Source organism: Dactylosporangium sp. NPDC005555 (assembly GCF_040605635.1).
In the GTDB taxonomy this organism is placed as follows: Bacteria; Actinomycetota; Actinomycetes; order Mycobacteriales; family Micromonosporaceae; genus Dactylosporangium.
Genome location: NZ_JBEXDG010000064.1, coordinates 1 through 57,338, shown reverse-complemented (window position 1 = coordinate 57,338; position 57,338 = coordinate 1). Strand labels below are relative to the sequence as shown.

General features: G+C 71.5%; 49 protein-coding genes, 1 tRNA gene, 1 rRNA gene and 4 pseudogenes. 18 read left to right on the top strand and 37 right to left on the bottom strand.

Going from position 1 to position 57,338, the window contains the following annotated elements; genetic code table 11:
• Positions 1–580 precede the first annotated feature (580 nt).
• Positions 581–4,852, top strand: coding sequence for an AAA domain-containing protein (locus tag ABZS58_RS42655; RefSeq protein WP_354789686.1), 4,272 nt, complete (start codon positions 581–583; stop codon positions 4,850–4,852).
• Positions 4,845–5,663, top strand: coding sequence for a hypothetical protein (locus tag ABZS58_RS42650; RefSeq protein ID WP_354789684.1), 819 nt, complete (start codon positions 4,845–4,847; stop codon positions 5,661–5,663). The genes ABZS58_RS42655 and ABZS58_RS42650 overlap by 8 nt, the downstream gene beginning before the upstream one ends.
• A gap of 1,453 nt (positions 5,664–7,116) precedes the next feature.
• Here ABZS58_RS42650 and ABZS58_RS42645 read toward each other — a convergent pair.
• Both ABZS58_RS42645 and ABZS58_RS42640 read right to left on the bottom strand, forming a co-directional pair.
• Positions 7,117–7,872, bottom strand: coding sequence for a hypothetical protein (locus tag ABZS58_RS42645; RefSeq protein ID WP_354789683.1), 756 nt, complete (start codon positions 7,870–7,872; stop codon positions 7,117–7,119).
• 540 nt (positions 7,873–8,412) lie between these two features.
• Positions 8,413–8,486 (bottom strand) — tRNA-Pro (locus ABZS58_RS42640).
• 95 nt (positions 8,487–8,581) lie between these two features.
• On the opposite strand from ABZS58_RS42640, the gene ABZS58_RS42635 reads away from it, so the two are divergent.
• Both ABZS58_RS42635 and ABZS58_RS42630 read left to right on the top strand, forming a co-directional pair.
• Complete coding sequence (locus ABZS58_RS42635) at positions 8,582–8,986, top strand: VOC family protein (RefSeq protein ID WP_354789681.1); 405 nt, start codon at positions 8,582–8,584, stop codon at positions 8,984–8,986.
• Positions 8,987–9,083: 97 nt separating this feature from the next.
• A complete protein-coding gene (locus ABZS58_RS42630; protein WP_354789680.1) occupies positions 9,084–9,536 on the top strand; it encodes a response regulator in 453 nt (150 codons plus the stop codon).
• Between the two features lie 165 nt (positions 9,537–9,701).
• Here ABZS58_RS42630 and der read toward each other — a convergent pair whose 3' ends face one another.
• From der to ABZS58_RS42615, 3 genes are all read right to left on the bottom strand, one after another.
• Positions 9,702–11,087, bottom strand: coding sequence for a ribosome biogenesis GTPase Der (der, locus tag ABZS58_RS42625; RefSeq protein ID WP_354789678.1), 1,386 nt, complete (start codon positions 11,085–11,087; stop codon positions 9,702–9,704).
• 38 nt (positions 11,088–11,125) lie between these two features.
• Positions 11,126–11,797: a (d)CMP kinase gene (gene cmk / locus ABZS58_RS42620; RefSeq protein WP_354789677.1), complete on the bottom strand. Its 672-nt coding sequence runs from the start codon at positions 11,795–11,797 to the stop codon at positions 11,126–11,128.
• A 75-nt stretch (positions 11,798–11,872) separates the two neighbouring features.
• Positions 11,873–12,385: a MarR family winged helix-turn-helix transcriptional regulator gene (locus ABZS58_RS42615; RefSeq protein WP_354789675.1), complete on the bottom strand. Its 513-nt coding sequence runs from the start codon at positions 12,383–12,385 to the stop codon at positions 11,873–11,875.
• Between the two features lie 89 nt (positions 12,386–12,474).
• On the opposite strand from ABZS58_RS42615, the gene ABZS58_RS42610 reads away from it, so the two are divergent.
• Complete coding sequence (locus ABZS58_RS42610; protein WP_354789673.1) at positions 12,475–13,035, top strand: NAD(P)H-dependent oxidoreductase; 561 nt, start codon at positions 12,475–12,477, stop codon at positions 13,033–13,035.
• Here the strand turns inward: ABZS58_RS42610 and ABZS58_RS42605 are convergent, their stop codons facing one another.
• Positions 13,036–14,010 carry a WYL domain-containing protein gene (locus tag ABZS58_RS42605; protein WP_354789672.1) on the bottom strand — a complete coding sequence of 325 codons (975 nt, stop codon included), beginning with the start codon at positions 14,008–14,010 and terminating at the stop codon, positions 13,036–13,038.
• A 63-nt stretch (positions 14,011–14,073) separates the two neighbouring features.
• Between ABZS58_RS42605 and ABZS58_RS42600 the strand changes: the two genes are divergently transcribed.
• Both ABZS58_RS42600 and ABZS58_RS42595 read left to right on the top strand, forming a co-directional pair.
• Positions 14,074–15,009: an ATP-binding cassette domain-containing protein gene (locus tag ABZS58_RS42600; RefSeq protein ID WP_354789670.1), complete on the top strand. Its 936-nt coding sequence runs from the start codon at positions 14,074–14,076 to the stop codon at positions 15,007–15,009.
• Positions 15,006–15,785 (top strand): ABC transporter permease, encoded by a 780-nt coding sequence (locus tag ABZS58_RS42595; RefSeq protein WP_354789668.1) that lies wholly within the window; start codon positions 15,006–15,008, stop codon positions 15,783–15,785. The genes ABZS58_RS42600 and ABZS58_RS42595 overlap by 4 nt, the downstream gene beginning before the upstream one ends.
• A gap of 7 nt (positions 15,786–15,792) precedes the next feature.
• Here the strand turns inward: ABZS58_RS42595 and ABZS58_RS42590 are convergent, their stop codons facing one another.
• The 4 genes and pseudogenes from ABZS58_RS42590 to ABZS58_RS42575 all read right to left on the bottom strand — a co-directional run bounded on the left by ABZS58_RS42590 (position 15,793) and on the right by ABZS58_RS42575 (position 20,455).
• A complete protein-coding gene (locus ABZS58_RS42590; protein WP_354789667.1) occupies positions 15,793–16,599 on the bottom strand; it encodes a pseudouridine synthase in 807 nt (268 codons plus the stop codon).
• Positions 16,586–17,374 carry an SMC-Scp complex subunit ScpB gene (gene scpB, locus ABZS58_RS42585; RefSeq protein ID WP_354789689.1) on the bottom strand — a complete coding sequence of 263 codons (789 nt, stop codon included), beginning with the start codon at positions 17,372–17,374 and terminating at the stop codon, positions 16,586–16,588. The genes ABZS58_RS42590 and scpB overlap by 14 nt, the downstream gene beginning before the upstream one ends.
• 1,262 nt (positions 17,375–18,636) lie before the next feature.
• A pseudogene (locus ABZS58_RS42580) lies at positions 18,637–19,557 on the bottom strand (ScpA family protein); the annotation flags it as partial.
• Entirely contained in the window at positions 19,520–20,455 is a 936-nt protein-coding gene (locus tag ABZS58_RS42575) for a ParA family protein (protein ID WP_203853951.1), read from the bottom strand. The pseudogene ABZS58_RS42580 and the gene ABZS58_RS42575, both read right to left, overlap by 38 nt.
• Before the next feature lie 170 nt (positions 20,456–20,625).
• Here ABZS58_RS42575 and ABZS58_RS42570 point away from each other — a divergent pair, with 170 nt between their 5' ends.
• From ABZS58_RS42570 to ABZS58_RS42560, 3 genes are all read left to right on the top strand, one after another.
• Positions 20,626–21,924 carry a serine/threonine-protein kinase gene (locus ABZS58_RS42570; RefSeq protein WP_354789665.1) on the top strand — a complete coding sequence of 433 codons (1,299 nt, stop codon included), beginning with the start codon at positions 20,626–20,628 and terminating at the stop codon, positions 21,922–21,924.
• 102 nt (positions 21,925–22,026) lie between these two features.
• On the top strand, positions 22,027–22,710 hold the full coding sequence (locus tag ABZS58_RS42565; protein ID WP_354789663.1) for a SigE family RNA polymerase sigma factor: 684 nt from the start codon (positions 22,027–22,029) through the stop codon (positions 22,708–22,710).
• Positions 22,640–23,884 carry a hypothetical protein gene (locus tag ABZS58_RS42560; RefSeq protein ID WP_354789661.1) on the top strand — a complete coding sequence of 415 codons (1,245 nt, stop codon included), beginning with the start codon at positions 22,640–22,642 and terminating at the stop codon, positions 23,882–23,884. The genes ABZS58_RS42565 and ABZS58_RS42560 overlap by 71 nt, the downstream gene beginning before the upstream one ends.
• A 104-nt stretch (positions 23,885–23,988) precedes the next feature.
• Here ABZS58_RS42560 and ABZS58_RS42555 read toward each other — a convergent pair whose 3' ends face one another.
• Both ABZS58_RS42555 and ABZS58_RS42550 read right to left on the bottom strand, forming a co-directional pair.
• On the bottom strand, positions 23,989–24,198 hold the full coding sequence (locus ABZS58_RS42555) for a hypothetical protein (protein ID WP_354789659.1): 210 nt from the start codon (positions 24,196–24,198) through the stop codon (positions 23,989–23,991).
• A 184-nt stretch (positions 24,199–24,382) separates the two neighbouring features.
• Positions 24,383–24,958: a TetR family transcriptional regulator gene (locus ABZS58_RS42550; RefSeq protein ID WP_354789657.1), complete on the bottom strand. Its 576-nt coding sequence runs from the start codon at positions 24,956–24,958 to the stop codon at positions 24,383–24,385.
• A gap of 86 nt (positions 24,959–25,044) precedes the next feature.
• Here ABZS58_RS42550 and ABZS58_RS42545 point away from each other — a divergent pair, with 86 nt between their 5' ends.
• Positions 25,045–26,196, top strand: coding sequence for an NAD(P)/FAD-dependent oxidoreductase (locus ABZS58_RS42545; RefSeq protein WP_354789656.1), 1,152 nt, complete (start codon positions 25,045–25,047; stop codon positions 26,194–26,196).
• Here the strand turns inward: ABZS58_RS42545 and ABZS58_RS42540 are convergent.
• Positions 26,178–27,164: a site-specific tyrosine recombinase XerD gene (locus ABZS58_RS42540; protein ID WP_354789655.1), complete on the bottom strand. Its 987-nt coding sequence runs from the start codon at positions 27,162–27,164 to the stop codon at positions 26,178–26,180. The genes ABZS58_RS42545 and ABZS58_RS42540 overlap by 19 nt on opposite strands.
• 2 nt (positions 27,165–27,166) lie before the next feature.
• Positions 27,167–28,282, bottom strand: a complete 1,116-nt coding sequence (ald, locus tag ABZS58_RS42535) for an alanine dehydrogenase (RefSeq protein ID WP_354789654.1) — start codon at positions 28,280–28,282, stop codon at positions 27,167–27,169.
• A 209-nt stretch (positions 28,283–28,491) separates the two neighbouring features.
• On the opposite strand from ald, the gene ABZS58_RS42530 reads away from it, so the two are divergent.
• On the top strand, positions 28,492–29,211 hold the full coding sequence (locus ABZS58_RS42530; protein WP_354789653.1) for an RICIN domain-containing protein: 720 nt from the start codon (positions 28,492–28,494) through the stop codon (positions 29,209–29,211).
• 7 nt (positions 29,212–29,218) lie between these two features.
• Here ABZS58_RS42530 and ABZS58_RS42525 read toward each other — a convergent pair whose 3' ends face one another.
• From ABZS58_RS42525 to arfB, 3 genes are read right to left on the bottom strand one after another with little or no spacing between them, the layout of a single operon-like run.
• A complete protein-coding gene (locus ABZS58_RS42525) occupies positions 29,219–29,854 on the bottom strand; it encodes an epimerase (RefSeq protein ID WP_354789652.1) in 636 nt (211 codons plus the stop codon).
• A gap of 16 nt (positions 29,855–29,870) precedes the next feature.
• The gene (locus ABZS58_RS42520) at positions 29,871–30,572 is read right to left on the bottom strand and encodes a hypothetical protein (protein ID WP_354789651.1); all 702 of its coding nucleotides are present in this window, start codon (positions 30,570–30,572) and stop codon (positions 29,871–29,873) included.
• A gap of 11 nt (positions 30,573–30,583) precedes the next feature.
• Positions 30,584–31,009, bottom strand: coding sequence for an alternative ribosome rescue aminoacyl-tRNA hydrolase ArfB (gene arfB, locus ABZS58_RS42515; protein ID WP_354789650.1), 426 nt, complete (start codon positions 31,007–31,009; stop codon positions 30,584–30,586).
• 123 nt (positions 31,010–31,132) lie between these two features.
• On the opposite strand from arfB, the gene ABZS58_RS42510 reads away from it, so the two are divergent.
• Together ABZS58_RS42510 and ABZS58_RS42505 are read left to right on the top strand one after the other, a co-directional pair.
• Positions 31,133–31,537 (top strand): ATP-binding protein, encoded by a 405-nt coding sequence (locus ABZS58_RS42510; RefSeq protein ID WP_354789649.1) that lies wholly within the window; start codon positions 31,133–31,135, stop codon positions 31,535–31,537.
• A gap of 9 nt (positions 31,538–31,546) precedes the next feature.
• Entirely contained in the window at positions 31,547–32,113 is a 567-nt protein-coding gene (locus ABZS58_RS42505) for a GNAT family N-acetyltransferase (protein WP_354789648.1), read from the top strand.
• Here the strand turns inward: ABZS58_RS42505 and ABZS58_RS42500 are convergent.
• Together ABZS58_RS42500 and ABZS58_RS42495 are read right to left on the bottom strand one after the other, a co-directional pair.
• Positions 32,095–32,466 carry a YchJ family protein gene (locus ABZS58_RS42500; RefSeq protein ID WP_354789646.1) on the bottom strand — a complete coding sequence of 124 codons (372 nt, stop codon included), beginning with the start codon at positions 32,464–32,466 and terminating at the stop codon, positions 32,095–32,097. The two genes, ABZS58_RS42505 and ABZS58_RS42500, sit on opposite strands and share 19 nt — an antisense overlap.
• Position 32,467: 1 nt before the next feature.
• A complete protein-coding gene (locus ABZS58_RS42495) occupies positions 32,468–33,391 on the bottom strand; it encodes an AraC family transcriptional regulator (protein ID WP_354789645.1) in 924 nt (307 codons plus the stop codon).
• A gap of 75 nt (positions 33,392–33,466) precedes the next feature.
• Between ABZS58_RS42495 and ABZS58_RS42490 the strand changes: the two genes are divergently transcribed.
• Entirely contained in the window at positions 33,467–33,952 is a 486-nt protein-coding gene (locus tag ABZS58_RS42490; RefSeq protein ID WP_354789643.1) for an anthrone oxygenase family protein, read from the top strand.
• Between the two features lie 540 nt (positions 33,953–34,492).
• Here ABZS58_RS42490 and ABZS58_RS42485 read toward each other — a convergent pair.
• The 8 genes and pseudogenes from ABZS58_RS42485 to steA form a co-directional block, all read right to left on the bottom strand.
• Positions 34,493–35,077 (bottom strand): NUDIX hydrolase, encoded by a 585-nt coding sequence (locus tag ABZS58_RS42485; RefSeq protein ID WP_354789642.1) that lies wholly within the window; start codon positions 35,075–35,077, stop codon positions 34,493–34,495.
• Complete coding sequence (locus ABZS58_RS42480; RefSeq protein WP_354789640.1) at positions 35,074–36,783, bottom strand: CTP synthase; 1,710 nt, start codon at positions 36,781–36,783, stop codon at positions 35,074–35,076. The genes ABZS58_RS42485 and ABZS58_RS42480 overlap by 4 nt, the downstream gene beginning before the upstream one ends.
• Before the next feature lie 70 nt (positions 36,784–36,853).
• Complete coding sequence (locus tag ABZS58_RS42475; protein ID WP_354789639.1) at positions 36,854–38,950, bottom strand: hypothetical protein; 2,097 nt, start codon at positions 38,948–38,950, stop codon at positions 36,854–36,856.
• A 25-nt stretch (positions 38,951–38,975) separates the two neighbouring features.
• Entirely contained in the window at positions 38,976–40,049 is a 1,074-nt protein-coding gene (locus ABZS58_RS42470) for a glycosyltransferase family 4 protein (RefSeq protein ID WP_354789687.1), read from the bottom strand.
• A gap of 26 nt (positions 40,050–40,075) precedes the next feature.
• Complete coding sequence (locus ABZS58_RS42465) at positions 40,076–41,656, bottom strand: lipid II flippase MurJ (RefSeq protein ID WP_354789638.1); 1,581 nt, start codon at positions 41,654–41,656, stop codon at positions 40,076–40,078.
• 380 nt (positions 41,657–42,036) lie between these two features.
• Positions 42,037–42,633: pseudogene (locus ABZS58_RS42460) on the bottom strand (hypothetical protein); the annotation flags it as partial.
• 733 nt (positions 42,634–43,366) lie between these two features.
• On the bottom strand, positions 43,367–44,320 hold the full coding sequence (locus ABZS58_RS42455) for a copper transporter (protein WP_354789637.1): 954 nt from the start codon (positions 44,318–44,320) through the stop codon (positions 43,367–43,369).
• A 22-nt stretch (positions 44,321–44,342) separates the two neighbouring features.
• Entirely contained in the window at positions 44,343–45,515 is a 1,173-nt protein-coding gene (steA, locus tag ABZS58_RS42450; protein ID WP_354789635.1) for a putative cytokinetic ring protein SteA, read from the bottom strand.
• Between the two features lie 44 nt (positions 45,516–45,559).
• Here steA and ABZS58_RS42445 point away from each other — a divergent pair.
• A pseudogene (locus ABZS58_RS42445) lies at positions 45,560–45,853 on the top strand (PASTA domain-containing protein); the annotation flags it as partial.
• Here the strand turns inward: ABZS58_RS42445 and ABZS58_RS42440 are convergent.
• From ABZS58_RS42440 to ABZS58_RS42410, 7 genes are all read right to left on the bottom strand, one after another.
• Positions 45,758–46,525 carry a VTT domain-containing protein gene (locus ABZS58_RS42440; protein WP_354789633.1) on the bottom strand — a complete coding sequence of 256 codons (768 nt, stop codon included), beginning with the start codon at positions 46,523–46,525 and terminating at the stop codon, positions 45,758–45,760. The pseudogene ABZS58_RS42445 and the gene ABZS58_RS42440 sit on opposite strands and share 96 nt — an antisense overlap.
• A 51-nt stretch (positions 46,526–46,576) precedes the next feature.
• A complete protein-coding gene (locus ABZS58_RS42435; protein ID WP_354789632.1) occupies positions 46,577–47,350 on the bottom strand; it encodes an MOSC N-terminal beta barrel domain-containing protein in 774 nt (257 codons plus the stop codon).
• A gap of 192 nt (positions 47,351–47,542) precedes the next feature.
• Positions 47,543–49,303, bottom strand: a complete 1,761-nt coding sequence (recN, locus tag ABZS58_RS42430) for a DNA repair protein RecN (RefSeq protein WP_354789630.1) — start codon at positions 49,301–49,303, stop codon at positions 47,543–47,545.
• Positions 49,304–49,342: 39 nt separating this feature from the next.
• Positions 49,343–50,230, bottom strand: coding sequence for an NAD kinase (locus ABZS58_RS42425; protein ID WP_354789628.1), 888 nt, complete (start codon positions 50,228–50,230; stop codon positions 49,343–49,345).
• A gap of 263 nt (positions 50,231–50,493) precedes the next feature.
• Positions 50,494–51,303, bottom strand: coding sequence for a TlyA family RNA methyltransferase (locus ABZS58_RS42420; RefSeq protein ID WP_354789626.1), 810 nt, complete (start codon positions 51,301–51,303; stop codon positions 50,494–50,496).
• Entirely contained in the window at positions 51,303–51,518 is a 216-nt protein-coding gene (locus ABZS58_RS42415; protein WP_354789624.1) for a hypothetical protein, read from the bottom strand. Before ABZS58_RS42415 ends, ABZS58_RS42420 begins: the two co-directional genes overlap by 1 nt.
• The gene (locus ABZS58_RS42410; protein WP_354789622.1) at positions 51,515–52,189 is read right to left on the bottom strand and encodes a hypothetical protein; all 675 of its coding nucleotides are present in this window, start codon (positions 52,187–52,189) and stop codon (positions 51,515–51,517) included. Before ABZS58_RS42410 ends, ABZS58_RS42415 begins: the two co-directional genes overlap by 4 nt.
• Positions 52,190–52,314: 125 nt before the next feature.
• Here ABZS58_RS42410 and ABZS58_RS42405 point away from each other — a divergent pair, with 125 nt between their 5' ends.
• Complete coding sequence (locus ABZS58_RS42405; RefSeq protein WP_354789620.1) at positions 52,315–52,653, top strand: SCP2 sterol-binding domain-containing protein; 339 nt, start codon at positions 52,315–52,317, stop codon at positions 52,651–52,653.
• On the opposite strand, the gene ABZS58_RS42400 is transcribed toward ABZS58_RS42405, so the two are convergent.
• Both ABZS58_RS42400 and ABZS58_RS42395 read right to left on the bottom strand, forming a co-directional pair.
• Positions 52,650–53,672, bottom strand: a complete 1,023-nt coding sequence (locus ABZS58_RS42400; protein WP_354789618.1) for an HAD-IIA family hydrolase — start codon at positions 53,670–53,672, stop codon at positions 52,650–52,652. The two genes, ABZS58_RS42405 and ABZS58_RS42400, sit on opposite strands and share 4 nt — an antisense overlap.
• A gap of 535 nt (positions 53,673–54,207) precedes the next feature.
• Positions 54,208–54,804 (bottom strand): annotated as a pseudogene (locus tag ABZS58_RS42395) (Replicase polyprotein 1ab); the annotation flags it as partial.
• Positions 54,805–55,047: 243 nt separating this feature from the next.
• Here ABZS58_RS42395 and ABZS58_RS42390 point away from each other — a divergent pair.
• On the top strand, positions 55,048–57,036 hold the full coding sequence (locus tag ABZS58_RS42390) for a hypothetical protein (RefSeq protein ID WP_354789616.1): 1,989 nt from the start codon (positions 55,048–55,050) through the stop codon (positions 57,034–57,036).
• 214 nt (positions 57,037–57,250) lie between these two features.
• On the opposite strand, the gene rrf is transcribed toward ABZS58_RS42390, so the two are convergent.
• A 5S ribosomal RNA gene (gene rrf / locus ABZS58_RS42385) occupies positions 57,251–57,338 on the bottom strand; the annotation flags it as partial.

The following is a 57,338-nucleotide window of genomic DNA, read 5'->3' as shown; positions in this document are numbered from 1 at the left end:
GACATTGATCATCGCACCGGCAGCACGGTACACAGTGGATGATCCGTCACCGCGAAGGGGACCAACTTCAATCAACCAAAGTGGGCCAGATCCAGATCCAGTTTTCACGCGTCGTCGACACCAGACGGATTCACCCGACCGAGGGCGCGGCGCAGCTCAGCTAGGCACCTCCCCCTCCACTCCCCCGCCGCACGGCCCGATTGCCAATCTCCTTGCCGATACGGTCGCCCCGCGCTCGCCGAGCGGCATCCATCCGAGGCGGGCTACCGTTCGTAGGGGCGAGGGTCGATGTGCGACAACGGCGCACCGCAGACCAACATTCATTCACGTTCGTCGCTATTGCTCTCCACGTCGAACCACGTGCATTCTGTGGTGTTGGGCGATGTGAGGGGGACCATTGTCGGAGTCAGTCTCACCGAGGGATCCGCGGGCCGTTCGACTGACGCGCGCCCTAGTCTCATATCTACAGTCGCTGATCCGTGATGGGCGACCGGTTCGGGATTCGATCCGGAAGAGCCATACTGCGTGCTGGCTCGAGGAGTTCAGCGAACACGTCACAAAGTCGGAGAATCCGGTCCTGGTGCGTGTTGGAGATCCAGGGCCACCAGCCCTTCAGCCGACTCCGTCAGCCGCGCTGCGTCCGTGGTTAGACCCAGACGCCGGGTCAAATACGGACACGCCGCCGCGGCTGATCGGCGTCATACCTGGCGGCGACACCGACGTTTCCCGAAGCCTGTCGACGACATCGATCACCGCGCTGTTCGAGGAGTATCTCGGACGATGGCAGGACTGGGCCGAGCAGGAGCGCTTCCGAGCGAAAGTCGCCGAGCAGCACAGCTTCCTGGAGGACCTACGTCGTGCGGCGGCGCAGCGGGCGGACACGCACGAATTGATTGTCGGCGTCGGCCTCATCGCAGCCGAGGACGCGGGCAGGTCACCGATCTACCGGCACCTGCTGACCGTTGACGTCGGCATTGAGCACGATCCGGACGCCGACGCGCTGCAGGTTGTGATGACCGACGAGGTGCAGCTGCGGTTGGAGGACCGCAAATTCCTAGAGGCCTCGGACGGCTTCTCGTTCAACCGCAGCGCACCGGCCCTTGCGGAACCCCACCGGCTTCGCTTCCACCCGTTCTCGCCAGCAGCCGCAGCTTGGTTGGAGGAGTGGAAGCGCCACAGCTGGACCGGACCTTTGGACATCACCGCCGCGGAATGGGCAGCTCCGGATGATACCGGCGCGTCGCGCCTGACGCTGTCGCCGGCCTTGCTCCTACGCGAACGCGACCGCAGCAGTGTTGCGGAGTTCTACCAGCACATCGCCGATCAGCTCGACCGGCCGGACGCGGCGGCTCCGCTGGGCCTGGCGCAGTTGGTGCTGCCGCTGGAGCCCGCAGACCGGGTGCGTTGGCTGCGTCGCTCCACGAACCCCGCGACGACCGACGGTATCCAGCCACTGTTCCCGCTGGCGGCGAACCGCGAGCAGCAGGAGATTCTCAACCATCTACGAGGCGACAACGGTGTCGTCGTGCAGGGGCCGCCCGGCACGGGCAAAACCCACACCATCGCCAACCTCACCGCCGCGCTCCTCGCCGACGGGCAGCGAGTGCTGATCACCAGCGAGAAGGAACGGGCACTGCACGTGCTGCGCGACAAGTTGCCGCCAGGTTTGCGTGAGTTGTGCGTGTTCATGTCCGGCTTGCAGCGGCGTGGCGCGCAGCAGCTTGAGGACAGCATCAACGACCTGTCAGAGCTGGTCGCCACGGTTGACCCGGTCCGATTGGATGAGGAGATCGTGGCCCTGGATCAGCAACGTCAAGCGGTCATCGAGGACCTCGAGGAGGCACGACAGCAGCTACTCTTCTCGCGCTCGCAGGAGCATTTCGTTCATCGCGACGTCGCCGTGGGCTATGAGGGGTCGCTCCGCGACCTTGTCAGAGCCGTTGAAGACGATCGAGCCAGTTTCGCATGGATCACGGCGTCGCAGCAGCCGCTCGCAGCGACGGCCCCGTTGACCGATGACGAGGCTGTCGACTTGGTGTCCCTGCTCCGTACGGCAACGCCGCAGCGCGCAGAGCGCGCAATCCAGGAACTTCCCGATCTGCGCAGTGTGCCGAGTCCGATGGCGATCACCGCAGCGATCGGCGAGGTGACCGCTGCTGAACGTCTCTTCGAGCCCGATCATGGCCACCTGCGACCGGCGTTCATGGTCTTGGAGCACCCCGCTCGAGCCGAACTCGAACGGCTGGTGGAGGTGGCGATCACCGCGCTGAACGAATGCGGACTGGGCGAGCGGGCGCGTGATTGGGGTGTCGGGGACTGGCAGAGCGCGGCGGTTGAGGCGCTGCTGGACCGGCGTACCGCGCCCCACTGGGTGCCGCTGTTGGAGGACACCGTCGACCTGTACCGCTTCGAACACCTGACCGTGAATCGGGACGGGTCCACCGTCGACCTGGACACCGCCGCGACGACCAGCCTGCAGCGGCTGCTCGGCCAGGCCCGGCGGTTGCGACGGCATTTCGCGCGTGGCGGCCGCCTCCGACGCTACTGGCCCCCGCAAGCGCAGATCGACGCCATGGACCTGCTCGAGTCGTGCACGGTCGACGGTGCCGCGCCCGCCTCGGTGGCCGAGGTGAACCTCATCATCGGCCTGTTGGAGGCGGAGATCGCCGTTGCGGACGTCGCGAACGGCTGGGCACAGCTCGGACATCCGCTCGTCCGCGGTCCGCTGCGCCACCGCCTGCGCCAGCTGTGCGACCGCATCCCGGCCATCACGGCGATTCGCGCGTTCATCACCACCCGCGACATGTTCGAACAGAAGCTACGCCGCCACGATATCCGCTACCAGATCAGTACGCCCCACGCGTGGGACGACATCGTCATGCTGGTCCGTGCCGGTGCCAGTATCGCCCGGGCCAAGCGCGCCATCATCTACCTCGAGCAGGTCGGCACGACACTGGCCGACTGGGCCGAGGCACCTCGTGCCGCACCGGAAGTGACGCACCTCGCTGCGGCGGTGCGCGACCGCGACGCGGACCGGTTCGGCCGGCTGCGACGGGAGCTGGACCAGGCCAGCGCCGACCAGCGTGCCCAACTCTCCTGCGATGTCCTACTCGACCGGCTACGTTCGGCCCACCCGGAGCTGGCTGAACGCATCACCGCCACCGTCGACGACCCGATCTGGGACACCCGGGTGACACGATTCGGCGCGGCCTGGGCGTGGGCACGAGCAGCGGACTACTGCACCAAGCTGGACGCGACCGACCCCGAGACAACCGACGAGGATCGCGTCGAGGAGCACGAACTGCGACTACGCAACATCACCACAGACTTCGCCGCCAAGGTCGCACTGCGACACTGTGCCACTCGGCTCAGCGCACCCCAACGGCGCGCTCTACAGTCCTACAAGGGCATTATCAACGACCTCGGCCGCGGCGGAGGCAAGCAGCACCAGAACCAACGGCATCTGGCCGACGCCCGTGATGCCATACAGGAAGCCGCTCCCGCGATCCCAGCGTGGATCATGCCGATCGACGCGGTCGCCCGAACGATCCCCGCCATCGCGGACTCGTTCGACGTCGTCATCGTCGACGAAGCCAGCCAAGCCACCATCAAGTCACTGTTCCTCCTGTGGCTGGCACCCCGAGTCATCATCGTCGGCGACGAGAACCAGTGCCAGCCCGGCAACATCGAGGAGCACGACAGCGTTCAGGATCTTGTCGACCACTACCTGGGGGAGCTACCGGCCCACGCGCGAGCCGCGTTCAAACCCACCTCGAACCTGTACCGATTGATGGCCGGCCTCTTCCCGCACGTGGTCAAGCTTTCCCAGCACTTCCGCTGCATGCCCGAGATCATCGGCTGGTCCTCCGGACAGTTCTACAAGGAACGACTCGTACCGCTGCGGCAGTTCGGCGCGGACCGTCTCGAGCCGCTGAAGGTCGTCCGGGTACCTAACGGCAAACAGACCGGTGATGGTCAGTACGCCAAGAACAGAGCCGAAGCCGAGGCCATCTTCGAAACTGTCGAGAAGATGGTCAACGACCCGGACTACGCCGAGCGCAGCATCGGCGTCATCGCCCTGCAAGGCACCGGTCAGATCTCCGTCCTCGAGGCCGAGATGCGCCGGCGGCTCGACGACCGCACCATCAACCGCCACGACATACGCGTCGGGCAACCCCAAGACTTCCAAGGCGACGAGCGGGACGTGATCCTGCTGTCGATGGTGGTCGACCGTGCCCGCAAGGCGATCACCAGCAGACGTGAAGGACACCGCTACAACGTCGCGGCGAGCCGCGCGAAGGACCAGATGTGGCTGTTCCTGTCATTCGATGAACCCTCCACGCATGATGAGGATCTTCGACGCTCGCTGCTCACCTACATGAAGTACCCACCGGCGGCGCTGACGATCGACCCGATCCTGGACCATGTCCCAGCCGACCGGCGTCGACCACCGTTTCGCTCGCTGCTACAGCAACAGGTGTTCCTCGAGCTGCGCGCATGCGGATACGCGGTCATCCCGCAGTACGAGATCAGCAAGGACCAGGTCATCGATCTGCTCGTCGTCGGTGATCAGAGGAAGCTCGCGATCGAATGCGACACCCCCGAATGTCCGATCACCTCCGAGCACCTCGAACAGCGCTTGCGCTGGGAAGGCGAGCTGCGTCGATCCGGCTGGCAGTTCCACCGCATGCGGCACAGTCTGTGGGCCAGCAACCAAGCCGCCGCGCTCGAACCGCTTTGGCAACGCCTGCAACAACTGCGCATCGAACCACGTTCATTGCCCGCCACCGGATCCCAGCAGGTTCGCTGGACCCCCGTACCACTGTCCGACGACGGAGAAGCCGATGCTTGAAAACGCCGACCACAACACACTCGACGAAATCGCTCGGATCGCCTGTGGCGGTGGCGACCTGCCTATCTATCGCAGCGCCCCAGATCTGGAGAAGCTTCTGCAGCAGGCTGGGTGGAGCAACGTACCCCGCTTCCACGGGGAGTCCCGCCGCCGCTGGCTTACCGAACAACTCCGTGCCCGCCGCAACCAACCTGACGCCATCGACAGCATCGTGCGCCGCCTCGCCGACCGGCGTGAATACGTCCACCGCAACGAACCACTCGCCGCCGCCGAAGTCACCGAACTGCTCAACACCGTCCTCGTCGTAGAAGGCTTGGAAGTCACCCACACTCTCGGCAAGCCGACTATCCGCAAGTACGCCGATACGCAGCAGAACCAGGAATCACCGGACGTCATGCTGCACGTCAACATGACCGATCTCATTCGCGACCCGGAACTTGCAGCGGTCCTGGAGCACCGACTCGCCGAGGCCCGCACCTGCGACCGGAACGGGGCTTACACCAGCGCCATCATCATGCTCGGCAGCCTCCTCGAAGGCGTCCTGCTCGACGCGCTCAAGGCGCGAGTCCCCAACCCCACCAAACCACTGGACAAGTGGATGCTCAACGACCTGATTGAACTTGCCCACCGCGAACACTGGATCCAAGCCGACGCCTACCGCTTCGCCGCAACCGTGCGCCACTATCGCAACCTCGTCCACCCCAACGCACAGGTGACACTCGGCGACCTTCCTGACCAGGACACCATTAAGATGTGCTGGCCCGTCATCAACGCCGCGCTCAACGACCTGGCCGTGTCCGCTGTGTCATAGCAGAACATCAACCCTTCCAAAAGCCACCACGCGGTCTCGGCAGACGGGGCCAGTTCGGAACGGTGGCTACACGCGCGTGCCGGTGAAGCGGCGTGTGGCGTCCACTGCGTCACGCAGTTCGGCGGGTCTGAACGGCTTGGGCACCAACTGGTCTCCGTCGCCGAGCACGTCGGCGGCCTCGGCTGGGCTCACAGATCCGGTCGCCAACACCACCGGAATATCGGGTGGTGCGCGAGACCGATTTCATGGCACAAAAATACCTCGTTGACAATAAACAGGTCACAGAAGGCGATGAATTTGTGACTAAAGGTTGAGCCAATATAAACTTTCGTCCTGAATCGGTCCAACCCTCTGCGCAACTAGCGCCCAATCGCATGTACCGATCATGCAGTCCGTGAAGAATCCTTAGGCCGCCAAGAGTAGACCACTTCAGGGAGATGTAGATGAGCAGCGCACCACCGGGTGCTGGACCACCGCCACCGCCGCCACCACCACCAGAGTCGATGCGTAGGATCGCTCAGAGATGGTTTGGGCAATTAGATTCAGCACATCAAGCTGCGCTAGTTGGAACGGTACTGCTCGCGGTCTTCACTTGCGGCGGAACAGTAATTGCTGCAATTGTTACCGGCGGTTTCGGCATGCTCACATCTAGCGGAAGTTCGTCTGCTACTGGCGCAACGCCGACTATTGCGATTAGTTCTACACCAACTCCCGTAGGTGGATCATCGCAGAGCACAACTGCTGGGTCACCTTCGATTTCCGTTTCGGCCAGCAAAAGCGGATCTCCGTCGGCCTCTCCGTTCAGCAATGGAGATTCAACCGGCGGCCAGGGTTCAGTGCTAGGCGTTGGCGTTGTCACGATAGATGAGACCGGCGGACTTGGAGTTCAGGCGATCATAAGTGTGACGGTTGTTCAGGCGCCAACATTCGGCAGAAACGTTCTACTAGTTCAATATCAAACCAGTGGTGCAACCCGTTATAAGCACGCAGGCGACGTCCCAGCTAGGCCAGGAACGTATCCCATTTCGGTCGACATAAGTACGTCGAAAACGTGCAGTGTCCGATTCTTTGCTGTATACAATTTTCCGGCCGAAATCTCGAACCTTCCAAGCGGCTCCGACACCGGTGTATCGTCCATTCCTCCAAGTGCGAAGCGGGTGGCTGAATGGCAGTCCCATACTCGTAGAGATAAGCCGAATCAGACCTGCTGACGAGGCCTTCGGCGACACGGCTCGTCCCAGCTTTGGTCGTCCGCACCTCGCAGATCCTATGCGCTTGCACGTGCGGGCGTGTTTGTATCTCGCTTCTCCGAAGCCGGGACGCGGTAGCTCAGGTAGGACCGAGTTCGGCTTGATCGGCTGCGCGCTCATGGCCGCAATCCGCTCGCTACGTAGCACCTGCCACGTTCGGCGGTCCGGGCGCCGGGCGTTCATGCCCGGAGTGAGGACGCGGTTCAGGTCGATCGATCCACGCGAGGTATGACCGGATCGATGGGCTGTGCTGGGCTGTTCTCGGCCTCGTACCAGTCGGCGACGTTGAAGACGCTGTGGCAGCGACTGCAGGTCGCGTCGCCGAACAGGTACGTCAACCCGCCGGCGAGGATCGGATCGCCACCGGCGGCGGTGTCGTGCATCCATCGACGGAAACCGTGCAGGGCCGCAGGTTCCACCGGACGCAACGGGGTCCGCAGAATGTCGCCCTCGTCGTGATCGCGGATCGCCGCATAGCGGCCGTAGTCACCAATCACGATCATCAGCGGCGTCGCACAGTGCGGGCAGAGAATCCGGTAGTGCTCGTCGGTGAAGTCCAGGCTGATCGTCGCCCAGAACGTGTAGCCGGCGAACGCACACGCCGCCTGGAACGACCGCAACAGCTGACCGCCAGACATGCCCGCCAGCCGGGGCGCGGCCAGCCGGTGCAGGGTGGCGAGGGCGGCCGGGTCCGCCCGTACGAGATCGTCGTCCCTGTGATGCCGATGCAGCGTCATCACGATCGCTGCGGCGAGGTCGATCGCCTGCGCACGGTGTTCCGCGGCACCGGACTGCGCTAAGGAGCTCAACCGCGGCAGTGCGGCGAACCCGGCCGAGAACCAGCACTCCCCCTCAACGATGAGCAGCCTGTCGAGGCGCTCCCACACCTCGGCGCTCGGCTCCCGCTCCGCCCGATCCAGCAGCGCCGCGACCTCGACACCCGGGTCCCGCAGCCGCAACCAATCGATCACGGCTACGAGTAAACACGACCCAAGACGACCGGCGCCGCCACGTACTACCTCGCGGAAGGACAACGCGCACGCGTCCGCACGGCCGATCGTGGCTCAACGCTGACCGACCCTGGAGGCCTCAGCGCGACGAACCCTCCGTTCAGCCGCACTCGTGGCTGCACGCTCGGCCGACTGCAGAGAGATCACCGTACGGACGTTCGTGTCACAGATGTGTCGTGATCATCCACAGTAGACACTCGAGTTGAGCGGGACTCAACCGTCCGGGTCAAGGTGTCGACCGCGTGCCGCCACGACAGCTGGCATTGACGTAATGCCTGCCCAACCGCAGTTCCATGCCGATCGCCGGCAGGCCATCACAGACCCCTTGACTCCGTCCGACGCAACGGAAGGAGGCCATCAAGCACTCTGCGCAGCCGCCTACGACACAAACCGTACGGCCGTACGGGCAAAAACGCGTGTCGGACCCCTTGACTACATATCCGTCAGGTCCAATAGAAAAGGCCAGCCAAGCTGGCCTTTGTCACCCGGTCGGGACGGCGGGATTCGAACCCACGACCCCTTGACCCCCAGTCAAGTGCGCTACCAAGCTGCGCTACGTCCCGTGCAACCGGACGTCGTCCGGAGCAGCCGCTACAGACTAGCGCATCCCCTCACCACGTCGCGCAGGAGTATCCCCTGTCTCAACTAGGGTGTTGGGATGAGGCTTGATCTTGTGACGATCGTGGTGGAGGAGTACGGGCCGGCGATCGGGTTCTTCACCGAGGCGCTGGGGTTCGAGCTGGCCGAGGATGTGCCGGCGACCACGAACGACGGGGCGCCGAAGCGGTGGGTCGTGGTGCGGCCGCCGGGTGGGGGCACCGGCCTGTTGCTCGCGAAGGCCGACGGGGAGCGGCAGCGGGAGGCCGTCGGGGACCAGGTCAAGGGCAGGGTCGGCTTCTTCCTCAAAGTGGATGACTTCGCGGCGGCCGTACGGCGGATGGAAGCCAGCGGTGTCGAGTTCGTCGGGGTGCCGAGGTCCGAGCCGTACGGCCAGGTCGTCGTCTTCGTCGACATCGCCGGCAACAAGTGGGATCTGCTGGGGCCGCCGGTGGAGGATCAGTGATCTACCGCACACAACCGTCCGGCAACGGGTCCGCCGCCGGGGCGCAGCCGGACAGCGTGAACCTGGGGGTCCCAGCAAGGTAGCAGGAGGTACCCCCATGGACACGGCCATCACGTCCGAGCGGCAGACAGCCCGGATTCTCGTCGTCGACGACGACCCTGATCTGCGGGGCATGGTGGCGTACAAACTGGTGAAGGCGGGCTTCGAGGTCATCGAGACGGACAACGGGGTGGCGGCGGTCGACGCGGCGGTCGCCTGCCTGCCCAACCTGGTGATCCTCGACATCATGATGCCGGGGCGGGACGGGCTGAGCGTGTGCGAGCAGCTGCGCGACGACCCGGAGACCGCGGGGATCCCGGTGATGCTGCTGTCCCCGCTGTCACAGCCGGACGTCGTCCGCAGCGGCGTGCTGGCGGGCGCGGTGCACCACATGGTCAAACCGTTCAGCCCGGACGCGCTGTTGCGCGGTGTCCAGTCGCTGCTGCGGGTGCACCCGACGCCGATCGATCCGAACACCGGCTATGACCTGGGCCGCAGCTATCAGTGGTGACCCGGCAGGAGTCGGCAGCAGCACAGGTGCGTGACCGGTGCGCGGCTCACGTGGGCGGCGCACCGGTCGATGTCGCGGGCATGGGACTGACAGTGTTCGCAGTGCTCGTCGTCATCGCGGTCCTGACCGAAGCGCTGCTGCCGCACAGGAAGCGGGACGTGAGCGCTACTTCTTCCCGCGAGGGCTGTTCTTCTTGCGGGGCTTCACGCTGATGTGGATCGGCGTGCCGAGGAAGTCGAACTCCTCGCGGAGCTTGCGCTCGACGAACCGCACGTAGCCCGGGTCGAGCGCGCCCGTCGTGAAGAGCACGAACTTCGGCGGCGACACGCCGGCCTGGGTGGCGAACAGCACGCGCGGGGCGCGCCCGCCGCGGACCGGGTGCGGGGTCTGCTGCACCAGCGCGGTCAGCCACTGGTTGAGCTGGCCCGTCGGCACGCGCCGCTCCCAGTTCTCCAGGGCGGTGTTCAGCGCGGGGGCGAGCTTGTCGACGGCCCGGCCGGTGAGCGCGGACACGTTGACCTTGATCGCCCACGGGATCCGGCGCAGCTCCCGCTCGATCTCCTTGCCGAGCAGGTGGCGGCGGTCCTCGTCGACGAGGTCCCACTTGTTGAAGGCGACGACGAGCGCCCGGCCGGACTCGATCACCATCGTGATGATCCGCTGGTCCTGCTCGGAGATCACCTCGCTGGCGTCGAGCAGCACGATCGCGACCTCTGATGCCTCGATCGCCGCGTTGGTACGCAGTGAGGCGTAATACTCGGTGCCGCTGGCGTGCGAGACGCGCTTGCGCAGGCCCGCGGTGTCCACCAGGTGCCAGGTCTCGCCGCCGAAGACGACGAGGCTGTCGACCGGGTCGACGGTGGTGCCGGCGACGGAGTCGACGACCGCCCGCTCCTCCTTGGCCAGCTTGTTGAGCAGGCTGGATTTGCCGACGTTGGGCCGGCCGACGAGCGCGATGCGGCGCGGCCCGGCCTCGCGCGGGACAGCGGGCTTGGCGAGAGGCAGCGCCTCCAGGATCTTGTCGAGCAGGTCGCCGGCGCCGCGGCCGTGCAGGGCCGAGATGGGGAACGGCTCGCCGAGGCCGAGGCCCCAGAGGCTGGAGATCTCGCCCTCGATGCGGGCGTTGTCGACCTTGTTGGCGACGAGGATCACGGGCCGGCCGCTGCGGCGCAGCATCTTGACCGCGGCCTCGTCGTCGGCGGTCGGCGGGATGGTGGCGTCGACCACGAACAGGACCACATCGGCGGTCTGCGTGGCGATCTCGGCCTGGGTCGCGATGGCCCTGGCCCGCTCCTTGGCGTCGGGCAGCCAGCCGCCGGTGTCCACGACGGTGAAGTGCCGCCCGGTCCACTCGGCGTCATAGGCGACCCGGTCCCGGGTGACGCCGGCGACGTCCTCGACGACCGCCTGCCGGCGGCCCAGAATCCGGTTGACGAGGGTCGACTTGCCGACGTTGGGTCGGCCGACGACAGCGACGATCGGCACACTCAGCTCGACGTCATCGACAACGTCGACGTCGACCTCGGCACCTGTGGATGCCTCAGCGCTCACGGGGGTCCTTTGTTCACGGCCGGGGGGCCGGCGCTCGCCTATGCGGTGACCTTGTCCAGCATGCGCTGGAGGCGCTCGACCACCTCGTCGATCCCGAGCGCGGTGGTGTCGAGCACAACGGCGTCGTCGGCTTGGCGAAGCGGATCGGCGGCGCGCGTCGAGTCAAGTCTGTCACGCCGGGCCAGGTCGGCTGCGGTCGCGGCCTGGTTGGCGGCGTTCTCGGTGCTCCGGCGCCTGGCCCGCTCGTCCGCGGAGGCGGTCAGGTAGACCTTCAGGTCGGCGTCTGGGGCGACGACGGTGCCGATGTCGCGGCCCTCGACCACGATCCGCCCGGCGGCCGCGATGATGTCCCGCTGGAGCGCGACGAGCAGCGCCCGCACGGCGGGGACGGCGGAGACGGCGGAGACGGCCTGGGTGACCTCGGCGCCGCGGATCTCCCGGTCGACGCCGACGCCGTCGACGCTGATGTGCGGCGCGGCCGGGTCGGTGCCGACGGTGAGCTCGGCCGCGACCGCGACGGCGTGGATCTTCTCGGCGTCGGTCAGGTCGACGTTGTCGCGCAGCACGGCCCAGGTCACCGCCCGGTACATGGCGCCGGTGTCGAGGTAGCGGGCGTCGAGGGCATGCGCCACCCGGCGGGAGATCGTGGACTTGCCGGACCCGGAGGGCCCGTCGACGGCAACCACCAACTGGCCGCGCTCTCCTGCCACGCCCGCTCCTTCGCACTGACGAAACCCCGATGACGCCTGCTGTTCGACACTACTTGACCCGCAGGTGGCCCTACCTCACGGGAGGACGTCGTCGCAGGAAGATGGCACGTCGCACGGCGCACAGGGCCCGTCCGTGGAGAGCAGGTGCCGGGTCACCGTGTCGTTGAGCTCGATGAGGGCATCGACGTGCCCGGGTCCGAGGGCATCGAAGAACCAGTGCCGCACGTGCTCGACGTGCCGGGGCGCCGCGCTGGTGATCGCTTCCCAGCCGGCGTCGGTGAGCACGACGAACGCGCCGCGGGGGTCGTCGGCGCAGGGCTCGCGGGCGACGAGGCCGCGGGCGGTCATCCTGGTGATCTGGTGCGTGAGCCGGGTCTTCTCCCAGTCGGCGGCGACGCGGAGCTGGAAGACGCGCAGCCGGCCGCCGGGTGCCTCCGACAGGCTCACGAGCACGGCGTAGTCGGCGCTGGACAGGCCCGTCTCCTGCTGCAGCTGGCGGGCGATGCGACCCCTGACCGCGGCGTTGACGGCGAGGAATCCGCGCCAGGCGCGCTGCTCCCGCTCGTCGAGCCAGTTGGGATCCGTCACACCGGAAGTCTACGCCCGTGGGTGACACATCACCGTTGGTCCGAGCTAGGGTGTCGGTGACACGTCACCCATGACGAAAAGGTTGTGCAATGACCAAGATCGGAATCATCCTCGGCAGCACCCGGCCCGGCCGGAACGGCGAGGCGGTCGCCAAGTGGGTCTACGACATCGCGAGCCGCCGCTCGGACGCCGAGTTCGAGCTGGTGGACCTGCTCGACTACAACCTGCCGCACCTGGATGAGGCCGTCCCGGCGTCCATGGGGCAGTACGCCAACGAGCACACCCAGCAGTGGGCCGCGAAGATCGCCGAGCTGGACGGCTTCGTGTTCGTGACGCCGGAGTACAACCACTCCACCAGCGGCGCGTTGAAGAACGCGATCGACTTCGTCTACGGCGAGTGGAACAACAAGGCCGCGGGCTTCGTCAGCTACGGCTCGGCCGGCGGCACCCGCGCGGTGGAGCACCTGCGGCTGATCATGGGCGAGCTCCAGGTCGCCGACGTGCGGGCGCAGGTGGCGCTGTCGCTGTTCGCCGACTTCGAGAACTTCTCGACGTTCAAGCCGGGCCCGCAGCACGAGGGCACCCTCGGCGTGGTGCTCGACCAGACGGTCAGCTGGACGAAGGCCCTCGAAACGGTCCGCAAGAAGTAACTACGAAACGGCGGCCGCCCGTGCGAAGCGGGCGGCCAGCGCCGCGGTCGCCGAGCGCAGTTCCGGCGGGCCGATCACCTCGACCTCCGCGTCGAACATCCCGAACCACGCCGCGAGCCCGGTCCACGACCAGGATCCGGCGCTGACCCGGCACCGGCCGGGCCCCACCTCCTCCACGATCGCCTGGCCACGGGTCCATTCGGTGATCGCCGCCGCCGGCGCGTGCAGGATCGCCTCGCCGCGGCACGGCAGCGGGTCGTGCCCCTCGAAGCGCTGCGCCACGAACGCCGCGACGTCCGCCGCCGGCAGCGGCCGGGGCGTGAAGCGCGGACCGGTGGGCGTGCGCAGGGTCATGCGGTCCACGCGGTACGTGCGCCAGTCCTCCCGATCGAGGTCGAAGCCGACCAGGTACCACCGGCCGCCCCACGTCACCACGTGGCACGGCTCGACCCGGCGGCGGTCGCCGGTGAGCCCGGCCGCGATCTCCCGGACACCCGCGTAGTCGAAGCGCAGCACCTCCCGCGCCCGCACCGCCTGCCCGATCGCGAGCAGGACCCCGGTGTCGACCCGCGACGGCTGCCAGCCCGCCTTCGCCACCCTCGTCACCTGCAACGCGTCGACCCGCTGGCGGAGCCTGGCCGGCATCACCTGCCGTACCGTCGCCAATGCCCGCAACGCGGCCTCCTCGACGCCTTCGACGGACATCGTCGCCGTCTGCAGCGCGACCGCCACGGCGACCGCCTGGTCGTCGTCGAACAGCAGCGGCGGCAGCTCCGAGCCGGCGTCGAGGCGGTAGCCGCCGTCGGGGCCGCGGGTGGCCTGCACCGGATAGCCGAGGTCGCGCAGCCGGTCGACGTCGCGGCGGACCGTGCGCGGGCTCACCTCGAGCCGGTCGGCGAGGGTCTGGCCCGGCCAGTCGCGGCGGGCCTGCAGCAGCGACAGCAGTGCCAGGAGGCGGGCCGAGGTCTCCAACATCTGTCCAGTATCGCCACCGATTGAGGACAGAGGCTGTCCGGATCTGCTGGCAATGTCCCCGGCATGATTCACACGAGAGCGCTGACGAAGGACTTCGTCGTCAACCGCAAGACCACGGTGCACGCGGTCCGCGGCATCAGCCTGGACATCGGCCCGGGCGAGCTCGTGGCGGTGCTCGGCCCGAACGGCGCCGGCAAGACCACCACCCTGCGGATGCTCACCACCCTGATCCCGCCCACCAGCGGCACCGCCACGGTCGCAGGCCACGACGTGTCCGCTGATGCCGCGTCGGTACGACGCCAGATCGGCTACGTGGGGCAGGGCAACGGTGCCGGCCACATCCACCGGGTCGGCGACGAGCTGCGGACCCAGGGCCGCATCTACGGCCTGGACCGGCGCGCGGCCACCCGGCGCTGCGACGAGCTCCTCGACGCGCTCGACCTCACCGAGCTGCGCGACCGGAAGGTGTCGGACCTGTCCGGCGGGCAGCGGCGGCGCCTCGACGTCGCGATCGGCCTGGTCCACGCGCCGAAGCTGCTCTTCCTCGACGAGCCGTCGACCGGGCTCGACCCGCAGAACCGCGCGAACCTGTGGCAGCACATCCTGCGCATGCGCGAGGAGCACCGGATGACGATCGTGCTCACCACGCACTACCTCGACGAGGCCGACACCATGGCCGAACGGGTCGTCGTCGTCGACCACGGCGAGGTCATCGCCGACGACACGGCATCGGCGCTGAAGGCGGAACTGGCCGGCGACCGGCTGATCCTGACCGGCGATCTGCCGCTGATCACCAAGGCCGCCGGCGCGCTCCCCGGTGCGCGCGACATCTCCGAGATCTCGGACACAGTGCAGCTCCGCGTCAACGACGGGCCGGCCGCGCTGCCCGAGCTCATCGCCGCGGTTCCCGGCGCCGTGCGGACCGCCGAGCTGCGACGACCGACGCTCGACGACGTCTTCCTGTCCCTGACCGGCCGCAACCTCCGGGAGAACGCATGACCACCCTCGCCACCCTCGCCGTCCGCGACGTCGGCATCGTCGCGGGCCGGGAGCTCCGCCCGCTGCTGCGCTCCCCCTTCTCGCTGATCTTCGGCATGATCCAGCCGCTGGTGTTCCTGGCGCTGTTCGGGCCGCTGCTCGCCGGTTCGCTGCAGGGCCAGCAGGGCGGCCTCGGCGGTGACGTGTGGCAGTGGTTCGTGCCGGCGATCCTCGTCATGACGACCCTGTTCGGCACGTCGACCGTCGGGGCGAACCTGCTCAGCGAGTTCGTCACCGGCGCGCACGAGCGGATGCTCGTCACGCCCCTGGCCCGGCACGCGCTGCTCGTCGGCCGGGCACTGAAGGAGATGGTGCCCCTGGCCGGGCAGGCGCTCGTCATCGTCCTGGTCATGCTGCCGTTCGGCTTCGAGCTGCACCCGGCCGGCGCGCTGCTCGGCCTGGTGCTGCTCACCGTCTTCGGGGTCGGGCTCGGCTCGCTCAGCTACGCCCTGGCGGTCGCGGTCCGGCGCAACGACTGGATGTTCTGGGTCGTGCACCAGACGCTGCTGTTCCCCCTGATGATCCTGTCCGGCATGCTGCTGCCCCTGGAGACAGGGCCGGGCTGGATGCGCGCCGTCGCGCACTTCAACCCGCTGGCGCACATGGTCACCGCCGAGCGTCTGCTCTTCGCCGGCACCGTCAGCGACCGCGCCGTCCTGTGGGGCTTCCTCGCCGCGGGCGCGACGGCGATCGTGGGACTCGCCGTCGGCATCCGGGCGATGCGCCGCTCGACCTGACCGGGGTCTACTCCCCTACCGCCTTGAAGAGTGCGCCGATCTCCGCCTGGGACAGGTGCCGGGTCCTGCCCGGGCGGAGGTCGCCGAGCCGGATCGGGCCGATCTGCGTGCGGATCAGCCGCTGCACCGGGAAGCCGACCGCGTCGAACATGCGCCGCACGATGTGGTTGCGCCCCTCGTGCAGCACGACCTCGACGAGCGCGACCTTGCCGTACGCGGTGACGACCTTGAACGAGTCGACCTTCGCCGGCCCGTCGTCGAGCTGGATGCCGGACTTCAGCTCGCGCCCCATCGACCGGGGCACCGGCCCGGAGATCTCGACCTGGTAGGTCTTCGCCACCTCGTACGAGGGATGCATCAGTTTGTGCGCCAGCCCGCCGTCGTTCATGAGCAGCAGCAGGCCCTCGCTCTCCAGGTCGAGGCGCCCCACGTGGAAGACCCGCGTGCTGATGTTGGGCACGTAGTCGGCGAGCGCCTCACGGCCCTTGTCGTCGTCCATCGTGGACACGACGCCGGCGGGCTTGTTCAGCGCGATGTACACCATCCGGGTGTCGGTGACCAGCCGCGACCCGTTGACGTGGATGACGTCCCGGGTCGCGTCGGCCTTGTCGCCGAGGGTGGCCTCCTTGCCGTTGACGGTGACCTTCCCCTCGTCGATCATCCGCTCGCAGTTGCGCCGGGACCCGAGCCCGGCGGCAGCCAGGATCTTCTGCAGCCGCTCCTCGTTCCGCGGCACCTCGGCATCCGGCGGCGCGTCGAACGCGGAGCCTTCGAAGTCGGTTACTGGATTGGTGGACGGGTCAACGCTGGGCATCGGCGATCTCATCAATGTCGTCGGGAAGGAACGGGGCGAGCGGCGGCAACTGGTCGACGCTGTCCAGGCCGAGTTTCTCCAGGAACAGCGACGTCGTCCGGTACAGGAACGCCCCGCTTTCGGGCTCACTGCCGGTCTCTTCGATCAGACCCCGCGTCACCAGCGTACGGACCACGCCGTCACAGTTGACACCGCGGATGGCCGAGATGCGCGATCTGGTGACAGGCTGTTTGTACGCGACCACGGCGAGTGTCTCCAGCGCCGCCTGCGTGAGCCGGATCTGCTGCCCGTCGAGGACGAACTTCTCCACGTACGGCGCGAACTCCGCCCTCGTGTACAGCCGCCACCCCCCGGCCACCCGCCGCAGGTCGAACCCGAGCCCGAGCTGCGTGTACTGCCGGGCGATGTCCTCGAGCACGCCACGGATCCGGTCGACGGGCTGATCGAGGACCTGCGCGAGCGTGATCTCGGTGGCCGGCTCGTCGACGATGAGGAGGATCGCCTCGACCGCCCCCCGCAGCTCCGCCTCGGACATCACCGGGGCGGGCTCGGGCTCCGCGGCGGGCGGGGCGGCCCGGGGCACGTCGAACAGGACGCCGCTGTCGTCGGGGGCGGGCTCGCCGACCGGCACCCGCCCGCCGGCGAGCGCCTCGTCCGCCTCGGGCGCCGGCACGGCCTCGGCTTCGGGGGTCGGCTCAGCCGTGAATTCAGGCTCAGGGGTGACCCCGGCCTCAGCCGCCGCCTCAGGCTCCCCCTCGAGCTCCGGCTCAGCCACGGACTCAGGCGCGGTGCCGGCGTCCGGCGCGGACACGGGCTCGCGCTCAGGCTCGGACTCCCCCACCGGCTGAGCCGTGAACCCGGTCTCGGCCGCAGGCCCGGGCGCGGTCTCCGGCTCAGCCGTGACCTCGGACTCAGGGCCGGGTTCGGTCTCAGCGGGTTCGGCGGCTGGCTCGGGCTCGGCTGGCTCGGCGGGCTCGGGCTCGGCTGGCTCGGCCGGCTCGGCTGGCCCGGTCTCGGCTTCGAGATCAGGTGTGAACCCGGGCTCAGCCACCGCCTCAGGTTCGGGCGCGGACCGGTCCGAGTTGACCTTGGAGACTTTGGCTGGCCCTGGTGCGACAAAGTCTCCAAGGTCAACTTCGGGCGAATCCGCAGCGGCGACGGCCACAGCTTCAACGGCCTCATCGCGCTCATCGCGCTCGTCGGCGTCGTCCAGCGAGCCGGCGGCGACGTCGGGCGCGGCCTCGACGGTGGGCTCAGCAGCTTCGACGGGCTCGGCCTCGACGGGCGCGGCGGACCCGTCGGCTTCGGCAGCGGCGTCGTGCGGATCGGCGGCGGCGGCTTCGTCGGGCTCGGCGGGCGAGGCGGCGGCTTCAATGGAGGGCTCGGCCGGGGGCTGGGGGCGGGCCCAGGGCGGGACCCAGTTCGCGGCCTGGTCGGCGAGCGACCTCGACTGGTCGTCCTGGCTCACTGGTCCACCTCGCTGTCCGCCTCGGCCGGGTCGCCGGTGGGACCGGCGGGCTCCTGACCGACTTCCACACGCACATCCGCGTCCACGTCACCCGCAGGGTCGGCGGCCGGCTCGTCCGAGTCCACGCCGTCCGCGTTCACGCTCTCGACGGACTCCGCGCCCACGCTCTCGATGTCCGACGCCCGCACGTCCATCGCGGTCACGCCTTCGACGGACTGCGCGTCCACGCTCTCGACGTCCGACGCCCCCGCGTCCATCGCGGTCACGGCTTCGACGTCATCCGCATTCAGGTCAGCCGCGTCCGCGTCGTCCTGGTCCATGTCGTCCGGGTCCACGTCGTCCGCAGACATAACGTCCACGACCGCATCCTCGACACCATCCGCGGCCGGGTCCACCTCGTCCACATCCTCGGCGTCCTCCACAGGCTCAGCGGCGTCCGCGAGAGTGGGAGCGGCCCCGGCGTCGTCCACAGGCTCGGCGTCGTGCGCGGGGTCGGCGTCGAGGGCGGCGGTGTCCGGTGGGGCGGGTGAGCCTTCGTACTCCTCGACCTCGATCGCGGCGGCCGTCGCGTCATCAGGGCCGGTCCACCGGACCACCAGCTCGCCCAGCGCCTGGATCTGCTCGAAGGAGACGAGGTCCTCGCGGTACAACTCGAGGAGCGCGAGGAAGCGGGCGACGACTTCCAGCGTCGACTCGCAGTCGATGCACAGGGCGCTGAACGTGGCTTCGCGTTGTTCGATGAGGCGGTCGCGGACGATGTTGGCGTGTTCGCGGACGCTGACGCGGACCATGTGGATGTGGGCGATCGACACCAGGGGCGGGTCGGCCTTGGGGGTGAACGCGCGCAGCGCCAGTTTCAGCAGGCGGGCCGGGCCGACGCCGAGGACGAGGTCGGGCAGGGCCTCCGCGTACTGCGGCTCCAGGGAGACCGACCGCGGGTAGCGCCGGGACCCGACCGCTTCCAGGCCGGCGATGTGGGCCGCCGCCTCCTTGAACGCCTTGTACTGCAGCAGCCGCGCGAACAGCAGGTCGCGGGCTTCGAGCAGGGCCAGGTCCTCTTCGTTCTCGACGGTGGCGGACGGCAGGAGGCGGGCGGCCTTCAGGTCGAGGAGGGTGGCGGCGACGACCAGGAACTCCGACGCCTCGTCGAGGTCCCAGTCGTCGCCCATGGCGCGGATGTACGCGATGAAGTCGTCGGTGACGGTGTGCAGCGCCACCTCGGTCACGTCGAGCTTGTGCTTGCCGATGAGCTGCAGCAGCAGGTCGAACGGGCCGGTGAAGTTGGCCAGCCGCACCTGAAAGCCCGAAGCCGTGACCTCCGGAGCCGTGACGGCCGCAGCTGTGACATCCGGAGCCGTGACGGCCGCGGCCACGACGTCAGCGGCGCCCGCGGAGTCCACGGTGGCGGGGTCGGTCACCGGAAGACCGTAGCGCAAGAGCCCGCGAAAACCGCTACAACCGCCGCTCGGCCTGCTGGGCGATGACCTCACGGGCGAGCTGCCGGTAGTTGCGGGCGCCGGAGGACGACGGGTCGAGCGTGGTGATGGGCGCGCCGGCGACCGTCGACTCGGGGAACTTGACGGTCTTGGTGATGACCGTCTGATACACCTTGTCGCCGAACGCCTCCACGACCCGCTGCAGGACCTGGCGGCAGTGGGTGGTGCGGCTGTCATACATGGTGGCGAGGATGCCTTCGAGCTCCAGGTCGAAGTTGAGCCGCTCGCGGACCTTGTCGATCGTGTCGAGCAGCAGCGCCACACCACGAAGTGAGAAGAATTCACATTCGAGCGGGATCATGACGCCGTGCGCGACGGTCAGCGCGTTGATCGCCAGGAGACCCAGCGACGGCTGGCAGTCGATCAGGATGTAGTCGTACTCCTTCAGGACCGGCCGCAGCACCCGCGCGAGGGCCATCTCCCGGGCGACCTCGGTGACCAGCTGGATCTCGGCCGCCGACAGGTCGATGTTGGCCGGCAGCAGGTGCAGGCCGGCGATGTCCGTCTTGATCCTGATGTCCTCGACGGTCACGTCGGAGTCCATCAGGATGTTGTAGATCGTCAGGTCGAGGTTGTGCGGGTTGACGCCGAGGCCGACCGACAGGGCGCCCTGCGGGTCGAAGTCGACGAGCAGCACCCGTCGCCCGTATTCCGCGAGGGCCGCACCCAGGTTGATGGTCGACGTGGTCTTGCCCACGCCGCCCTTCTGGTTGGCCATCGCGATGATCCGCGCCGGGCCGTGCCGGTCCATCGGCATCGGCTCGGGGATCGGCTTGCGCATCGTGTATGCCGTCGGGTCGGCAGGTCCGAGCTCAGCACCGAGGTCGAGCGATGCCTGCTCGGCGCGCATCTGCGTCGTCCACGACTCCGCCTGGTCACCCATGCCTGTCATCGAACCTCTTCAGCCCCTCCCGGCGGCTCATCTCCACCCGGGTCCGATTCGTCGTCGGCGAGCTGGGGAAGCGGGACGGCCGTTGCCCGACTCTACGTCACTGCAGGGTACATACCCCAGTCCGCGCGCCCGGCGTGTCGCGAACGGCATCGTTGGGTACGGTCATCGTCGTGTTGGGACCAGGAGACGTGCTCGGCGACAGGTACCGCCTCGATGAGTTCGTCGCCAGCGGCGGCATGGGGCAGGTGTTCCGCGCCACCGACAAGACGCTCAACCGGACGGTCGCCGTGAAGGTGCTGCTGCCGGGCCTGACCAGCGACGCCGAGTTCGGCAGCCGGTTCCGAGCCGAGGCGCGGATCATGGCGTCGATCGGGCACAAGGGCGTGGTCGGCGTCTATGACTACGGCGAGACGCCCGAGGGCACCATGTTCCTGGTCATGGCCTTCGTGGAGGGCCGTCCCCTCGGCGAGCGCATCCGTGAGGGTGCGTTGTCGCCCGAGGAGACCATGGCGATCGTGGCGCAGGCGGCCGACGCCCTGCACGCCGCGCACAGCAACGGGATCATCCACCGCGACGTGAAGCCCAACAACCTCCTGGTCGGGGACAACGGGGCGGTGACCCTCGTCGACTTCGGCGTGGCCCGCTCGTCCAACGTGACGTCCGTCACCAAGGTGAACGCGGTGATCGGCACCGCGCTGTACATGTCGCCCGAGCAGGCGTCGGGCAAGCCGATCGCGCCGTCGACCGACATCTACGCGCTCGGCGCGGTCGCCTACCACTGCCTGACGGGCGCGCCGCCGTTCACGGGCAACTCGCCGCTCGAGATCGCGATCAAGCACCTGCAGGACGACCCGCCGCCGCTGCCGCTGGACCTGCCCGGCAACGTCCGCGCCCTGGTCGAGCGCGCGATGGAGAAGGACCCCGAGGACCGGTTCCCGACGGCCGCTGCGCTCGCCGCGGCCGCACGGGCCGCCGAGGACGACACACTCCAGGATCTTCCGGGTGTGGTACCGGTCCCCGCTCGACGTTCTGCGACGGTGACGTCACCACGGGTAGGCGCCACCACGTTGGGCGGGCCCGGATCGTCCGGCGCGAAGCCGGAGCGGCCCGCCTGGATCCCGGTCGCGATCGGCCTGGCGCTGCTCGCCATGGCCGGCGGCGTGATCCTCGCGGTGATCGCGCTCACCCGCGACGGCACCAAGGGCGACATGCCCAGCGGCGTGCCGGGCATGTCGCAGTCCGCGACCGTGGCCACCTCCGGGCCGGCACCCGGTGGCGGGAGCGCCACCCGTACCTCGGCGGCGGCGACAGCGAGCGCGTCGGCCTCGACATCCCCGACGCCGGACACCTCCACCTCCCCGCCGCCGCCCGCGACGAGCGAGCCGCCGCCACCGACGACGGCGGCGCCGCCCACCCCGACCGCGGGCGGCACCACACCCCCTGTCGACGGCTCGGTGCCGCCCGCGTAGCCGGTCGGCCACATCTGCGACGGCGGCGATGTTTCGTCGTACCCACGTGCAACCCTTCGTGCCGGGGCCTCGTCTACCCCGCGACGAAGGGAGCCCGATCGGGTGAACGAAGACGACGAAGCGCAGTTCCGGGAGTTCGTCGCCGCACGGTTCGACGGCCTGCGTTCGCTCGCCTACCTGACGTGCGGGGACTGGCACACGGCGGAGGACGCCGTCGCCTCGTCCCTGGCGAAGCTCTACGCGCACTGGCACCGCGTCGACACACCCCTCGCCTATGTGCGCAGGGCGGTCGTGCACGCCCTCGTGGACGAGAGCCGCCGGCCGTGGCGGCGCAGGGAGCGCTCGGTGGGCCACAGCCTGCCCGAGCTGCCCGGCCCAGACCACGCCGACCAGGTCGACGAGCGGCTCCGGATCCGCGCCGCGCTCGCCCGGATGGCGCCCGGCCAGCGCGCCGTGCTGGTCCTGCGGTACTACGAGGGGCTGAGCGTTGAGGAGACCGCCGAGGTGCTCGGCCGGCAGCCGGGCACCGTCAAGAGCCAGACCGCCCGCGGGCTCACCGCCCTCCGCGCCCTGCTCGGCGCGGAGCCGCGCGACGACGACGACCCCGGCCTCCCAGGCCTCGGAGCCGGCGTCCGCCCCGGCGCCGACGCGCGACCCGGCCGGCACGCACGGCCGCCGACGGGTGCTCACGAGATGGAGAAGGGGAGGGAAGGGCATGGATCACGACCTGCACAGGCTGCTGTCGGCGGCCAGGGACGACGCGCCGCCACCGCGACTCGGCATTGACGACATCACCGCCGCCGGCCGCCGGCTCGCCCGGCGCCGGCGCCGCACCGTCCTGCTCTCCTCCGTCGCCGGCGGCCTCGCCGCCGTGATCGCCGGCGCGACCGCCGCGGTGATGCTGCTCACCCCGCCGGCGATCGCCCCGGCCGCCGACCCCGACGGCAACCTCGCCGTCGCCGAGGCGTCCCCGTCCCCGGCCCGCCGGGCGGAGTTCACGCAGGGCCGCCCCTTCGAGACCACCTACTCGGGATATACCTCCGGGCGGTACATCGTCGGCGACCCCGATCTGGTGACCACCGGCTATCAGCAGTCGACGATCGACCTGAACCCGGCTCCGACGGCCGCCGCTTCCGTGTCCGCTTCCGTGTCCGCTCCCGCGCTCGCCCGCACCGGTCCGTCCGTCTCGCCCCGCGGCGCCGTCAGCGCCACTCCCCCCGGCGACCTCGGCGACCCCGTGCCCCGCGAGGGCCGGCTCGTCGTCTACAACACCGGCGCCTTCGACACCCGTGAGTTCGCCGGCGGCAGCAAGGTCACCGTCGGCGGCCGGACCGCCCTCCTCCGCCACACCGGCAAGCCGTCGACGTCGGCGGCCGCGGACAAGGCCGGCTGCTGCAGGGAGCCGGTCGTCCCGACCCTCGCCTGGCAGTACATGCCCGGTGCCTGGGCCGCGATCTACTGGTCGTCCCTGGAGACCGCCCCGACCCGCGACGAGCTGATCGCCCTCGCCGACGCCCTGCCCGCCACCGACCCCCGCCCGTTCCCGACCGGCATCCGCGCCGACCCCGTCCCGAAGGGCTACCGTCTCCTCGCCGCCGGCACCCGCACCTCGCCGTACGACGAGACCAACCTGTCGGTCGTCCGCCTCGGCCTGAAACCCCTGACCGGCCCGTTCACCGCCCCGGTCGACCTCGGCCAGTACCCGTCGATCATCCTGACCCTCGGCGTCGCCGACCAGCTCACCAGCGACAAGATCGGCAAGAGCGCCTGCTGGCCCGGCGGCAACGTCTGCGCCACGCTCGTCGAGGACCGCCAGTTCTTCCTCCAGGTCGAAAGCGTCGGCGACCGCCCCCTGACCGCGACGGAGCTCTCCGCGATCGTCGGCACCCTGACCGCCGAACAACCCGACGACAGAACCACCTGGCCCGCCGCCACGTCGGTCTTCACGCCCGACCCGTGACCCCGGCCGCATTCCCTTCATGATCCGGAAGACTTTGTGTCGTCATAGCACGTCATAGCAGCACAAAGTCTTCCGGATCATGGGAAATAGGCCGGCGGGGAGGGTTACTTGTGGCGGTTGTACATGCGAGGGGACTTGCCCTTGGCGCCCTTGCCGCCGGCACCCTTGCCGCCGCCGTGCTGCTGGGTGCCCGGGGGCAGGGAGCGGTTGGCCTGGGCGCGGCGGATCGCCTCGAGCGGGTTCAGCGGGGCGGCCTCGGCGTCGGTGGTGGCCTGGGTGTCGTCGGGCTGGTTATCTGCGGTTGCGGCAGGCATGAGCGTCTCCTTCGCGGATGACTTGCGGATGGCCTCAAGGACATGGACAGGCGTCAGCCGCGCAGAGCACGAAGCGGGGATCGGACGAACCCACAACGGGGGCAGCGGCAGACCCGGCGAAGGGTCGCGGCGGCACGCGCGGCGTTGGTGGGCTCAGAAACGCATGCGCCTACGGTAACACGGTTCACAGCCGCCCGGTGAGGTACCGCTGCACCGTCGCCCCCACGTGGACCACCAGCAGGTCGGGGGTGGCGGCGGCGACCGGGGGGAGGCGCAGGATCTGGCGGCAGAAGGCGAGGCCGAGCATCTGCGTGGCGACCAGCCCGGCGCGCAGCGCCGCCTCGGCGGGGTCGGGGCACACGGCGAGCGCGACCGGGGCGACCTGCGCGGCGAAGATCTCGCGCAGCCGGGAAGCGGCGTCGTCGTCGGTGGCGGCGGAGCGCAGCAGGGTCAGCAGGGCGTCGTCGGTCGGGTCGCCCTCCCAGCGTTTGAGGAAGTGGGCGACGAGGGTCTCGCCGAGCTTGTCGCGCGGGATGCCGGCGGCGTCGGGCAGGTGCAGGTGGACGTCGACGGCGGCGGCGAAGAGCTGGGTCTTGTTGCCGTAGTAGCGCATGACCATCGACGGGTCGATGCCGGCGTCGGCGGCGATCGCGCGGATCGTGGCCCGCTGGTAGCCGTCGGCGGCGAACCTGGCGCGGGCGGCGCGCAGGATCTCCGCGCGGGTCGCGTCGGACCGGCGCGGAGGCGGCGTCGAAGTCATGCCGGCGACCGTAGGACGAAACCCATGCCCACAACCGTAGGCCAACAAGCGTTGACACGCTAGTCAACCCGTGTTGGCATAGGTGGGTGTACGACGTCATCGTGGTCGGCGCAAGGCCGGCGGGTGCCGCGACCGGCATGCTCCTGGCCCGGCGCGGCCTCAAGGTCCTGATGGTCGACCGGGCCCGGTTCCCGAGCGACACCCTGTCCACGCACCAGATCCAGCCGGCCGGCGTGCAACGCCTGGACCACTGGGGGCTGCTCGACACGCTGCTCGCCGCCGGTACACCGGCGACCGGAAGCGTCAGGTTCGACATCTCCGGGACCGTCGTGCAGGGCCGCTACCCGGACGGCTTCCTGTGCAGCCCCCGGCGGACCGTCCTCGACAAGATCCTGGTCGACGCCGCCCGCGACGCCGGCGCCGAGGTGCGGGAGGGCTTCCACGTCGCGGGCGTCGTCAACGACGGGAGCCGCGTGACGGGCATCCGCGGGCGCGGCGGCGAAGAGCTCCGCGCGCCGGTCGTCGTCGGCGCCGACGGGAAGCATTCGCTGGTCGCGAAGGAGGTCGCCGCCACGGTACTGCGGGAGACCGCCCCTGGCACCGTCGCCAGCTACTCCTACTGGGAGGGCGTCGACATGCCCGTCGGCGAGCTCTACCACCGCCCCGGCAGGGCCGTCGCCGCGTTCCCCACCAACGACGGCCTCACGATGGTGTACGCCGCCGCCCCCAGAACGCAGTTCGACGCCTGGCGCCGCGACATCGAGGGAAACCTGCTGGCCACCGTCGACGGCTGCGGCGACCTCGGCGAGCGGGTCAGGGCCGGCAAGCGGGTCGAGCGTCTGCGCACCACCGTCGACCTGCCCAACGTCGTGCGCCGGGCGCAGGGTCCGGGCTGGTTCCTGGCCGGCGACGCGGGCCTGGTCATGGACCCGGTGACCGCTCAGGGCATCGGCAACGCCCTGGCCGACGCCGAGCTCCTCGCCGACACGATCGTCCAGGGCAGGGACGACTACCAGCGGCGCCGGGACGAGGCCCGCCGGGGGATCTTCGACCTGACCACGGGACTGGCACGGCTGCGACCGGTGAGGGGGCTCAGCGCGCTGCTGCTCAAGGCCGTCGCCCGCCGGCAGGAGAGCGTCGAGCAGTTCCTCGGCGTGTTCGCCGGCACCGTGCCGGTGGAGACGTTCCGCAGACCCGGCAACGTCCTGCGGATCCTCGCTCAGCGCGCCCGTGGGTGAGCGGTCGCGTAGACCTCGCGGAGCTTGTCGACGGTGACGAGGGTGTACACCTGCGTCGTGGTCACCGACGCGTGCCCGAGCAGCTCCTGCACGACCCTGATGTCGGCGCCGCCGTCGAGCAGGTGCGTGGCGAACGAGTGCCGCAGCGTGTGCGGTGACACGCCGTGCGGGCCGTCGACGGGCAGCCCGGCACGGACGGCGGCCTTGCGCAGGATCGTCCACGCGCTCTGCCGCGACAGCGCGCCGCCGCGGGCGTTGAGGAACACCGTGGGCACGCCGGTGCCCCTCGTCACGAGCGTGGGCCGGGCCCGCACCAGGTACACGTCCATGGCGGTCCGCGCGTAGCTGCCCATCGGGACGAGGCGGGTCCTGCCGCCCTTGCCGCGCAGCAGGACCATGCCGTGCGAGCCGGTGAGGTCGAGGTCGTCCACCGCCATGCCGACGGCCTCGGAGATGCGGGCGCCGGTGCCGTACAGGAATTCCAGCAGCGCCTGGTCGCGCAGCCCGAGGGGGCCGGCGTCGGCGGCGGTGGCGAGCAGCCGCGACACCTGGTCGACGTCGATGGCCTTCGGCAGCCGCTTCGGCAGCGACGGCGGTTTCACGTCCCGTGACGGGTCCGTCGGCGCGAGCCCCTCGAGGAGCTGGAAGCGGTGCAGCCCGCGCACGGCGCTCGCGGCCCGGGCCGCCGACGACGCCGACAGCGGCGGGTGGTCCTCGTCGCCGGTCCGCAGCGCCGCCACGTGACCGGCGATGTCCCGCGCCCGGACGTCGGCGAGGTCGCCGATGCCGCCCGCGGCGAGCCGTTCGACGTAGCGGTCGAGGTCGCGCCGGTACGACGCCAGGGTGTTCTCCGCGAGTGCGCGCTCGACGGTCAGGTGGTCCAGGTACACCTCGACGGACTTGCGCAGCCCGGCGACCGCCGCGGCCGTGAAGTGGGCCGCGGCGGTGTCCGCCGGCTGGGACGTCACCGCTAGGCCAGCACGTCCGCCAGCGCGAGGTGGGCCATCCCGTGCGCTTCGGCGACCGGCCCGTAGGTCACGTGCCCGTCGTGGGTGTTGAGCCCGAGCGCGAGGGCCGGGTCGCGGCGCAGCGCGTCCCGCCAGCCCCGGTTCGCCAGCTCCACCACGTACGGCAGGGTGACGTTCGTCAGCGCGTACGTGCTGGTGTGCGGGACCGCGCCCGGCATGTTCGCGACGCAGTAGAAGATCGAGTCGTGGACCCGGTAGGTCGGGTCGGCGTGCGTGGTGGGGCGGGAGTCCTCGAAGCAGCCACCCTGGTCGATCGAGATGTCGACGAGGACGCTGCCGGGCCTCATCCGCTTCACCAGGTCGTTGGTGATGAGCTTCGGGGCCTTCGCGCCCGGGACCAGCACGGCGCCGATGACGAGGTCGGCGTCGAGGACGGCGCGTTCGATCTCGTAGCTGTTGGACGCGACCGTCTGCAGGTGCCCCTGGTAGATGGCGTCGGCACCGCGCAGCCGGGAGATGTTCTTGTCCAGCAGCAGCACCTCGGCCTGCATGCCGAGCGCGATCGCGGCGGCGTTGAGCCCGGAGACGCCGGCGCCGATGACGACGACCTTCGCCGCGTACACGCCGGAGACGCCGCCGAGCAGGACACCGCGCCCGCCACCGGCGCGCATCAGGTGGTACGCGCCGACCTGCGGGGCGAGCCGCCCGGCGACCTCCGACATGGGGGCGAGCAGCGGCAGCGACCGGTCGGTGAGCTCGACGGTCTCGTACGCGATGCCGGTGACCTTCCGGTCGACGAGCGCGTCGGTGCACGGCTTGGAGGCGGCCAGGTGCAGGTAGGTGAAGAGGACCTGCCCCTCGCGCATGCGGTGGTGCTCCTCGGCGATCGGCTCCTTGACCTTCAGGACCAGGTCGCCGGCGGCCCAGGTGTCGTCCGCGGTCGGCAGGATCCGCGCGCCCGCCTCGCGGAACTCCTGGTCGGTGATCGACGAGCCGTCGCCGGCGCCGGCCTCGATGAAGACCTCATGCCCGTTCGCGGCGAGCTCGTGGACTCCGGCCGGGGTGATCGCCACCCGGTACTCGTGGTTCTTGACCTCGCGTGGGACTGCGACCTTCACGTTGCGTGACCCCTCTCCACCAGCGACGACGGTGACGCTGCGTGTACCAGCGGCAGTCTATGGCGCTCGGAACACCGGCGAAGCCAGCACACTGTGAACTCCTCCGCGGCCGGATTGACACAGTGTTCCTTTCTCCGGCACGTTCGCCGGCGAAACCCGTCCGGAAGCCGAACGGAGCCGGCCGGGTGGTTGATCTATGCTGTGCGGCCATGACCGTCTACGGCGGGCCCCGCCCGACCTCGCCCGGGGCGCCCGGTGGGCCCAGCGGGCCGCCGCGCTTCAAGCCTGACCCGCTGCTCTTCGGCGCGTTCGGGTTCCTCGTCGTGGCGCTCGTCCTCGGGCTGGTCTTCGCGTTCCAGGGCGGCGGTGACGGCGACGGCACGCCGAGCGCCGCCGAGCGGCTGAGCGGGGCACCCGCGGAGCAGCCCTCGTCGCAGGGCGCGTCCAGCGCCGCTCCCCCGCCGGCGCCGACGAGCGCGGCCCCGTCGCCGACCCCGCCGGCGGCGCTGATCCCGGCGAAGCCGACGCTGCTGCGCGCGGCGCACTCCGGCATGTGCATGCAGGCCGCCGAGGGCAACGGCGGCGCCGCCACCCAGATGCCGTGCGACAACAACCCCACGCAGGTGTGGATGCCGCAGTCGGTCGCCGGCACGCCGGACGTGTTCGCGTTCGTCAACACCAAGGACAACCGCTGCCTCGACGTCAACGGCGGCTCCAAGGACAACGGCGCCCAGGTCCTGCAGTGGGACTGCCACGGCGGCCCCAACCAGCAGTGGAAGCTGCAGCGCGACGGCGACGGCTTCCGCTTCGTCAGCGTCAACAGCGGCCGCTGCATCGGCGTCGACTCCGGCAGCCCCGCCCCTGGCGCCGCCGCCCGCCAGTGGGACTGCGACGGCTCCCCCAACCAGCGCTGGCAGCTGCCGACCTGACCCCCCTTTACATGGCGGCGATGTCGCGGGACTCCAGGACGTGCCTGGTGCCGCCCTCGCGGGCCACGCGCAGCATGGCCAGGCCGATCTGCTGGATGGTCGTGGCGATGCCGGGGGCGAAGCGGACCAGGGCCGCGGTCAGCGGGCGCAGGACGGTGTACATCGCGCGGTACAGCCGGACCTTCGACACGGCGCCGTGCATCGGCTGGATGAAGCCGGGACGGAACATGTAGGCGCGCAGGTCCATGGCGAGCAGGGTGTCCTCGACGGCGCCCTTCACCTGGGCCCACTTGGCCTTGCGGCCACTGCCGGTGCCGGCGCCGGAGACGTAGACGAAGACCGAGCCGGGTGACACGGCGCGCGCGGCGGCGAGGGTGTAGTCGACGGTGATCCGCCGGTACACCTCCTCCGACATGCCGACGGAGGAGACGCCGAGGCAGAAGAAGCAGGCGTCGTAGCCGGTGAGGTCGACGCCGGTGAGGTCCGTGAAGTCGCTGTGGGTGACCTCGCGCAGCTTCGGGTGCCGCTGACCGGTGGCGCTGCGGCCCACGACGAGGACCTCGGTGACGTCCTGCGCCAGGAGGCACTCGCGCAGCACACCCTTGCCGACCATGCCGGTGGCGCCGAAGACGATGACCTTCATGCCCGACATCATGCCCTCATGGCTTCAGTACGGACAGGGTCGCGCCTTCGAGGGTGGTGTAGAGGTCGGAGCCGGTGAAGTCGGCGCCGGTCTCCTCGCCGACGTAGACGTCGACGTGTTTCGAGCCGCCCATGCCGGGCGTGAACTCGTCGACGATCGTCCACGTCGGCGCCTTGAGCCGGGCGCAGACGGCGGCGGTGACCTCGGCGGTGCCGCACCGCTGGACGCTGAACCGGGCGCCGGCGCGCAGCACGTCACCGTCGGCGGCGGCGGACACCCACGGGACGAGCGGGCGGCCGGCGGTGTCGCGGGGGGCGGTGTCCATCCAGTACCCGGTGTCGTAGGACCAGTTGAGGTACCGCCCGTCGGTGGTCTTCCCGGTGCCCTCGTCCTTGACGGCCTTGACGAACGACGCCGGGAACGTGCCGAGGTCCCGCTGGTCGCGGTTCTTCTGGCAGTCGATCGTGGGGCAGCCGGTGACCTGCTGCGTCCCGCCGGTGTGCAGGGCCGCGACGGCCGTGTAGTAGACGGTGACCTCCCACCCGGCGGAGGTCACCGGGCCGGCCGTCAGCGCCGGCATGTCCGACATCGCTGAGATGCCGGGCAGCGCGCCGGTCTGCGGCGGATGGCCCGGCGTCTCCGTGACGTCCGCCCTCGGCTCCACCGGGGACGAGCACGCCGCCAGCAGCGTCACGCAGAGGAACAGTGCTCGTACCACACCATGATCTTCTAGTCCTGAGGGCGCCGCCGCTCCTGTTTCCGCAGCGCGGTGCGGCGCTTGTCCGTCAGCCGCCGCTCGATCGCACCCTTCGAGGGCTTTGTCCGTTTACGCGGCCGCGGCGGCGGCGCGATCGCCTGCGCGATCACCGCCACCAGGCGCTCCTCCGCGGCCCGCCGGTTCTGCAGCTGAGAGCGGTGCTCGGACGCGATGATCGACAGGACGCCGTCGACGAGCCGGTTGCCGAGCCGCGCCAGGGCGCGCTCCTTCAGCGGCTCCGGCAGCGCCTGGGTCGCGCCCAGGTCGAACCGCAGCTCGACCCGGGAGTCGGTGGTGTTCACCGACTGCCCGCCGGGCCCGCCTGAGCGGCTGAACTTCCAGCCCAGCTCGGCGCGCGGCAGTGCAATGTCGTCGGTGACCCGCAAGTCGTCGTCCACGCCGTCAAGGATGCGGGTAGCGATCTGCATCTTGCACTCCAGGGTGACTTCCCCGGTTGTTTCGGATCGGCTCGGGGTACTCTCGGCTTGGTCGCAGCGGAGACGCAGCGGAAAGGTGACACCGTGGCTGAGGCCGTCGAGACGGCGCTGCTGGTCGAGGAGTTCAACGCTGATCGGATCACCCCGGTGCGGCACGCCGTGAGCCGGGCGGCCGCCGCCGTCGGCCTGCTCGGACAACGGCTCGAGGACTTCGTCCTGGCGGTCAACGAGATCGTCACCAACGCGGTCCGTCACGCCGGCGGGCGCGGCGCCGTGCGGCTGTGGACCCTCGACGGCATCCTGCTGTGCGAGGTCACCGACAAGGGCTCCGGCATCCCCGCCGAGCGGCTCGACGGCCGGGCGCTCCCGCCGAGCAACGCGGTCAGCGGCCGCGGCCTCTGGCTGGCCCGGCACCTCGTCGATGAGGTCACGGTGCAGTCGACGCCGGCGGGCACAATTGTCACGCTCCGGAGCGCTTTGGCGGGTTAGCATCCTGACGTGCTGCGCCCCTCCTACCCCATCCTGACCGGCCGGCTGACGCTGCGCCCGTTCACCGAGGGCGACTTCGCCGACCTGCACGCCCTCACCGGCGATCCCGACGTCGTGCGGTATCTCTACTGGGACGTCCACGACGAGGAGATGACCCGGGCGTCGCTGAAGAACCGGATCGCCCAGGACGCGCTCACCGAGGAAGGCCAGTGGCTGGTCCTCGCCATGGACCTCGGCGGCCGGGTCATCGGCCAGGTCGTGCTGAAGTGGGAGAACGCCGTGAGCCGCCAGGGCGAGCTCGGGTTCGTCCTGCATCCCGACTTCCAGGGCCGCGGCTACGCCCGCGAGGCGTCGGAGGCGATGCTGCGGCTCGGCTTCGAGGGCCTCGGCCTGCACCGCATCTGCGGCAAGTGCGACACCCGCAACGTGCCCTCGTGGCAGCTGCTGTCCCGGCTCGGGATGCGCCGCGAGGCGCACTTCGTCGAGGACGAGCTGTTCAAGGGCGAGTTCGGCGACCAGTACGTCTACGCGATGCTCGACCGTGAGTGGCGGGCCCGTCAGACCTCGTCCACATAGAGCCAGGTCCCGTTCTCCTTCACGAACCTGCTCGTGTCGTGCATCACCCCGGGCTTGCCGTCCGCCTCGTAGCGCGCCTTGAACTCGACCGTGCCCTCACTGTCGAACAGCCCGCCGCCGGTGCGGTCCAGGATGTACAGGCCCTTCCAGTGCTGCCCGTCCTCGACCGTCAGCATCCGCGGCCGGGTCTTCTCGTGCCAGCTGCGCAGCAGGAAGTCGCGGTCGCCGACCACGTAGGCGCTGTACCGGGCACGCATGAGCAGCTCGGCGCTCGGCGGCGCCTCGGCGCCCCGGTGGAAGCGTCCGCAGCAGTCGTCGTAGGGCTCGCCGAGCCCGCACGGGCAGAGTGACATGTCAGGATTGTCCACGATGCTGCTGCGGGCTCACACCGCGGACACGCTTGAACGCGGCGCTCAACGCGAAAGCACCTCCGTAGCCCACCCGCCTCGCGACCGCGCCGAGGGTCGCGCCGGGTTCGAGGAGCAGGTCGGCGGCGAGCGCCAGGCGCCACCCGGCCAGGTACGCCATCGGCGGCTCCCCCACGACGTCGGTGAACCGCCGGGCCAGCAACGCCCGCGACACGCCCACCTTCTCGGCGAGCACGGCGACCGTCCACGGGTGCGCCGGGTTGTGGTGCAGCAGCTGCAACGCGGGTCCGACGACGGGGTCGGCCTGGGCCCGGTACCAGCCCGGCGCGCCGTCCCCGGCCCGGTCCAGCCAGCCGCGCAGCGCCGAGATGAGCATCAGGTCGAGCAGCCGGTCCAGGACCGCCTCCTGCCCGGGGCGGTCCTTGGCGATCTCGGCGGCGAGGAGCCCGACGAGCGGCCCCTCCTCCCGCACGACCAGCGCGTCGGGCAGGACGGCGAGCAGCCGCCGGCCGACCTCGCCGGTCAGCTCGTACGCCCCGGTGATGACCAGGGTGGGGCCGTCCGCGTCGGTGCCCCAGGTGCGCACTCCGAGGTGCATGACCTCGTGGAGCTCCGTCCCGTCGGGGGTCGTGCACCGCTGCCCGGGGTGGATGATGATCTGCGGCGCCGTGCCGGGTGGGTCGGCGACCGTGTAGTGCCCCGGCCCGCGGATCACCATGACCTCGCCCGGTCCGATCTTCCGGACATCTCCGTCGTCGGGGATGTATGACGCCTCACCCCGGACCATCGCCACGAGGGCGATCGCGGCCTCGTCCCGGATCCGCAGCGACCACGGCGGCGTCAGCACCGACCGCAGCAGAAACGCCCCACGCGCCCGCGGCCCGTCGAGCAACGCCGTCAAAGCATCCACACCGTAGACGATGACACATGGATCGGCGATGCTCGGCCATGGCGCGTCTGCGGTGCACCGGATTGACTGAACCGCATGGAACAGTTGCGCAGCGCCGTCCTGGCCACGGCGACCCTCCTCGTCGGCCTGTCCGCGGGCGTCTTCTTCGCCTACTCCACCTCGGTCATGCTCGCCCTGCGCCGCGTCGACGACCGCACCTTCGTCGACGTCATGCAGAAGATCAACGCCGCCATCCTCAACGGCTGGTTCCTCACCGCCTACGTCGGCGCCCTGCTCGCCGCGATCGCCGCGGTCCTGCTCCACCTCGGCGGCACCCACCGGCCGATGCTGCCCTGGCTCATCGCGGCCACGGTGCTGTACCTCGTGGTCTTCGTCGCGACAGCCGCCGTGAACGTCCCCCTGAACAACCAGCTCGACGCCGCGGGTCCCGTCGCCTCGATCCCCGACCCGGCCACGGTCCGCGCGGCCTTCGAGGACACCTGGAACCGCTGGAACACCGTCCGCACGCTCTCCTCGGCGGGTGCGCTTCTCTGCCTGGCAGTGGCGCTGCTTCGGCACTGATGGCGGGTTTCGTCCCTCGTACGGCATTTCGGTCCGCGAGGCTTGTCGCGGGAGCGCCTTCCGCCGTCCTGTCCGTGTGCGGGCGGCCAATCGCTGGGCCGATGGTCCCGCACAGCCTCCGGCCGCGCGACGGGTAGCGTGGTCGCCCTGAGTGCCGTGCCTGAGGTGACCTCCGCACCGCCGCGCTCACACGATGAACCGCCGCCGAGGTACCTATGTCGTGGCGCACCACCGCCGCTGGTTCCAAAGCAAAGACCAATGCGACACCCACCGCCCAGCCCACTATCGGTTTTGCAGCCAGCGGCGGTGGCGTCACCACCGAATATGTACCTCGACGGCGCGAACCATGTGCGGACGGCGGCGCGGAGGTCACCTCCGGCACGGCAACCACCGCCACCACGCCACCCATTGCGCAGCCGAAGGCCGCGCGCACCATCGGCCCAGCGAATGGCCGCCACCACTTGGGCCGGACGACAGAATGCGCCCCCGCGGCACGGGCCCGGTCGCGGCAGCAGGAAGCGCGACCAGGCCCGAAGCACGTCAGGTGGCGGAGGCCGCCGGACGGAGGGTGGTCCAGTCACGGTCCCGGGCGTGGGCGGCGCCGAGGATGCCAACCATGCAGGCCGCGTTGGTGACCTCGCCGCTCAGGGCCATCCCCACGGCCACGTCGAGATCGATCCAGTGCAGCTCCATCTCCGCCTCCTCGTGGGTGCGGGCGTGCCGCGACCCCTCCGGCACCGGCGAGATGTCACGGGCGAGGAAGAGCCGGATCTTCTCGTTGGAGCAGCCGGGCGACGGATGCACCTCGGCGAGCAGGTCCCAGGTCGCGGCGGCGAGGTCGACCTCCTCCGCGAGCTCGCGAGCGGCCGCGTCGACGAGGGGTTCGCCCTCCACGTCGACGAGGCCGGCGGGAAGCTCCCACAGGACGGTGCGCACCGCGGGCCGGTACTGCCGCACGAGGGCGACCCGGCCGCCGGTGTCGACCGCGACGACCCCGACCGCACCCACATGGACCATGTAGTCCCGCAGGGCGGTGCCGCCGCCGGGCATGACGACGTCATCGGTGAAGATGGCGAAGACCCTGTTGCGCAGCCGTTCGGTGTGCGACAGCACCTCATACGTCATGCGTCGACGGTTTCGAGGTCGACGGGGAGGCGGTCGGCGGCGTTGTAGGCGACCGCCGCGCCCACGAACGCGGCGAACAGCGGGTGCGCGCGCGTCGGGCGGCTCTTGAGCTCGGGGTGGGCCTGGGTGGCGACGAAGAACGGGTGCCGCTCCCGGTCCAGTTCGACGAACTCGACGAGCCGGCCGTCGGGTGACGTGCCGGAGATGAGCAGGCCGGCGGAGGTCATGGCCTCGCGGTAGGCGTTGTTCACCTCGTACCGGTGGCGGTGCCGCTCCGACACCTCCGGCGTGCCGTACGCGTCGGAGGTGAGCGTGCCGGGGGCGAGGACCGCCGGGTAGGCGCCGAGGCGCATCGTGCCGCCGAGGTCGCCCTTGCCGGCGACGATGTCCTCCTGGTCGGCCATGGTGGAGATGACCGGGTCGGTGGCGTCGGCGTCGAACTCCAGGGAGTTGGCGCCCTCGACGCCGGCGACGTTGCGCAGGACCTCGATCGTCATGCACTGCAGGCCGAGGCACAGGCCGAGGGTCGGGATGCCGCGCTCGCGGGTGTACTGCGCGGCGCCGATCTTGCCTTCGATGCCGCGTACGCCGAAGCCGCCGGGGATGACGACGCCGTCGACACCGGCGAGGGCCTGGGCGGCGCTCGCCGGGGTGGTGCAGGCGTCGCTGGGCACCCAGCGGATCTCGACGCGGGCGCGGTGCGCGAAGCCGGCGGCGCGGACGGCCTCGGTGACCGACAGGTATGCGTCGGGCAGGTCGACGTACTTGCCGACGATCGCGACGGTGACCGTCTGCCGGGGGTGGTGGACGCGCTCGAGGAGGTCGTCCCACTTCTTCCACGCCACGTCGCGGAAGGACAGGCCGAGGCGGCGCACGACGTACGCGTCGAGGCCCTCCTCGTGCAGGACCCGCGGGATGTCGTAGATGCTGGGCGCGTCCGGTGCGGACACGACCGCTTCGGCGTCGACGTCGCAGTACAGGGCCAGCTTGTTCTTGGTCTTCTCCGGGATCTGCCGGTCGGAGCGGCAGACGAGCGCGTCGGGCTGGATGCCGATGCTGCGCAGGGCGGCGACGGAGTGCTGGGTCGGTTTGGTCTTCAGCTCGCCGCTGGGCGCGAGGTAGGGCACCAGCGAGACGTGCAGGAAGAAGCAGTTGTCGCGGCCGATGTCGTGCCGGACCTGCCGGATCGCCTCGAGGAACGGCAGCGACTCGATGTCGCCGACGGTGCCGCCGACCTCGGTGATGATCACGTCGGGCGCGACGCCGTCCGCGTCGGGTGCGGACATCGCCCGGATGCGGGCCTTGATCTCGTTGGTGACGTGCGGGATGACCTGGACGGTGTCACCGAGGTACTCGCCGCGCCGCTCCTTGGCGATGACGGCGGAGTAGATCTGGCCGGTGGTGACGTTGGCGTTGCGGGACAGATCCTGGTCGAGGAACCGCTCGTAGTGACCGATGTCGAGGTCGGTCTCGGCGCCGTCCTCGGTGACGAACACCTCGCCGTGCTGGAACGGGTTCATGGTCCCGGGGTCGACGTTGAGATACGGGTCCAGCTTCTGCATGACGACCCGCAGACCGCGGGCGCTGAGAAGACTGCCGAGGCTGGAGCCGGTCAGACCCTTGCCGAGTGAGGAGGCGACGCCCCCGGTGACGAAGATGTGCTTAGCCTGCCGGCTCGCACCGGTCCGTGTCGAAGAGCGATCCACGGGAGTTCAGCCTAACAGCAGGTGAACGGCCCCGCCTCGGACACTCCGGGCGGCTCAGCCGTTGGGACGCTCACCGTGTCCGGTCGTCGGCGTGGTCGAGCACGCGCAGGCAGGCGAGGACCGTCAATGGCGCGGCGGTGGCGAGGGCGGCGCCGAGGACGTTGAGCGACACGCCCTCCACGACCCCGGCGAGCACGCTGGCCAGCACCAACCCGGCGAGAGCGCCGCGGACCGGCGGGAAGACGCCGAGCAGTCGGCGGAAGCCGCCCCAGTCGCGCAGCAGCACGAACGTCACGTAGAGGACCGTGCCGATGACCAGGATCGTGAGGGGGCTGGTGACCGTTGTCACCACGTTCGCCTCGCCGATCCGCCGGGCGATGAACCCGGCGGTGCCGTCCTGGGTCCGCACGAGGAGCCTGCCGACGCTGCTGCGCTGATCCTCGGGGCGGAACAGGTCGAGCACGCCGATCCCGGCGGTGACGGTGAGCGCGGCGACGACCGCCCAGGCGAGCCGGGTGATCGTCAGCCAGCCGCCGACGGCCATCGCGGCGGCGGCGCAGACCCCGGCGGTGAGGGCGACGGCCCCGGAGGCGTCGGCGCCGAGGTACGGGCTGCCGATGACGACGAGCCCGGCGGCGCCGACGACGGCCATGACGAACGGCCGCCACCGCCGCTCGAAGCGTTGCGCGAGGCTGGCGCCGCCGAGGAGGACCCCGGTGACGAGCAGCCCGAGCCCGATGACGCCGACGCCGGCGTACCGCCCACCGGCGGCCGCGGAGTAGCCGGCGACGCCGTTGAGCTGCAGGCGCGCGCCGGTGAGCACGTCCAGGGCGACGGCGAGGGCGCCGACGGCGGCGACCCCGCCGAGCGGCGCGTTGGCGCGGCTCCGCGACGACGTCAGCGCGATGACGGCGGTGGCGACGGCGAGCGCGGCGAGGGTCACCCCGCCGAACCCGAGACCCGGCGACGACCACCGCCACCACGGCAGCAGGTCCGCGACCAGCGCGGCGGGCACCGCGAGGGACGCGGCGATGAGCAGGACCTCGGCGGCGCGCACGACGAGCCGCGGCGCGGGCGGGTGCGCGATCGGGCCGGCCGGTCGGCGGGCCCACCGCAGCAGCGGCACGACCAGCACGAACAGCGCCAGTTCGGCGACGACGAGCAGGGTGAAGAACGTGGACCCGACCCGCTGCTGGACGCTGGTCTCGCGGTCGGCGTCGGCGAGCCGCTCGACGGCCTGGTCGACGGATGCCGGCCTGCCGTTGTCCATGGTGGCGGCGCCGCCGGCGAAGAGCTTGCCGGGGATCGGCCGGTCCAGGGCGGACAGCGCGGTCGGGGCGAGGTCGACGACCTGCACGTAGCCGGGCCGCGACGTCGACGGCGAGGTGAGCCAGCCGCCGGTGTAGCCGGGGCCCTGCGCGATCGCGACGTGCAGGCGGCTGCTGGCGTCCAGGTCGGACAGGCCGGCGAGGACGACGACGGCGCGTTCGGGGCGGGCCTCGATGACCCGTGCCAGGGCGGCGTCGGAGCGGCGGGCGTCCATGGCGCGGGACGCGGCGTCGGCCCCGACGATCTGGCCGGCGTCGACGAGGGTCAGCGCGCACGCGGACAGCAGGCTCTCGTCGACGGTGTCGGCGTACCGGTCGACCCGCCCGTACGGCCTGGCGGCGGCGATCGCGGCGCCCGGCCCGACGGCGGTGGTGCACCGCACGCCCTCGGCGAGCGCGCCCGGCTGGGCACCCCAGTGCAGGGCGCGGTTCTTCGCCACGACGATGCCGTGCTCGGGCAGCGACGCGCCGGTCTTGGTCCCGTCCGGGGAGATCGTGACGGCGAGCGGCGGGCACGTCGAGGTGATCGGACCGGTCGTGAACGTCGCGTAGTTGCCGGCGCCGAGGGTGAGCCAGCCGTCGCCGGCGCAGGTGACCCGCCGCGCGGAGCGCACCGACAGGGCGCCGATCGCGCCGTGCTCCGCCAGCTGCCACATCGTCGGCGTGTCGGTGGGGTTGACGTCGTCCCAGCGCAGCCCGGCGACCCCGACGACGATGACGTAGTCGGCGGACGGCGGGACGGCCTCCGCGGCGGGCCGCGGGATCAGCGCGAGCAGCGCCAGGACCCCGACGAGCAGGGACAGCAGCGCCGGCGTGAAGCGATGCAGCCGCTGCCGCATCAACGCTCCCCGCGGGTGCGGCGGGTCACGCCCTTCCGGCAGCTCCCGGCAGCTGCGCGTACACCGCCTCGACCTGCTTCAGGGTGTCCCGCTCGGTCGGCCAGGTCGCCGCCCTGGCCAGGCCGCGCCTGCCGAGCTCCCGCAGCGCGGCCGGGTCGGCGAGCAGCGCCTCGACGGCGGCGGTGAACGCCTCCACGTCGTGCGGCTCGACCAGCCGGGCGCCGTCGCCCACCACCTCGGGGATGCCGCCGACGGCGGTCGCGACGAGCGGTACACCGGCGGCCAGGGTCTCCTGGACGAACAGCGGCTGCCCCTCCCACACGCTGGTCACCACGACGAGGTCGGCGGCGGCGAGCAGGTCGGGGATGTCGTCGCGGTAGCCGAGCAGGTGCACCGGCGCGTGCTCGGCGGAGATCCGCTGCGCGAGCGTCATGTAGGACGGTCCGCTGCCCGCGATCGCCACGAACGGCTGCGGCCTGTCACCATCCGCTGACCAGCGCGCGGCGACGAGGGACTCGAACCCCTTCTGCGGGTGCAGGCGGCCGACGGCGAGCAGCAGCGGCCGGCCCTCCTCGACGCCGAGCTCCTCGCGGACCTCGTCGCGGGTGCGCGCCGGCGGCGGCAGCACGGGGGCGGGCACGAGCGCGAGCCGCACGTCCCGGCCGCCGAGCTCGCGGACCCGCTCGACGAGGTCGGTGGAGACACCGAGGGTCACGTCGGCGGCGCGGGCGACCCGCCGCTCGAGAGGGTGGTAGAGCCTCGCCCGCAGGCCCTGCGCCAGGACGAGGTTGTGCCAGGTGACGACGAGCGGGGTGCCGGTGGGCCGGGCGAGCGCGGCGACGAACCCGGCGCGCAACCCGTGCGCGTGGATGACGTCGACACCTTTGAGTGAGCGGCGCAACGCCCGGACGGCGAGGACGTCACCCGGTTGAGGACTCGCGGGGATCTCGACGGGGACGAACGTGGCGCCCCTCCGGGCGAACCCGAACTGCTCGCCGGTCGCGGCGGGCCCGTGCACGCTGACGTCGTCGCCGCCCGCGACCAGGCCGTCGACCAGCATGCCGACGTGCCGCCCGACGCCGCCGGTGCTCGACGCCATGACCAACGCGATGCGGGCGCCCACCCTCAGCCCTTCCTGTGTCTGAGCCGCTGCAGGGTCCGCCGGTCCATGACCGCCACCCCGGCGAGGAACACCACCGCCACCGCGACTCCGCACAGCATGCCCTGTGCGATCGCGCCGGGCGCACCTGGGGTGTCGCCGCCCCAGATGACATCCTTGAGCGTCAATGCCACGGCCGCGGCGACGGCTGCCGATGTCACGGCGGCAGCTGCTGTACGACCTGCGCCACCGACGGCCTGCGCTCCGGCCCTGGCCCGGACGGTGAGCGCGAGAGCGGCGGCGAGCACGAGCATGCCTGTCGAGTTGGCAGCGGCCAACGCGGCGACCCGGCGGTCCAGCGGCAGCGCGACGGACAGCGGCACGGCGGTGGCCGCGACGACGGCCCAGCCGAACCCGGTCGCCCAGGCGGCGGCGTAGGCGTTCCCGCCCGCGTACAGGGCCCGGGACAGCAGCGCGAACACCCCGTAGCCGACCAGTCCCGGCGCGAACCAGGTGATGCCGGCGGCGAGCTGCCCGATGTCCGGCGGTTTCGACGACAGCTCGGCGAGGACGACCGCGATCGGCTCGGCGAGCACGACCAGCGCCGCCGCGCCGAGGCACGTCACGACGACCACCGTGCGGAGCGCGGGCGCGAGCACGTCGGCGAACCGCTGCCGGTCCTTCGCCTCGCCCGCCTCCGCCAGGCCCGGGTACGCGGTCGTCGCCACCGGCACCGCGAGGACCGCCCACGGCAGCAGGAAGATCGTCTGGGCGAGGCTGTAGACGACGACGGCGCCCTCGCCGGCGTAGCCGCTCAACGCGATCGCGAGCCCGAGCACCAGCTGCTGGCTGCCGACGGTGACGATCCCGGCGACGACGAGCGGCTTGAGCGTGCTGATCCCGGCGACGTCGAAGCGCAGCGTCGGCCGGATGCTGAGCCGCAGGCGGCGCAGCGGGACGAGCAGGCTCAGCGTCAGCACGGCGACCGCGAGGGTCGTGCCGCCGGACAGCAGCCACAGGTCGGCGGCGCTGACCCGGCCGAGGTCCGTGCCACGTCCGGCGAGCACGCCGAACGTCACGTACACCGTCATCACCGTCACGCTCGACAGCAGCGGGGCGATGACCGGCCAGGCGAACCGCCGGTACGTCTGCAGCGTCCCGGTGAGCACGATGCCGACGCCGTACAGGGGCAGCTGCGGGGCGAACACGCGCAACATGTCGGCACCCGCGTCGACGGCGCTCGCCGGCTGGCCGGGCATCAGCACCGTCACCAGCGGCCGGGCGAGCAGCGCGACGAGGACCGCGGCGGGGACGAGCAGCACGACGACCCAGCCGAGCAGCGCCGACACCGTCCGCGCGACGGCCTGCTTGTCCTGCCGGGCGACCGCCCCGGCGAGCATCGGCACCACGAGACTCGCGAGGGCACCGCCGGCGACGAGCTCGAAGATGATGTTCGGGATGGTGTTGGCCGCGGTGTACGCATTCCCGAGAAACGTCGGCCCGACGGACCAGTTGAACACCAGAATGCGCGCAAATCCGGCAATCCGGCTCAGCATGGTGAGCGCCGCGACCAACGCCGCGGCCCCGATCAGCCGCCTACCGGTCACCCGTCGCGTCGTGGTCTCGGCGACGGCCTCGGCCTCACCCGGCCGCCGCTGTCCGCGTCGGCCCCGGCCCGCACCGCCATCTTGCCCACAGCTTCGCCCGCTTCGCCGCCGGGCGTCGCCGCGCTTCCGGGCGCGTCCCCGGCTCCGGCACCCTCGATCACGCCGGCCCCTTCTGTCGAGCCGGCCCCTTCGATCGCCTTTGCTCCTTCGGACGAGCCCGCGTCGGTCGCGCCTGTCCCTTCGGACGCGTCGGCCCCTTTTGTCGGGCCAGCCTCTTTTGTCGGGCCGGTGTCGGACGCGCCGGCTCCGGAGGCCGCGGCGATGTCGTCGGGGCTGACCGCGGGTGGCGTGGCCATCGCGGCGGGTGAGGTGGGCTTCAGCCGGCCGAAGTGGTCGATCGCCCGCAGCGCCGGCGTCTTCTCGATGACCTGCGTGAAGCTGACCTTCTCGCTCGCCGCCGTCAGCGCGACCAGCCCCGCGAGCGCGGCGAGCCGCCCGAAGGTGCCGGTGCGCGCCACGTACGCCGTGCCGAGCACCGCACCGAGCGCGTTCGCCCCCGCGTCGCCGAGCATGATCTCCTCGCCCAGGTCCTCGGCGAGCAGCGCCCCGGCCGCCCCGAGCGCCCCCGCGGCGACCCCGCCGCCCTTCCCCGCCGCGAGCGGCGTGCCGACCAGGATCCCCGCCTTGATCGCCCGCCCCGGACGCAGGTCGAGGAGGTTGAACAGGTTCGCCGTCCCCGCGATGACCCCGGCCCCGAGCACCACGTCGACAGCCCGCCGCCGCGGCAGCAACGCCGCCGCCACGAGCGCCGCGGCCCCGACCCCGGCGATCTTCACGAGGCCACTGGTCACCCGGCCTTCCTTCAGCGCCCCGAGATGCCCCCGGAACCCTTTCGCCGAGTGCTCAGGCCGCCCACCGACCAGATCGTCGTAGAACCCGACCGCCCCGGCCCCGAGCCCGGCAACCGCCGCGGCGCCCATGACGGCAGGTCCGCGGCCACTCCGATCCCACCCGCTCCTCCGAAGCCCGTCCCGCCGCCGCGCACCCCCGCCGCGCCGGCCCCGACCCGACCCGGTCCCGCCGCGCTCAGACGTGTCCTGCCCGTCCGCATCACGCCCGGCCCGGCCCGACACGGACCCGGCGCGCCCGCCCGCGTCACGCCCAGCCCGGCGCGACCCGATCCCGCCGCGCTCAGACGTGTCCTGCCCCGCCGTGTCTCGTCCTGCCCGGCCCGACACAATCCCGCCGCGCTCAGACGTGTCCTGCATGGCGTCGGCGCGGGCCGCCCCAAGCCGTGCTGGACCGCGGCGCCCGGTCTTGCGCTGCCCGCGGTCCGGGCCGAGCGCGTCCTGCTCGTCTGCGGCGGCAGCGGGCGGCTCGAATCCGTCGGACGACGCTCGGGCCGCCCTCGCGTCGCCGGACGGACGGGCCGCTTCCGCAGCCGAGCGCGAATGCCCCGCCGCGCCGGCGGTGCGCACGGCGTCGGACCGGCGGCGGGCCGCTTTCGCCTCCGAGCGGGATGCGTCACGGTTTCCGGAGCGGCCGGCGGCACCGAGAACCGCGCCGGTTGCGGCGCCGATGGCGAGGGCGGGGCCGCCGGCGAGGGAGACGGTGCGGCCGCGGAAGTTGGTGCGGTCGAGGGCCGGGTGGCCGCGCAGCTCGCGCAGGGCGGCCCGGGCGGCGGCGGCGCCGGCGGCGGCCGCGAGCAGCTTACGAACCACTGGCCGCGCTCGCCGACTTGGGCAGGAGGCTGGTGGCGCCGCTGCCGATGCCGTAGTGGCCGGTCTTGCCGCCGATGCGCTCGACGAGGGCGAGGACGGCGGCGACCTGGCCGTTGGCGGTGACGGCGTTGTCGACGGTCGAGACGCTCTTCGCGATGGAGGCGTCGGCGCGGACCGAGGACACCAGGCCGTTGGCGGACAGGCCGGCGACCACCATGTCGTTGGACAGGGCGAGGGCGAAGCGGGAGACGGTGGTCAGGGCGACCGCGTTGCGCTCCTTCGCGTCCTTGCCGCTGGCGGGCGCGCCGGCGATGACGATGACCGCGTCCGCGGGGGTCTTCAGGTCGCCGGCGAGGTCGATGTAGCCGCCCGACTCGTACGCCGACAGGACGGCCCGTGTGCCGTCGACCTGCGGCGCGCCGGGCTTGTCGGCCACGAGGACCGCGGCGAGCAGCGCCGCCGAGGTCTCCTGGCCCTTGCCGTTGTTGGGCAGGGCGCCGCTGATCCCCGGCGGGGCGGAGGACTCGGCGAGGTCGAGCAGGGTGTCTTCGCTGGCCGCGGCGGTGAACCGCTCCTTGATCGTGACGGTGCCGGTGACCTTGGCGCCGGCGGTCTGCAGCATCGTGGCGATGCCCGTGGCGGCGGTGTCGACGTCCTTGTCGCTGCCCTCGATCTTGACGAGGAGGACGTTGTGGCCGGGGAGCTTGCTGTTGAGCAGCATCGGGGCGACCTCGGTCGCGAAGTCCGAGTTCTTCTTCAGCTCCGACCGCGACTGGTCCAGGTCGTCACGCAACTGTTCCTTCTCGTCGGTGATCTTGTTGACCTGGTCGTTGAGGGTATCGGCGAGCGGCCCGTTCGCCGCTGCGGTCCCGACGACGAGGCCGATGGCGAGCGCCAGGAAGACGGCGGCCAGCGACACCACGTGGTACCGGAAGTTGATCAAGGTCGGTCCCGTCCAGAAGGCGCTAGGAGAACAGCGTGAAGATCAGGTTGTCCCACCACTCGGCGATGACGCTCAGATAGGCCCGGCCGATCGTGGTCACCGCCAGGGCCGCCGCCATCGCGGCGATCGCCGAGGCGAGCAGCAGGACCAGCGACGAGCCCGACAGGCTCTGCCGGTAGAGCCGGCTGACGCCCTTGGCGTCGACCAGCTTGCCACCGAGCTTGAGCCGGGTGAGGAAGGTGGAGGCCATGCCGCCGCGACCCTTGTCGAGGAACTCGATGAGGGTGTTGTGGGTGCCGACCGCCACGAGCAGCGACGCGCCCTTCTCGTCGGCGAGCAGCATCGCGATGTCCTCGCTCGTCGCCGCTGCCGGGAACGTGATCGCCTCGACGCCGAGCCGCTGCACGCGGGCCAGCCCGGGCGCCCGCCCGTCGGGATAGGCGTGCACGACGACCTCGGCGCCGCAGCGCAGCACGTCGTCGGAGACCGAGTCCATGTCACCGATGATCATGTCGGGCGTGTAGCCGGCCTCGACGAGCGCGTCGGCGCCACCGTCGACGCCGATGAGCACCGGCTTGTATTCCCGGATGTACGGCCGCAGGACGTCGATGTCGGCCTTGTAGTCATACCCGCGGACCACGATCAGGCAGTGCCGCCCGGCGATCTCGGTCTGGATCTCGGGCACGCCGACGCCGTCGAGCAGCAGCGCGCGCTCCTGCTTCAGATACTCCATCGTGTTGGCGGCGAACGCCTCCAGCTGCACCGACAGGCCCTCGCGCGCGTCGGCCATCGACAGCGCGACCGTCTCGGCGTCCTGCCGCTGCCCCTTGGCGACCGCGTCGTCGCCGACATAGACGGTGTCGCCGTCGATGCGCACGGCCCCACCCTCGCGGAGCCGCTCGAACAGCTCCTCGCCGAGGTCGTCGACGAGGGGGATCCCGGCCTTGATCAGGCCCTCGGGCCCCAGGTTGGGATAGCGGCCCGACACGGACGGCTTCGCGTTGAGCACCGCGGCGACCCCGGCCGCGACGAGCGAGTCGGCGGCGACGCGGTCGAGGTCGACGTGGTCGATGACCGCGATCTCACCGGGGCGCAGCCGTCCCACCAGACGTTTGGTCCGCCGATCCAGCCGCACGACGCCACCGATGACACCCGGCTCGGCGGGCCGGGTGCGGCGCAAGGTTGGAAGTCGCATCTCAACCATCCTGGCATGGACCTCTGACAAAAGCCGCGCGCGACATGTCCACTACCAGGTGGAAGGGGGCTTTTCGTGCATCGGGTGACGCCCGTCACCCTTCCCGACTGTCAGCCAGGCGACACATTTTCAGCGTATTCACGACGGCACCGCGCTTCTCTAGTCCCTGGAAGCATCGGAAAGGAGCCGCCGTGACCCTCTCGTCGATCAGCCTGACCCTGGTGCCGAATCTCACCGGGAAGTCACCCACCGAGGCCGCCACCGAGCTGCGGGCCGCCGGGCTCGAGCTCGGGGTGATCCGCGAGGTCGGCCCCGGCGGCACCATGATCGTGCTGGAGCAGTCGACCCTCCCCCTCACCGTCGCCCCGCGCGGCACCAGGGTCAACCTGCTGGTCGGCGTCCCGTGACGAGACCGGCCCGCCGGCCTCCGGCGAGGTGATCCGCCGCAGGACCTCGGCGACCACGAGGAGGACGGCCGCACCCGCGTAGGCGAGCAGCAGCGCATGCCAGGGCCGCCCGTCCAGGAACCGCCCGCACGCGTAGCCGATGCCACCGGCCATGGCCGCCCAGACGCTCACGCCGAGCGCGGTCCACGCCTGGAAGCGCGCCGCCGGGTAGCCGACCACCCCGGCGGCCAGCGCCGACGCCGACCGGCCGCCCGGGAGGTACCGGGCGAACACGAGCACCTGACCGCCGCGGCCGTTCAGGGTGCGGTGCGCCCAGCCGTACACCTGCAGCCCACGCCGCCGCGTCCGCAGCCGCCGCAGCACGCCCGCCCCGGCCCTGACCCCGATCCGGAACGACACCACGTCACCCGCGAACGCCCCAGCCGCCGCGGCGACGACGACCAGCCAGATCGCGGGCCGTCCCGTCTGCGCCGACACCACCGAGACCGCGATCAGCGTCGATTCGCTCGGCGACAACGGCACCACCGCGTCCAGGGCCGCCACGACGAACACGACCAGCACCACCCACGGCGTCGCCGCGAACGACGCAACGAGATCCCGCATCGACCGACTGTCCCGCGACGCGCCGAACTCCGACCGTCGCGGGAACGACCATCACCCGTCGGTTTCGATACGTCCCGTCTGCGTCACCGTGGCGTACCAGCCGAAGCACGCCGCCGTCCCGAACTGCCCCACCGGCATCCGGTAGTGCCCGGCGAGGGTCCGCAGCAGCCCGCCGTCCATCACCTCGCCGTTGCCGGTCTCCAGCGACGGCACCACACATCGCGGCGTCGGCACCTGTACCCGCAGCCGCACACCCCCGGCCGCGACCTCCTCCCCGGGTGCGGGGTCCTCCGGCAGGTCGAGCAGGAGGTTCGGCCGGAACCGCCGGTGGTCGACCGCGGTCCCGTGCACCGCGGCGAGCCGCCGCAGCGCGCCGGTGGTGACGACGTGCACCGCCCCGAAGTCGTGGAACCTGCCGCTGCCGATCACGCTGAGCACGTCACTGCCGGCCTCGGCGCCCGCCCACGAGGGGATCATGCCGGCCTCCCGGGGCCAGAACCGGTGCAGCACCGCCCCTTCCGGCACCACGTCGGTCACGGTCACCGCCCGCCCCAGCCACGACGACAGCACCTCGGCGGCCTCCCCGTCGCCGTCGAGGGCCGCGGTTCTCCCGTCCGGCAGGTGTACGTGGTCGCCGCTCGCGCGGACCCGCAGAAGCCGGCCCCAGAGCCTGGGCTGCTTCGCGCTGACCACGACCCCGTCACCGTCGACGCACGCCCACCGCCGATCACCCGCCAGGCCGTCGGCGGTGACCTCGGCCGCGCCGAGCCGCTCCCCACCGGCGGACTTCATCGGATACCGCCACACCTCCACCACCACAGCCACGCGTCCGACAGTAGGGACCGCGCCCCGCCCGCGCATGCCCGGATGCCCGCGCGTGGACCGGGAACGGCTCGACCTCGGAGACTTCGCCACATGGGGTCGTGCGCGAAGTCGCCGAGATCGAGCCGGAGCGTCAGGACACCGCCGAGCAGCCCCCGCCATCACCGGACCCGGCGAGCGGGCGGGCCGGCAGCGTCAGTGGTGGGACTTCTCGCGGTCGGCGACCGACAGCAGCTCCTCCGCGTGCGCGATGCCGAGGTCCGAGTCGGGCAGGCCGGCCAGCATCCGGGCCAGCTCACGCGCCCTGTCGGTGTGCTCGACGACCCGGACGCCGCTGGTGGTGACGGCGCCGCCGGTGTCCTTGGCGACGACCAGGTGACGGTCCGCGAACGCGGCCACCTGCGGCAGGTGCGTCACGACGAGGACCTGGTGGTCGCGGGCGAGGCGGGCCAGGCGCTTGCCGATCTCGACCGCCGCGGTGCCGCCGACGCCCGCGTCGACCTCGTCGAAGACCAGGGTGGGCGGGCCGCCGACGCCCGCGAAGACGACCTCGATGGCCAGCATGACGCGGGACAGCTCGCCGCCGGAGGCGCCCTTCTGCAGGGGCTGGGCGGGGGCGCCGGGGTGCGGCAGGAGGCGCAGCTCGATGTCGTCGGCGCCGTCGGGGCCCACGCCGGCGTCGGTGCCGCCGGCGGTGGGGACGGTGGGGCCGGCGCCGGCGGGCTTGGAGGCGACGACGACATGGATGCGGGCGTGCGGCATGGCGAGGCCGGCCAGCTCGACGGTCACGTCGGCGGCGAACCTGCCGGCCGCCTCCTGACGGGCCGCGGAGAGGGTCGCGGCGACCTCGGCGACCTCGCCGTGCAGGCGGCGACGCTCCTTGTCGAGCTCCTCGAGCAGCTCGTCGGACGTGTCGAGCTCGCCGAGCTTCGTGCGGGCGCGGTCGGCCCAGGCGACGACGCCGTCGACGTCCTCGGCGTATTTGCGGGTGAGGGCGCGCAGCGCGGCGCGGCGCTCATAGACCTCCTGGAGGCGGCCGGGGTCGGCGTCCAGGGACGCGAGATAGCTGCCGAGCTCGGTGGAGACGTCACCGGCGAGGGTGGCGACCTCGTCGAGGCGGGCGGCGAGCTCGCCGAGGACCCGGTCGACGCTCGTCTGCGCCTCGAGGGTGCGCCGGGCCGTGGACAGCAGGCTCAGCACGTCGGCGACGTCGTCGCCGCCGTCGCCGTTGGCGGTGAGGGCCACGTGGGCGAGCTGGGCGGCGCTGCGCAGGCCCTCGACGTGCTCGAGCCGCTGGGCCTCCTCGCGCAGCAGCTCGTCCTCGCCGGGCTGCGGGTCGACGCGGCTGATCTCGTCGAGGCCGAGCCGGAGCAGGTCGGCCTCCTGGCTGCGCTGCCTGGCGTTGGCCCGGCGGTCGGCGAGGTCGTCCTCGACCGCGCGCCAGCGCGTGTACAGCTCGGCGAAGCGCCCCAGCAGCTTCTCGTGCTCGGGTCCCGCATAACGGTCCAGGGCGGCGCGCTGCTCCGACGGGCGCAGCAGCCGCAGCTGGTCGGACTGGCCGTGCAGGGCGAACACCCGCTCACCGACCTCGCCGAGGACCGCGACGGGCACGGTGCGGCCGCCGACGTGCGCACGGGATCGGCCCTCGGCCGTCAGGGTGCGGCTCATCAGCAGGGTGCCGTCGTCGTCGACCTCGGCGCCGGCGTCGACGATGCGGCTCTCGACCGCCGCGCGCAGATGCGCGGGCAGCTTGACGCGGCCGTCGACGGTGGCGCGACCAGGGTCGGCACGGACCCGGCCCGCGTCGGCGCGACCGCCGAACAGCAGACCCAGGCTCGTCACGACCATGGTCTTCCCCGCGCCTGTCTCGCCGGTGATGACGGTCAGGCCCGGGCCAAGGGGCAGTGTGGCGTCTTCGATCACGCCGAGTCCGGTAATGCGGAGTTCCTCCAGCACAGTGACAGACACTAGCTGCGGAGTACGACACTTCTCCACTCAGCCGTGCCGTTTGTTGTGTCTCCAACCGTCGACCGGCAGGCCGAACTTCGCGACGAGGCGGTCCGTGAACGGTCGCTCACGCAGCCGGACCACCCGGACGGGGAGGGCGCCGCGCCGGACGGTGACCGTCGATCCGGGGGCCAGGTCCATGACCCGCCGGCCGTCGCAGGACAGCAGCGCGAAGCTGGTGAACGGCTCGACGTTGACGGTGATCGTCGACGTCGGCGCGATGACGAGGGGCCTGCTGAAGAGGGCGTGCGCGCTGATCGGCACCAGCAGCAGCGCCTCCAGCTCCGGCCACACGACCGGACCGCCGGCGGAGAACGCGTACGCCGTGGAACCCGTCGGCGTGGCGCACACGACACCGTCGCAGCCGTAGCGGGACAGGGGGCGGCCGTCGACCTCGACGAGCAGCTCCAGCATCTTCTCCCGGGCGCCCTTCTCGACCGTCACCTCGTTGAGCGCCCACGAGGACCCGACCGGGTGACCGTCGTGCTCGGCGAAGACGTCGATCGTGAGGCGTTCATCCACGGTGTACGTGCGCTCGACGACCTCACGGACGGCCTTGTCGACGTCGCCGATCTCGGCCTCGGCGAGGAACCCGACCTTGCCGAGGTTGATGCCGAGCAGCGGCGCCTTCGCGGGCCGGGCGAGCTCCGCCGCCCGCAGCAGGGTGCCGTCGCCGCCGAGCGCGAACACGATCTCCACGCCCAGCGCGGCGGTCTCCCCGCTGACGGGGACGGCGCGGGGGATGTCGAGCTCGCCGGCCTCCTCGGCCAGGACACGGACCGTGAACCCGTTGTCGAGCAGGTCCGCGGCCACGGTTCGGGCGTGCTCGTTGTTGCTCCGCTTCCCCGTATGGGTGACGAGCAGGGCCTCTCTCACGCCGCCACCTCCGCTGCGCTCCGGCGCCGCCGCGAGCCCACACTGCGCCCATGGTGAGCGGTCACTCCGCTACGCTCCGGACCACTCACGCCGTCACCTCCGCTGCGCTCCGGCGCCGCCGCGAGCCCACACTGCGCCCATGGTGAGCGGTCACTCCGCTGCGCTCCGGACCACTCACGCCGTCACCTCCGCTGCGCTCCAGCGCCGCCGCGAGCAAACACTGCGCCCATGGTGAGCGGTCACTCCGCTACGCTCCGGACCACTCACGAAAGCCGCCCTTCTGGCACGGAAGCCGCGGCGTACACCGCGTCGGGTGACACGGGCGGCGCGTCGCGGCGCAGCCAGAGGAAGAACTCGACGTTGCCGGACGGTCCCGGCAGCGGGCTGACCGTCACCCCCGCGACGCCGAGGCCGAGCCCCGCGGCGGCGGCGGCCACGTCCAGCACCGCCTCCGCCCGCAGCGCCGGGTCCCGCACGACGCCGCCCTCGCCGACGCGCTCCCGGCCGACCTCGAACTGCGGTTTCACCATCGGTACCAGATCACCGTCGGCTGACGTGCAGGCCGCCAGGGCCTCCAGAACGAGCCGCAGGGAGATGAACGACAGGTCGGCGACGGTCAGGTCGGCCGGACCGCCGATCATGTCCGGGGTGAGGGTGCGCACATTCGTGCGTTCGATCACAGTGACCCGCTCGTCGGTGCGCAGCGACCACGCGATCTGGCCGTAGCCGACGTCGACGGCCGCGACGGAGGCCGCCCCGCGGCGCAGCAGCACGTCGGTGAACCCGCCGGTGGAAGCTCCGGCGTCAAGGCATCGCCGCCCGAGCACCGGCAGCGCCTCGAACGCCGTGAGCGCCCCGACGAGCTTGTGACCGCCGCGGGAGACGTAGTCGTCGCCCGTGGCCGCGGGCAGGACGTTGACCGGATCGGCCGGGTCGACCTGGGCGGCGGCCTTCCCGGCCAGGACGCCCCGCACCTCGACGCGTCCCTCGGCGATCAACGCGGCCGCCTGCTCCCGTGAGCGGGCCAGGCCGCGGCGCACCAGCTCGGCATCGAGTCGTGTCCGCCGCGCCATCACCGTTCCTCGATCGTGCCCAATGTCTCCTGCAGCGCGCGGTGGGCTTCGGCGTACACCGAAACCTGCCGCTGCAACGGCAGCGACGCTACCCCGTTGAGGGCCTCGACCGCTGCCTCGACCCGCCCGAGCGTCGTGGCACCCGGCGGACCGGGCGTCGGCCCGCCGGAAAAGCCAGGGCCCGGTCGCGGAACGGACTGGGGGGCGATGCTCACGAGGACGACGCCCGCTTGCGCGGCGCGGCCTTCTTCACCGGCGGCACGTCGGACGCCGCGGCGATCTGCTCGACCGCGGCCTTCGCCGCCGCCTTCTTCGCCGGAGCGCTCCGCTTGACCGGCGGCGCCTTGACCGGAGCGGCCTTGGAAGCGGCCGGCGCGGCCTTGGAAGCGGCCTTGGAAGCGGCCGGCGCGGCCTTCTTCGCGGGCAGCACGTCGGACGCCGGGCCGGCCTTCTTGGCGACCGTCCGCTTCGCCACCGTCTTCTTCGCGGCCGTCACCGCCGGCGCCGCGACCGGCTCCGGCTCGACGACCTCGGCACCGACCGGCAGCGCCGGCTCCGGCTCCACCGCCGGCGTCGCGGACTTCGCCGCCGCCTTCAGCTGCGCCTCGAGCTCGTGCACGCGGCTGGTCAGCGCCGCGACCTCCTCGGCGGTGGCGAGGCCGACGGCGCCGAGGGCGCGGTCCAGCTCGTACCGGACGAGCTTGGTCATCGCCTCACGGTTGGCCGTGCCGGCCTTCACGAGGTCCTCGGCCATCACCTGCAGCTGCTCCGCCGTCGCGCCGCTCCTGCCGACGAGCCGGCGGACCGTCTTGGTCGCCTTCTTCGTTGTCGACTCGGTCATGCCGTAGGCCAGTTCCAGGTATGCCCGCCAGGCTTCCTGAGCCATGCTTGCGCCTCTCCTCCAAGTGGTGTACCCCTGCTCACGCTACCGGGCGGTCCGTGACGCCGTACGGTACGGTCACAATCCAAGTGTCCGCATTGGACATTTGAATGCACGGAAACGGGGAAAACATGGCCACGGTCGAGGAATGCCGCGCCGCGCTGCAGAAACTCGCGGCGAAGCTCGCCGCGAACGCGGCCGCGGCCAGGGAGAAGCTCGACTTCGACCGGTCCCTCGCCTGCCGGGTCACGGACCTCGACGTGGCGTTCCACGGTCAGCTGCAGGGCGGGCAGATCGCCAACCTGACCGACGGCGACGACCCCCGCGCGAAGATCAAGCTCACCGCCTCCAGTGACGACCTCGTCGCCCTCGTCAACGGTGAGCTCAACGTCATGCAGGCCTGGACCAGCGGCCGGATCAAGATCGACGCCGGCGTGTTCGACCTGTTGAAGCTGCGGAAACTGCTCTAGATCCTCATCCACGACAGGGCGGCCTCGGCGGCCTCACCCTTCGCGGTGACCGGCCGGACCTCGCCGGCCGCCCACGCCACCGCGCACAGCGCCTTCAACGCGTCGACGCGCCGCCCGTCGCCGGACAGCACCCACCGGTCGCCGTGGTCGTCGACCCGCCACTGGTTCGTCCCCGCCTCCGGTGCCGTCTCGAACAGCCCCGCCAGGTCCTCGGCGACGAACGTGGGCCGCCGCTCGACCGGCGCGGCGAGGAGCTCTGCCGCGTCGCTCACCCCGGTGAGCACGAGCAGGCTGTCCATGCCCGCCCGGTACGCGCCCTCGATGTCCGTGTCGAGCCGGTCGCCGACGACGATCGGGTGCGTCGCCGACCGCTCCCGCGCCGCCTCCAGGAACAGCGTCGGGTCGGGCTTGCCGACGATCGTGTCCGGCTGCCGCCCGAGGGCCGTGGCCAGGGCCACGACCAGCGACCCGTTGCCCGGCAGCGGCCCGCGCGGCGACGGCAATGTCTTGTCGGCGTTCGTGGCGATCCACTTCGCACCGCCCCGGATCGCGACCGACGCGTCGGCGAGGTCCCGCATGGCGACGTCGGGCCCGTAGCCCTGCACGACCACCTCGGCCTCCTCCGCCGCGGTGACCGGCCGGAGCCCGACGGCCTCGACCTCCTCGCGCAGCGCCGGCGCGCCCAGGATCAGCACCGGCGTCCCGGCCGCGAACCGCTCCGCGAGCAGCAGCGCCGTCGCGTGCGCGGACGTCACGACCTCCCGCACCTCGGCGGGGATGCCGATCCGGGTCAGCAACGCCGCGACGTCACCGGGCAGCCGTGAGGCGTTGTTGGTGGCGTACGCGCTGGGAATCCCCCGCTCACGCAGCCGCGCACACGCCTCGGCGGCGCCGGGAATCACCTGGTCGACGAGGTACAGCACCCCGTCGAGGTCGAAGATGACCAGGTCGTAGTGGCTGACGAGGTCCCCGCCGGCGGTGTCGCCGGCGGGAGCCTCGGTCGTCTGCCCGTCAGGCACGCTTCGTCCCGCTGCCATCACCGTCGGTTCCGGTGCCGTCCTCGGGGGTGGCGTCACCGTCGCGGTCGTCGTCGTCCGCGTCGCCGCTCGTTGCCGCATCTGCGCTGCGTGTACGGCCGGCGCCCGTCACCCGATCGTCGTCCTCGACGGGTGCGTCGGTGTCGCGGTCGTCGTCCGCGCCGTCCTCGTCCTCGTCGTCGATGTCGTCGTCCGCGTCGTCTTCGTCGTCGTAGTCGTCGTCATCGTCGCGGTCGTCGTCATCGTCCGCGTCGTCTTCCTCGTCGTCGTAGTCATCGTCGTCGTCCGCGTCCTCGTCGTCGCGGTCGTCGTCTTCTACGTCGTCTTCGTCTTCGTCGTCTTCGTCTTCGTCTTCGTCATCTTCGTAGTCGTCTTCTTCGTCGTCGTCGCGGTCGTCGTCCTCGTCGTCCTCGTCGTCCGCGTCTTCGTCGTCGTAGTCGTCCGCGTCCTCGTCGTCCTCGTCGCGGTCGTCGTCCTCGTCGCGGTCGTCGTCCTCGTCGGCGGGGGTGCGGGCGTCAGCGAGGTCCTCGTCGTCGTCGTCGTCCTCGTCGCCGTCCAGGGTGATGCCGTCGAGCTCCAGGAGCCGCTCGGCGGCGTCGGTGGCGAGGTCCTCGTCCAGGTCGGCGGCGCGCGCGAACCACTCGCGTGCCTCTTCCCGGCGGCCCGCGCGCAGGAGGGCGTCGGCGTAGGCGTACCGCAGCCGAGCGGCCCAGACCGCCTCAGGTGCCGACGTCAGCTCGCGCACCTGCAGCATCGCCACGGCGGCGTCGTGCTGTCCCATGTCCCCGCGCGCACCGGCGGCGACGATGAGCAGCTCCACGATCTCCTCGGCGGTCAGCTTCTCCCGGTCCGCGGTCCGGAAGAGGTCGATCGCCTTCTCCGGCCGCTCCAGGGCCCGCTCACAGTCGGCGATGACCGCGATGTGCGTCTGCCGCCCCGTCATCCGGTGATACGTCCGCAGTTCCCCGAGCGCCGTCTGCCACTCGCCCGCGTGGTACGCGGCGAGCCCTGCGGCCTCTCGTACCACAGCGATCCGCGACGCCTTCCGCCGCGCGACGAGCGCGTGGGCGAGCGCCAGCTCAGGGTCGTCGTCGATGAGCTGTCCCGTGGCGATGAGCCGCCGGGCGACCTCCTCGGCGACCGGCCGCGCGAGTGAGCTCAGCTCGCTGCGCACCTCACGGTCCAGGTCCGACGGGTCGATGTCGTCGGCGAGCACCGGGTCCGCGACGCGGCTGACGGTCTCCTCGCCCTCGACCTCCTCGGCGACGAAGCCTGGGTCGCTCTGCCGCGGCCGGTATCCGCCGGCGTCGTCGCGTCGCAGCCCGTCGGGCCGCTGGGCGCCGGCGCCCCGACCACCGTGGTCCCGGAACCCACCGTCACGCTGCCCGGGACGGTCGCCCCGGTCGCGGCGCGGTCCACCCCGGTCGTCCCGGAAGCCGCCGGGCCGGTCACCGTCGCGGAACCCACCGCCACGCGGCCCGCCCTCGCGGTTGCCGCCCGGACGGTCGCCGCGGGGGCCACCGTCACGGTCGCGGAAACCACCGGGCCGGTCGCCACGGTCGTCGCGGTCGCGGAAACCACCCGGCCGGTCACCCCGGGCGCCGTCACGGGAGCCCGGCCGGTCGCGGTCACGGAAGCCACCCGGGCGGTCGCCACGGGGGCCGCCGTCACGGTCCCGGAACCCGCCGGAGCCGGTCGGGCGGTCGCCGCGCGGCGCGCCGTCACGGAAACCACCAGGACGGTCGCCGCGCGGGCCACCATCACGGTCACGGAACCCACCGGAACCGGTCGGGCGGTCGCCACGCGGCGCACCGTCGCGGTCCCGGAAGCCGCCGGAGCCGGCGGGGCGGTCGCCACGGTCACGGAACCCGGGACGGTCGCCGCCATCACGGTCGCGGAACCCGGGACGGTCGCCGCCATCACGGTCGCGGAAGCCACCGCCGCGCGGGCCGCTGTCACGGTCACGGAAGCCGCCGGAGCCGGTCGGACGGTCGCCACGCGGCGCACCGTCACGGAAACCACCAGGACGGTCGCCACGCGGGCCACCATCACGGTCACGGAACCCACCGGAACCGGTCGGCCGGTCGCCACGCGGCGCACCGTCACGGAACCCGGGACGGTCTCCCCGGTCGGTCCCACCACGGAACGGCGGCCGGTCACCACGGGCACTGTCCCGGAACGGGGGACGGTCGCCGCGGGGGCCGCCGTCACGGGACCCGCCGTCGCGGTCCCGGAAGCCACCGGAGCCGGCGGGGCGGTCGCCACGGTCACGGAACCCGGGACGGTCGCCGCCATCACGGTCCCGGAAGCCACCGCCGCGCGGGCCGCTGTCACGGTCGCGGAACCCACCGGAGCCGGTCGGACGGTCGCCACGAGGCGCACCATCGCGGAAACCACCGGGACGGTCGCCGCGCGGGCCACCATCACGGTCACGGAACCCACCGGAACCGGTCGGACGGTCGCCACGAGGCGCACCATCGCGGAAACCACCGGGGCGGTCGCCGCGCGGGCCGCCGTCGCGGTCACGGAAACCGCCGGAGCCACTGGGGCGATCGCCGCGCGGCGCACCGTCGCGGTCGCGGAAGCCACCCGGACGGTCGCCGCGCGGGCCACCATCACGGTCACGGAACCCCCCGGAGCCGGTCGGACGGTCGCCACGCGGCGCACCATCGCGGAAGCCTGGGCGGTCGCCACGGTCCGCGCCACCGCGGAACGGCGGCCGGTCACCACGGGCACTGTCCCGGAACGGGGGACGGTCGCCGCGGGGGCCGCCGTCACGGGACCCACCGGAACGCTCACCGTCACGGAGGTTCGGACGGTCGCCGCCATCGCGGTCGCGGAAGCCACCACCGCCCGAGCCGCCGGCGCGGTAGCCGCCCGAGCCAGCGGACCCACCGGAGCGGAAGCCACCCGGACGGTCGCCGCGGGGGCCGCCGTCACGGTCACGGAACCCCCCGGAGCCGGACGGACGGTCGCCACGCGGCGCGCCGTCACGGTCGCGGAAGCCACCCGGACGGTCACCGCGGTCGCCACGCGGGCCACCGTCACGGAAGCCGCCGGAGCGCTCACCGCCCGCACCGCCCGAGCGGTAGCCGCCGCCGGAACGCTCACCACCGGCACCACCGGCGCCACCGGAGCGGAAGCCACCGGAGCGCTCGCCACCAGGGCCGCCGGAACGGTAGCCGCCGGTACGGTCACCCGAGCGGTAGCCGCCGGAGCTGCCGGAGCCACTGGGGCGATCGCCACGCGGCGCACCGTCACGGTCCCGGAAGCCGCCGGAGCGATCCCCACCGGTGCGGTCGCCGCCGGCGCGCGGGGCGCCGTCGCGGGGAGTTCGGGAACCTGAAGCCGAGCCGCGGTCGCGGTCGGCGCCGGTCCAACGGGGTTTGCGGTCGCCGGAGCCGGGGCGCTCGCTCCGGTCCTTGCCGCCCTGGTTGTCGCGGTCGTGGGGTCCTGCAGTCACGACTTCATCCTTCCCGACCGGGGTGCGCTGCATGCGCTCGACCCGGTAAACGAATTAAGGGCCGCCCTAGGAAAGGGCGGCCCTTAATCGAAAATTTGTCCGGCGGCGTCCTACTCTCCCACACTCTCTCGGGTGCAGTACCATCGGCGCTGGAGGGCTTAGCTTCCGGGTTCGGAATGGGACCG

Coding starts and splice junctions, on each gene's coding strand:
- ABZS58_RS42590 (WP_354789667.1), bottom strand. CDS start 16,599: ATGCCCAGCGTTGACCCGTCCACCAATCCAGTAACCGACTTCGAAGGC.
- ABZS58_RS42650 (WP_354789684.1), top strand. CDS start 4,845: ATGCTTGAAAACGCCGACCACAACACACTCGACGAAATCGCTCGGATC.
- ABZS58_RS42600 (WP_354789670.1), top strand. CDS start 14,074: ATGATTCACACGAGAGCGCTGACGAAGGACTTCGTCGTCAACCGCAAG.
- ABZS58_RS42405 (WP_354789620.1), top strand. CDS start 52,315: ATGGCCACGGTCGAGGAATGCCGCGCCGCGCTGCAGAAACTCGCGGCG.
- ABZS58_RS42475 (WP_354789639.1), bottom strand. CDS start 38,950: ATGCGGCAGCGGCTGCATCGCTTCACGCCGGCGCTGCTGTCCCTGCTC.
- ABZS58_RS42630 (WP_354789680.1), top strand. CDS start 9,084: ATGGACACGGCCATCACGTCCGAGCGGCAGACAGCCCGGATTCTCGTC.
- ABZS58_RS42575 (WP_203853951.1), bottom strand. CDS start 20,455: ATGACAGGCATGGGTGACCAGGCGGAGTCGTGGACGACGCAGATGCGC.
- ABZS58_RS42560 (WP_354789661.1), top strand. CDS start 22,640: ATGGATCACGACCTGCACAGGCTGCTGTCGGCGGCCAGGGACGACGCG.
- ABZS58_RS42500 (WP_354789646.1), bottom strand. CDS start 32,466: ATGTCACTCTGCCCGTGCGGGCTCGGCGAGCCCTACGACGACTGCTGC.
- steA (WP_354789635.1), bottom strand. CDS start 45,515: ATGCGACTTCCAACCTTGCGCCGCACCCGGCCCGCCGAGCCGGGTGTC.
- ABZS58_RS42470 (WP_354789687.1), bottom strand. CDS start 40,049: ATGGCGTCGAGCACCGGCGGCGTCGGGCGGCACGTCGGCATGCTGGTC.
- ABZS58_RS42490 (WP_354789643.1), top strand. CDS start 33,467: ATGGAACAGTTGCGCAGCGCCGTCCTGGCCACGGCGACCCTCCTCGTC.
- ABZS58_RS42440 (WP_354789633.1), bottom strand. CDS start 46,525: ATGCGGGATCTCGTTGCGTCGTTCGCGGCGACGCCGTGGGTGGTGCTG.
- ABZS58_RS42525 (WP_354789652.1), bottom strand. CDS start 29,854: ATGAAGGTCATCGTCTTCGGCGCCACCGGCATGGTCGGCAAGGGTGTG.
- ABZS58_RS42410 (WP_354789622.1), bottom strand. CDS start 52,189: ATGGCTCAGGAAGCCTGGCGGGCATACCTGGAACTGGCCTACGGCATG.
- ABZS58_RS42595 (WP_354789668.1), top strand. CDS start 15,006: ATGACCACCCTCGCCACCCTCGCCGTCCGCGACGTCGGCATCGTCGCG.
- ABZS58_RS42605 (WP_354789672.1), bottom strand. CDS start 14,010: ATGTTGGAGACCTCGGCCCGCCTCCTGGCACTGCTGTCGCTGCTGCAG.
- ABZS58_RS42420 (WP_354789626.1), bottom strand. CDS start 51,303: ATGGCGCGGCGGACACGACTCGATGCCGAGCTGGTGCGCCGCGGCCTG.
- ABZS58_RS42635 (WP_354789681.1), top strand. CDS start 8,582: ATGAGGCTTGATCTTGTGACGATCGTGGTGGAGGAGTACGGGCCGGCG.
- ABZS58_RS42530 (WP_354789653.1), top strand. CDS start 28,492: ATGACCGTCTACGGCGGGCCCCGCCCGACCTCGCCCGGGGCGCCCGGT.
- ABZS58_RS42485 (WP_354789642.1), bottom strand. CDS start 35,077: ATGACGTATGAGGTGCTGTCGCACACCGAACGGCTGCGCAACAGGGTC.
- ABZS58_RS42550 (WP_354789657.1), bottom strand. CDS start 24,958: ATGACTTCGACGCCGCCTCCGCGCCGGTCCGACGCGACCCGCGCGGAG.
- ABZS58_RS42610 (WP_354789673.1), top strand. CDS start 12,475: ATGACCAAGATCGGAATCATCCTCGGCAGCACCCGGCCCGGCCGGAAC.
- ABZS58_RS42555 (WP_354789659.1), bottom strand. CDS start 24,198: ATGCCTGCCGCAACCGCAGATAACCAGCCCGACGACACCCAGGCCACC.